Origin of the sequence: Vibrio hippocampi (assembly GCF_921292975.1) — a bacterium.
GTDB lineage: Bacteria > Pseudomonadota > Gammaproteobacteria > Enterobacterales > Vibrionaceae > Vibrio > Vibrio hippocampi.
In genome coordinates this window covers 1,730,146-1,787,816 of sequence record NZ_CAKLCM010000002.1, presented here as the reverse complement: position 1 = coordinate 1,787,816, position 57,671 = coordinate 1,730,146, and the positions used below count along the sequence as shown (strand labels likewise).

Genomic DNA, 57,671 nt, shown 5'->3' with positions numbered 1-57,671 from the left:
TGACCTCAGGCTCTATATTAGGTTGAGGTGTTGGTTTTTTCGGTTCATCGGTGACATCTTCAGATGGCAGGATGTCGACGTTTTCAACGTTTTCAACCGAAGAAATCAGCTGATATCCACGCTTGGGAACTGTTCGAACAAACTGTGGCGATTTAGTCGGATCTTGCAGCATTTTTCGTAACGTTGAGATCGCTTGAGTCAAGCTTGAATCATCAACTTCAAAGCCTTGGTCACGCCAGACATACTCATGCAATTCATTACGAGTGACGATTTGATTTGGTCGCTCAACGAGCAGCTTTAGAATACGACTTTCATTGCTACCAAGACGGACGGGATCTGAGGCTTGGGAGGTTTGGTCTGTGAGCAGATTGTTATCAGAATCAAATAGAAACTTCTGACCAAGGATAAATTGGTTGCGGATAGTGTTCATTAAACTCTTCTTTATTGGTGTTTATAGCCTAAGCTCGTGTCTCTACCACTCTTTAATTTCAGAATGCTGGAGCGAGAATATACACCCATATCGTCAAGCTAATGTTAGTTCCTGCACATTAATAGGTCTCATCCTGAGAGGACTTTAGATACAAGGGATTTTAGTTATTTTTTTTATTTTGGTCGCTAGGATAATCAAAATTAATAAAAAAAACAGTATTTTTATGTTTTTTGACCTTGAATTTACAATCGACAGCCTCATTTCTTAATTCGACATAATATCGCTTTGCCAAGCTCGGTGTTGCTGAGACTTGGCATGACTGGCAAACATGGAGTTCACATGAGCACTACTGAGACTAAAAACAAAGAAACTCGTGGCTTTCAATCTGAAGTGAAACAGCTACTTCATCTAATGATTCACTCTCTGTATTCAAACAAAGAAATTTTTCTACGAGAGTTGATTTCGAATGCGTCTGACGCCGCAGATAAACTGCGTTTCCAAGCACTATCTAACGCTGAACTTTACCAAGGTGATGCAGATCTTGGCGTCAAACTTTCGTTCGACGTAGAGAACAATACGCTGACCGTTTCGGATAACGGTGTCGGTATGACTCGCGATGATGTGATTGAGCATTTAGGCACCATTGCTAAGTCTGGTACCAAAGAATTTTTCTCAAAATTGACGGACGAACAGGGCAAAGATTCCCAGCTTATCGGTCAATTTGGTGTGGGTTTCTACTCTGCCTTTATTGTGGCTGATGCGGTAACAGTACGCACTCGCGCGGCAGGTCTGGCGTCAGATCAAGCGGTTCAATGGCACTCCGAAGGCGAAGGTGAGTACAGCATTGAAGACATCACCAAAGAGACGCGTGGTACGGATATCGTGCTGCATATGCGCGAAGAGGGTAAAGAGTTTCTATCTGAGTGGCGCTTAAAAGAAGTGATCAGTAAGTACTCTGACCATATCGGTATTCCAGTTTCTATCTGGACTAAAGAGCGTGATGAAGAGGGCAATGAAACCGAGACGGGCAAGTGGGAGCAGATCAATAAGGCGCAAGCGTTATGGACTCGTAATAAATCTGATATCTCAGAAGAAGAATATAATGAGTTCTATAAGCATGTTTCCCATGACTTTGCCGATCCTCTCACTTGGAGCCACAACCGAGTTGAAGGTAAAAACGATTACACTAGCCTGCTCTATATTCCAGCTAAAGCACCATGGGATATGATGAACCGCGACCATAAGAGTGGTTTGAAACTCTATGTTCAACGTGTGTTTATTATGGATGATGCCGAGCAATTTATGCCGTCTTATCTGCGTTTTGTTCGTGGCTTAATTGATTCGAATGATCTCCCACTCAACGTTTCTCGTGAAATCTTGCAAGATAATAAAGTGACTCAATCATTACGCAGTGCATGTACTAAGCGTGTACTGACAATGCTTGAGCGCATAGCGAAGAATGACGAAGAAAAATACCAGTCATTCTGGAAAGAGTTTGGTATGGTCCTCAAAGAGGGACCGGCAGAAGACATGAGCAATAAAGAGAAAGTCGCTGGTCTACTGCGCTTTGCTTCAACTCATGTGGATAGTGCCGATCAAACCATTTCTCTTGCTGCTTACGTTGAGCGTATGAAAGAAGAGCAAGATACGATTTATTACCTGACAGCAGACAGTTATGCGGCAGCGAAAAACAGCCCACACCTTGAGCAATTTAAAGCGAAAGGCATTGAAGTGGTGCTGATGTATGACCGTATCGACGAATGGTTAATGAACTACTTAACCGAGTTTGATGGTAAACAGTTCCAGTCGATCACCAAAGCGGGTCTTGATCTCAGCAAGTTCGAAGACGAAGCCGAGAAAGAGAAACAGAAAGAGACGGAAGAAGAGTTTAAATCTGTTGTCGAGCGTACCAAGAGCTATCTAGGTGAGCGCGTAAAAGAAGTTCGTACCACCTTTAAACTTGCCTCAACGCCAGCGGTGGTGGTGACCGATGACTTTGAGATGGGCACACAGATGGCTAAGTTGCTTGCTGCTGCTGGTCAAGAAGTACCTGAGGTGAAATATATTTTCGAAATTAACCCAGAGCATGCGTTAGTGAAGCGTATGGCAGATGAGCCAGATGAAGAACAATTTGGTCGTTGGGTTGAAGTGTTATTGGGTCAAGCCATGCTTGCAGAGCGCGGTTCAATGACCGATCCATCGCAATTTGTGGTGGCGATCAACCAACTTTTGTCTAAGGCTTAAACCGTTTTTTCTAAGGTTCCAACCGCTATAAAAACAATTAATGAGCCCCGTACTGCGGGGTTTATTAATTTTATGGATAAAAAGAAATTAAACTTAAGCAATATTGCTGCTTTATTAGTCATTCTTTGGTCTTATTATACGCCTTTTATGAATTTTCTGTGATAGAATTCCGGCACCAAATTTGACGCTCCCTAAAGCGGCTAAAACGTTTATACCGAAACTTATCGTTCATCATTTGTGGCGTAATTATGCTCGTCGTAAATTAGGCTCACAGTAAGCTTCGGTATGAAAACTTTCGATTTATAAGAGGATCAATCATGCGCATCATTCTGTTAGGTGCTCCAGGTGCAGGTAAAGGCACTCAAGCTCAATTCATCATGGAGAAATACGGCGTTCCACAAATCTCTACCGGTGATATGTTACGTGCCGCGATCAAAGCAGGTACTGAGCTTGGCAAAAAAGCGAAAGCGGTTATTGATGCAGGCCAATTGGTTTCAGATGACATCATTTTAGGTCTAATCAAAGAGCGTATTGCTCAGGATGATTGCGAAAAAGGCTTCCTACTTGATGGCTTCCCTCGTACTATTCCTCAAGCGGATGGTCTAAAAGAGATGGGTGTTGACGTTGATTATGTCATTGAATTTGATGTTGCGGATGACGTGATCGTTGAACGCATGGCTGGTCGTCGTGCTCACCTTGCATCAGGTCGTACTTACCACGTGGTTTACAACCCGCCAAAAGTGGAAGGTAAAGATGACGTGACAGGTGAAGATCTTGTTGTACGTGATGATGACAAAGAAGAAACCGTTCGCGCGCGTCTAGGTGTTTATCATGACCAAACGGCTCCGCTGATCTCTTACTATGGTAACGAAGCAGAAGCTGGCAACACTAAGTACCTAAAATTTGACGGTACTAAGCAAGTTGACGAAGTTAGCGCCGATATCGAGAAAGCACTGGCTTAACGGTTCGCTGCTACGCAATAAGTTCTTTGCGTAATAAGCTTAGTTATAACTGATAAGCTCTTTATCATATAAGCGCTTTACAAAATAAGCTTTTGCGAAAATCAATACTGAACCGCTCACCATTTGGTGGGCGGTTTTTTTATGTGTTAAATCCCTGTTGTCAGTGTAAAAATTTGATCTATTTAGATTAACTCTAGGTATAATTGAACCCTTAAGACTGCTTTACGAAAAAATAAGGACTTTATGAACGAGCCTGTCAAAAAAGGGGTGTTGCTGGTCAATCTTGGTACGCCCAGTGAACCTACAGCAAAGGGAATCAAACAGTTTTTGCAACAGTTTCTTCATGACCATCGTGTGGTCGATATGACTCGCTGGTTATGGTGCCCTATCTTACACGGTGTCATTCTACCGATACGTTCCCCTAAGGTTGCCAAGCTGTATCAATCGGTCTGGATGGAAGAGGGATCGCCTTTGATGGTCTACTCACAAAGACAGGTTACCAAGTTGAGGCAGCAACTCAATATGCCTGTAGAGATGGCGATGACCTATGGTGAACCTTCCCTTGCAACCGGCTTAAATCGCTTATTAGAACAAGGGGTCGAGCAAGTCGTCGTACTTCCTCTATATCCTCAATATTCAGCCACCACAACAGCGGCGGCGTTTGATGCGTTAGCTAAGGCATGCAAACCGTTAGCGACTCTTCCTCATTTGACCTTAATTCGTGATTATCACAACCATGCGATGTACATCAAAGCATTGGCTGATAAAGTGCGCCAACACTGGGCTGAACATGGTCAAGGTGACTATTTACTCTGTTCTTATCACGGCATACCGCAACGCTACGCGGATAATGGAGACATTTACCCTCAACATTGTCAGCAAACCACGAAACTGCTGGGTGAGGAGCTGGGTCTTGATGAATCGCAGTTTGGTATGAGCTATCAATCGATCTTTGGTCGAGAAGAGTGGTTAAAACCTTATACCGACAAAACCCTTGAGGCGCTGCCAGGAAAAGGGGTGAAAAAGCTTGATGTGATTACACCAGCATTCTCTGTCGATTGTTTAGAAACCCTTGAAGAGATCGCGGTGGAAGGCAAAGAGACCTTTTTGGAAGCGGGTGGGGAGTCGTTTCAATTTATTGCGTGTTTGAATGATAGTGATGCGCATATCAACATGATGGCGGAGTTGGTTCGAGGGGCTGAACTTAGACGTTAGGTTTTAGGTGCTAGGTTATAGGCACTAGGTTATAGGCGTTAGGGCTATTTGGGTAGAAACAGCAGCTTTTGGGCTGCTGTTTTGTTACTACTTAACGCTAGAAGATACAGTGTTTAGTAAAGTCTTTAGCTTCGTTGGCGGTCCAATCTCCCTTGGGTTTCTCTTTTAGGTCATTACACCACTCTTCACTTCCGACCTCGGTACAGGCAGCCAGTACCAAGCAGGCAAATAAGGCAGAGATCCATTTTTTCATACATAACTCCATCTGTTCAATTGTTTAACGATAAGTATATATCGAACTGACCCTAAGATGCAGAGTCAGAGGTGATTTGGCAATAACTCCTACAAAGAGTTAGCGAATTTGATGAGGGTAAATCGCTTTTGTTGGACATATTAAATGGGTTGGCTATTGGAGTTGGATGACAGTGAAATACAGGTATAAAAAAACCACCTTGTTCAAGGTGGTTTTTAACATATCAGCGGCGATTAAAAGCTGTACTTGATACCAACACGTGAACGTAGTTGGCGACCACCTTGATCGTCACCACATGAACTTGATGAACAACCGATGTTACCCAACTCCATGTATGGCGATAGGTTCCACTCTTTAAAGTTATAGCCTAGCTTAAAGTTGTAGTCCCAATCGTATTCACCGTTGGTACCCATTTTGTAATCGCTGTTGAAGAAGTCTTCAGCGTAGTTGGCTTCTACATCGTAGAAGAATGAGTTCCACTTACCAGAGATGTTAGCGGTCAGTTTACTTCTGTTCGCGTTATCTGCCTTAGTAGTTCCGTCACGGTAAGTAAAGCACTTTTCTTCTACAGACTCAGCACATACGCCAAACTCATGACGGTAGCGAAGTTTCGTTGTGATCAGGTTGTTGAACTTATATTGAACACGAACCTGTGGCTTATACGTTGTTTTCTTCTCGCCAAAAGTGATAGGCATAGAAGGTGTTACCGTGAATTTTTTGGTTACTTTGAATTTGTAACCGTATTCAAATTCGTTATCAGCCCACTCAATTTCACTAAATGGTTTACCAGTCTGCTTAATTTCGAGACCGAAGTAGTGGTTATCAACAGAGCCAGCCATTTTAAAACGACTGTTATATTGGTCTTGCTCGTTTCTGTACTCTTGGCGGAAATCGATTGATACGGCCGACGCGCTCGTCGCAGCAATCAGTGTTGCTGTTGCCACTGCAACTTTGGAAATTTTGTTCATTTTTAGTCTCTATTTCTTATTTAATGATCAGAGAGCGCTAAGCTCTTGAGTCTTTTGTGAATAGTAGTGATTTTCAAAAATTTCCGCTGCGATCATCATCACAGTAATATTCTAATTTGAAATAAAATAATACAATAAAACATGTTTGCTTATTGTTTGAGCTAATTTGTAATTTACTTGTTGGACAAAATGGAGGCTTTGATTACTTGCGATTGACGTGATTTTTCAGACTTATTGCTGTGAAGTGCTTGATATATGGTTGAATGATGGAGCGGAAGGGGCTGTTGTTTAGGAAATCGACGTTTTTATTGTGATTAAAATGGATTTGCGCAGGACATAAAGTGAGGGGAGTAAATGTTATATAGTCCTACAATTGCATAGGCTGTCTCAAGTCAAGTTCGATTTTTGACTTGAGACAGTGACTAATTTGAAGCAGTGATTAACGTGACGTTGAATTCATCTGAGGCAATAGGAGATTAAACGGTTTGTACTTGAGGCTGTTCGTCATCATGGGTTGCTAACTCGATTTTGCTTTCAGCGCCGTGCATCCAAGAAACCAATTTGTTAGAACATAATAGAAGAACAAGCGCACTCAAGGTCGCGGTAATGGCAATACCTCCAAAGATAGACATTGCGCCATATTCACCGACGTGTGAACCGATAAAACCTGCGACATAGTTGGCAATCGCATTAAAGCCAAACCAAGCGCCCATCATCAAAGAAGCAAGACGAAGTGGTGCCAGTTTGGTTACTAAGGATAGACCGATAGGCGACAAACATAATTCGCCTAATGTGTGGAAGAAGAAAGCACCCACTAGCCATAGCATCGAGGTTTTCACCGTCATGTCGCCACCTTGCTCTAACACCGCGCCCACCATACACAAGAAACCCAGAGCTAAGAATAAGAGAGCGAACGCAAACTTAATGGGCGAATTCGGCTCTTTGTTACCTAACTTGACCCAAAATGCCGCAAGAACAGGAGCAAGAGTGATAATGAAGAATGGGTTTAGCGATTGGAACCAAGCCGCTGGCACTTCGAAGTCGCCAATCATACGGTCAGTATATTGCTGGGTGTAGATATTCATCAAACCACCCGCTTGCTCGAAACCCGCCCAAAAAACGATCACAAACAAACCCATAATCAGAATCACTTTTAGGCGATCTTTTTCTTGAGTGGTAAGTGGTGTTTTCTCTTGATTAGGGTTGAGCTCTTTTGCCCTTGCTGCAGCAGGAACGGTGCCAATATCACCGAGCCATGAGCGCGCCAAAGTGATTTGCATGATAAGGCTGATCACCATACCAATCCCCGCAATCAAAAAACCAGCACGCCAGCCGAAAGAGTCTGTGACTGAACCCGCGATGATCCCAGCTAGCAAAGCACCAAGGTTAATCCCCATATAGAAGATAGTGAATGCGCCATCGCGTCTATGATCGCCTTCTTGATAAAGGTCACCGACCATCGTAGAAATGTTTGGCTTAAACATACCGTTACCAGCGATGAGTAGACCAAGTCCTAGGTAAAACATTTGCTCAACCGGTAGTCCCATGGAGGCTGCGGGTACGGCAAGGGTAAACTGACCGGCCGCCATCAAAGCACCACCAATAAGAATAGATTTACGTTGTCCGACGTAGTTGTCAGCTAACCAACCACCAATGAGCGGGGTAATGTAAACAAGACCGGTATAAATACCGTAGAGATCGAGTGCGTCTTTAGTTGTCCAACCCATACCACCGTTAATGGTGGCATCGGTAAGGAAAAGGACGAGGATAGCGCGCATAGCGTAGTAGGAAAATCGTTCCCACAACTCAGTGCTAAACAGAAGAAACAGACCGCGAGGGTGCCCAAATAGATTGTGTTGTGTGTTCATTATTGTGCTATATATTTTTATAAAGTTGGGCACAGGTATACGCCTGTGATAGTGCGAGTACAAGGATGCAGATATGTTTCAACTGTTGCTAATTTGTTTTATGTCCTTTTGAAACATAAAGTTACATTGGTGAAGTGCAGGAAAAACGTGCTGCAAACTTAGATTACAATTTTGAGTGGTTTGACACTGTCCATCGCTTCAAGTTCTCATACTGAGTGAGACAATGGAGTTTAGGTAAAAAGTGTTTGGTGGTAGTATCGGTGAGATTGCGTCAGTAGAACGAAGTTAATAAAAATGAAAAGTTGGTATCTTTTATATTGCAAACGAGGCGAGCAAGAGCGGGCTAAATCGCACTTAGCGAACCAAGGGTTGGAGTGCTATTATCCCGAGGTAATGGTAGAAAAGGTGAGGCGTGGCAAAATACAGAGTATAAAAGAGCCACTGTTTCCTAATTATGTATTTGTTAAGTTTGATTATCAAACCGGTCCTAGTTTTACCTCAGTTCGATCGACTCGTGGCGTTGTGGACTTTGTGCGCACGGGAGCGATGCCGACCGAAGTGAACCCAGATCTGGTCTACGATTTACAACAACTCGATAGCGAATTCGAGTTACAAAAACAGGTGGATCTTCCTGAAACTGGTGATGTGGTACGTATCAAGGCTGGGCAGTTTGCTGGGGTTGAAGCCATATTCCAGCAAGCGGATGGTGAGATGCGCTCCATTATGTTGGTACAGCTTATCAATCAATCGACACCCGTGAGCATCGACAATCGAGATCTCGAACTTTAGTTCTTTGCTAGATGCCTAGTCTTTCGCAAGATAAAAACAAAAACCGAGTGTTCAGTTGATACTCGGTTTTTGTTTTGAGCGAGGCTGGTATCGCTATGCGCCAATCACACCGCCATCTTTGCGTGTGATCATGATGACGGATGACCGCGGTATATGGTTTCCGCCATCAGGAAAGTGCGAGGGAGCAAGGTCTTCGCCAGGGTGCTGAACACCGACAAACATGGTTTTATAGTCGGGCGTAAAAGTCAGTCCAGTAATTTCACAGGCAATAGGTCCAGTAAGAAAACGGCGTATCTCACCAGTCTCTGGATCGGCGCATAACATTTGATTGTTGCCCATTCCGGAAAAATCCCCTTTATTTGAGTACTTACCGTCGGTTTGGATCCATAGTCGTCCGGCCAAGTCGAATCCAATACCATCTGGGCTATTAAACAAGTTGTCTTTATTAATGTTATCGGTACCGGCAAGTAATCCGTCTTTATGAACGTCAGGGTTACCTGCAAGAACGAAAATATCCCAATCAAAGCTATCAGCGGTATGGTCGCCTTGGTTTGGGTTCCAACGAATAATATGCCCGTATGGGTTTTTCTCTCGCGGGTTAACTTCATTAATGGGCTGAGATTCTCGCACCCCTCGATACTTGTTATTGGTTAAAGTACAGAAAACAGATTCGTTGTTTGGATGCACCGCAACCCACTCTGGTCTATCCATGGTAGTGGCACCAACTTGTGTCGCAGCAAGGCGAGCAAAAATCATCACGGATGCGGCATCCGGAAAACCATTTTCAGGCGTTAAGCCATTTTTACCCCAAGTGAGTTCGAGCCATTGCCCTTTGCCGTTCAATTCACCTTCCCTGCCTTCAAACTTAGCAACGTAAAGTGTGCCCTGTTCTAACAGATCACGATTTGAGTCAGCCCCAGCGGTATACTTGTGCTTCGATACAAACTTGTACAAATGCTCGCCTCGCTCATCATCGCCCAGATAGACCACAACATGCCCATCTTTATTGACCACAAGGGCGGCATTTTCATGTTTAAAGCGCCCCAGCGCACTGCGCTTTTTCGGCACAGAGTTTGGGTTCATTGGGTCGACTTCCACCACCCAACCGTGGCGATGGGGTTCGTTGGGTTCGTTCGACATATCAAAACGCGGGTCGAATTTGTACCAGTCGTAGCCCCAATCCTCCTTTTTTAGACCATAGCGGTCATAGGTATCGCCAAGTTTAGCGTCTGATGTGTTAGCAAAATAGCCGTTGAAGTTTTCTTCACAGGTGAGATAGGTGCCCCAAGGCGTTTGACCATTGGCGCAGTTGTTGAAAGTCCCCAAGATTTTACGACCGGATTTATCGGCATTGGTTTTCAATAGTGCATGACCTGCGGCAACGCCAGTCATCTCCATTTCAGTGAATGCGGTAATGCGACGGTTTAAACGGCTATCGAGGTTTACTTGCCAATGACCATTGCTTTTCTTCAATTCAATAATGGAAACACCGTGGGCAGCCTGCGCTTTTCGTACATCGTCTGCGGAGATGTTTTTACCTTGATGCTCATAGAGGTATTCGTTGTTGGTATACTCATTATTCACCGCTAAGACGGCGCGATCTTCTGAAATAGGGAACAGCGTCATACCGTCATTATTATCGCCAAATTGCATCGCTTGAGCGTTGGAGTCATTAGACTGACTAAAGTTTGGCGCATCTGAGTTAACGGCATCGCCCCAAGAGATAAGCAGGTTAGCTTGATAGCCTTCTGGTACTTCTATCGTGTCAGCGGTTGAAATGGGGATTGCATTGAAACCCATTAACGTTGATGTGCTCGGCATGGTATTAGCGATAGCTTGACTGACAGGATTCGCCGCAAAGAAACTGACGGTACTCGCTGCGCCAGTAGCTTTGAGAAAGTGGCGCCTTGACATAGCGGCGTCAATAAATTGGTTGAACTCGGGCTCTTGATCGAGTGGTCGTTGATCGTCGTTGTGGTTGAAAAGCTTCATACTGACTTCCTTTGTTTGCTATCGCTGCCTTGAGCATATGAGTGGTTGTTATTTGTCCAAAATACTACTTTCCAACTGTGACAGAGTGGTTGCATTGGGGTGTCTGGCTCCACTTACTTATATAGGTTGGGCAAATTATTCAATTGCTGCGTGGTTTACTGGATAGGTTGCGTGGGGCGTTACAGTGGCTTTGTTGGTTGTCAATAAATGAACCGATATCGAGATGAGAGGATAGGTAAAAATGCGGATAGCCGTTGATTCGACTGCGATAAAAATAAAGGCCCTGTTGCAAAACAACAGAGCCTTATAAAAAGCATTTGCCTATTTGAAGAGCAAATTACACCGTAATGGATACCATCAAAATCAACAATGCTTTGGTGAGTGAATACCGAGTTAGTTGTTGCTGTGCAACTCGCTATTTAGTTCAACCGCACTCTTGTTGGTTAGGCACTCGATTTGACCTGTCACTGAGTTACGACGGAAGAGTAAATCAGGCTTGCCTGCTAGATCACGCGCTTTAACGATTTCGACTTCCTGACCTTGTGCGTCCAGCATGCGTACTTTAGAACCGGCAGTCACATAAAGACCAGATTCAACCGTACAACGATCACCTAGTGGGAAGCCAAGACCTGCGTTTGCACCAAGTAGTGAGTTTTCACCGATAGAAACAACCACTGTGCCACCACCAGAAAGCGTCCCCATAATCGATGCGCCGCCACCAATATCTGAACCGTTGCCAACCATAACACCAGCAGAAATACGACCCTCAACCATGCTGACACCTGTTGTGCCCGCGTTGAAGTTGATGAAGCCTTCATGCATAACCGTTGTGCCTTCGCCCACATGTGCGCCAAGACGAACACGAGAAGTATCGGCAATACGAACACCTGCTGGAACCACGTAATCCACCATTTTAGGGAACTTATCAACGCAATCTACCGTTAGAGTTTCACCCGCTAGACGCGCTTCGATTTGACGCTCAGCCAGTTCAGGAAGATCGATAGCGCCCTGGTTAGTCCATGCGATGTTGTGCAGTAGACCGAAGATGCCGTCAAGCACTGTACCGTGAGGTTGAACTAGGCGGTTTGAGATAAGTTGTAGCTTCAAGAAGCCTTCTGCAACAGATTGAGGTTTTTCATCGCTAGCAAGAATAACCATTACCAGAGGCGTTGCGCTTTGCGCCGCTTTTTCTGCAAATTGAGCATTTTGTTCATCACCTTGACTAGCAAAGGCTGTGGCTAATTGTGGGCATTGCTCAGCCGTGATTTCGAACACTTGGTTGCCTTCGCTATAACCGATCACTTCTGCTACCGCAGCGACAAGTTCATCGCTTGGATTTAGGCGAGGAGTTGGGAAAAAAGCTTCAATGATTTTGCCGTCTCGGTTTTTAGTCGCCGTACCGAATGCGATAGAAAAAGTGGCCATAATGGTGTCTCTCCATAACTGTTAATCTGGTAAGTCCAATCAATTTCGATGATTGGTTATTGATAATTCATCTTAATAACTGCTTAACTCAGATGAAAGGGCAAAAGGGTCAAAAGTCCGTAGACGGATACCCATTGTCTTTTTAGCGATATTTTTTTCAATTAAGAAATTATCATCGTCGCTTGATAGTCGATAAAAAGCGTTAGAGCTGATAAAAAAGCCAGCACCCCTAAAGGAAGTACTGGCTAAAACTCAATAGCGCGTTGAATCGCCAAGTGGCGAGAAGGGTTTACTTCACGAACTTAAACTTGGCTTTTATTCAGCATTAAGCCGCATCAGGTTGTGCGTCTTCGCTCTCTGCAGTTTGGTCTTTTACAACTTTAGGCTTTTTCGGTGTTGGTTTGCGTTTGGCACCGAGTGCATAAAGGATCTCTTCTTTACGCTGAGCTAGGAACAGAGATAACTCTTCTTGCTTGCCATCATCCTCAATCAGCTGGCTCTCAGCAAGTAAGGTATAGAGTTCGTCTGCCATATCGAGCATTTTGTCATAAGCGTCAGCTTCTGCTTTAGAGGTAAAAGTCATCTTTTCTTCTCCGTTGCGTTCTACCACGTACTTGACGATTACAGCCATGGTTCATTCCTCAAAGTTGAAAATTAATAGTACTGGCTTTTTATACATAGGTTGACTGTAAATGTCCAGCTAGCCACGTCGGTAAGTCTAGCCATTACTCAGTTTGCGGTTTATTTCACCGCTCGCTTTACTGAGCTTGCCACTGCTGGCAAAAATCGAGAAAGCTCTTTAGCAGTGGACTGCGGTATTTATCTTTGTGTACTAGCAGCCAAAAGTGTCGCTCCGTTTCAAGATCAAGGGCAATAGATTTGATGCGCCCATCAGCAATGGCGGCATTGGCAGCATGTTGTGATAGGCAGGCAAATCCTAACCCCGCTGAAACACTGTTGACAATCGCTTCTGTGGTATTGAGTTCAAAGCTCAACTGCCAATCCTCGATATGGGGCGCGATATTGGAAAGGAAAAACTCTCGGCTGCCTGATCCTGTCTCTCGCAAAATCCAATCACTGTGTGTCAGTTGCTTAAGGTTTTCTTTCGCGCTGGTTGTGGTTGGGTAGTCCACTGCCGCCACGATACACATCTGGTCACTGCTAAATGGAAAGCTCTCCAGCTCTGGGTTGGTCGCTTTACCTTCAACGATGCCAATATCCAGTTCATAGTCGATAATCTTTTGGCAGATTAGCGCAGTATTAGAGATAAACAACTGCTGTGCTTTGTGCTGAAACTGCTGGCGAAAATCACTCAATAGATAGGGGGCAATATGGTTGCCGATGGTATCACTCGCCCCAATTCTGATCTGACCCCGATAGCTATGCTCATCATTGAACAGCGTTTCGATCGTTTTTGCTCTATTGAGCAACTCATCCGCGAGAGGCAGCAGTTTTTGTCCCTCTTGATTAAGTATCAATCGATTATTGACCCGATCAAACAGAGGATGACCAAGCTGCTTTTCTAATGAGCTCAACGATAAACTGACTGCCGCTTTTGAAGTGAATAAGGTTTCTGAGGCCGCTGTCAGTGTTTGATGCTGAGTGACAGCAACAAACACTCTTAATTGTTTGAGTGAGATATGTGGATTCATGTTTTGTTATATTAAACGTTAGGTAAAAAAATACGAATTTAACTAAACAATAGCAGAGAGTACACTAGCTCGCATCCATTTCAGTACAGGTAGAGCAAAATATGTGGGTTAGAAAGTTCGCTTTAATACATCACGGTTTCAGACAAGCGCCAACACCCATGGCGGGATTGGCACTGGCGATTGCCAGTCTGGGTTGGTGCTGGGACAGTGCATTTGATTTACACCACTTTGTAAAGTGGGGGACGGCGCTGACGGCTGCTGCTTTACTCGCGGTACTGGCGTATAAGTTTGTGTTTCATTACTCAGCATTGCGAGAAGAATTAGCGCACCCAGTTGTCGGTAGTGTGGTGCCCACTTTTGCTATGGCTTGCATGGTGGTATCGAATAGCGTGGTTGAGTTTTCTCAATTGGCGGGAGATGCCATCTGGTTGGCTGCCATTGCCTTACATATCAGCTTCTTATTAAGCTTTTGTTATCACAGAGCTAAACAGTTTGAGCTTGCCCATATGGTGCCGAGCTGGTTTGTGCCTCCGGTTGGCATTATCGTCGCTGACGTTGCCTTTACAGGTAACCCTGCGTTGCGTCCAATTGCGGATTTTACCCTTTACTTCGGTTTGCTCGCTTACGCGATCATGCTACCCATGATGGTTTATCGACTCATCTTTAGTCATGAGATCCCCGATGCGGCTAAACCAACGATTGCCATTTTAGCTGCGCCTGCCAGCCTTTCGTTAGCGGGTTATTTGAGTGTAAGTACGCAGCCTTCTTTGTTGTTGGTGGCACTGCTGTTTGGCATTGCGGTTTTGATGACTCTGGTGATTTATTTCGCTTTTATCACCTTGTTAAAACTGCCTTTTAGCCCAGCTTATGCGGCGTTTACCTTTCCTATGGTGATTGGTGCCACGGCACTGTTTAAGCTCTCATCTTTATTGGAGACACTCAATTTTTCTGGTAACGGCGCAGAGCAAGTCTGGTGGTTAGCGGCAATAGAATTGACAATCGCAACGCTGGTGGTCGGTTATGTTTCCGTGAGATACCTACAAGCTTATGTGTTCAAGGCAAGAGACAAATAATTAGTTTACAGTATGTCATTTGTTTTTAGGCGAACTCCCTAAGCAGCAACGATAAGAGTGTGGTAATCTTGAAGTAATTTCAATAGTTATAGGCACATTCCCAGTGTTTACCGTCTACCACTCTAATCAAATTGATTTGCTAAAAACGCTGCTTATTGAATTGGTCAAGCGTGACCCGCTGGATAATCCATTTTCAGCAGAAAATATCCTTGTTCAGAGCCCCGGCATGTCGCAATGGCTGAAAATGTCGTTGGCAGAAGAGTTAGGGATTGCCGCCAATATTGAATTCTCATTGCCTGCGAGCTTTATCTGGGATCAATTTGTTGAAGTGCTGGGAGATATCCCAAAGCAGAGTGCATTCAGCAAAGAGTCACTCACTTGGAAGATCATGCACTTATTGCCCTCGCACCTTAAAAATGAAGTGTTTGCGCCGCTGACTCAGTATCTTCAAGATGATGAAGACGGCGCGAAATGCTACCAGTTGGCTGAAAAAATCGCCGATATTTTCGATGGTTATCTGGTTTATCGACCTGAGTGGATCTTAGCTTGGGAGTCTGGTGAACAGGTCGCTGAGTTGGGTGATGAACAATTATGGCAATCGACGCTGTGGCAATCTATTTACGATCACACGCTGGCGTTAGGTCAGTCTCCTTATCATCGAGCCAATCTTTATCAAGACTTCATTGACACGCTTGAGCATTCTGCACTGCCAGAATCGGTGCAATTGCCCAAGCGTCTGTTTGTGTTTGGTATTTCTTCTCTACCGCCGCGTTACTTGGATGCTCTAAAAGCATTGGGTCAGCATATTGATGTGCATTTGATGTTTACCAACCCGTGTCAGTTCTATTGGGGTGAAGTGCGTGACCGAAAATATCTGGCTCATTTGGCACTGAAAAAACGCAAACAATTGACCGACTTGGCGCTACCGGAAGATGACAATCAGTTGCCTTTGGTTGAGCAACTGAAAGGCGATATTGAACAAAATATTGATGATGAACTGCATATCAGCCAAGTCGGTAACGGTTTGTTGGCGTCGATGGGGAAATTGGGACGAGATAATCTGTATCTGTTGTCGCAAATGGAAGCCAATGAAATCGTCGCTTTTGCCGAGGTGGAGCGCAATTCACTGCTGCGTCATATTCAGGCGGATGTACTCAATTTGGAAGAGCATCAAAATGACCATGTGCTGGACAACTCCAACCACAAATTAACCATAGAGCGCGATGACCGCTCGCTATCGGTTCATGTCTGCCATAGCCCAATGCGTGAGGTTGAGGTATTGCATGACCGATTGCTTGAAATGTTCGCCGCCGATCCAAATCTAAAACCGCGTGATGTCATCGTGATGGTGGCGGATATCAATACCTATAGCCCTGCTATCTCTGCGGTGTTTGGTAACGCCAGTGATGAACGCTATATCCCGTTTTCTATTTCTGACCGCACCGCTGACAAAGAGTCGCCTTTGCTCAATGCGTTTAATCAGCTGCTTATGCTGCCGGAGAGTCGCTGTTCCAACAGTGAACTCCTGTCTCTGCTTGAGGTGCCGGCGGTGCTCGCCAAGTTTGACCTGACCGAACACGAATTTTCGGTGATTAAAGAGTGGGTCGAGGAGGCGCATATTCGCTGGGGATTAAACGCCGACACCGCGACAGAGTTTGAGCTGCCCAGCCTTGAACAAAACTCTTGGGTATTTGGTTTATCCCGAATGCTGGCGGGTTATGCGATGACACAAGAGCTCGGTTTGTTGACCACTGAAGAGAGCGTGATCGCCCCGTACGAACAGACTCAAGGTATGCAAGCTGAGACCGTCGGTAAATTGGCTCAATATATTGATACCGTGATCCAATATCGTAGCAAGCTCAATCAGGTCGTCGATGTCGAGCAGTGGCAGCAGATCATCAATCAGTTGTTGGTGGATTTCTTTGCGGTTGAATTGGAGGGTGAGGTTGTCGTTAAATCGATACAAGATACGGTGGCTGGACTCAAGACTCAGTTGCAACAAGCGCAGTTCTCTCAACCGTTATCACCGACCATTATTCGCGACTACTTTGCCAATAAACTGTCTGGTGTGCGAGTTAGCCAACGATTCCTTGCCGGACAAGTGAACTTTTGTACCTTGATGCCAATGCGCTCGATTCCTTTTAAAACGGTGTGCTTACTGGGAATGAACGATGGGGTGTATCCAAGGAGTATTGCACCAGAGAGCTTTGATCTGATGACCGGTAGAAATCGCGCCGGGGATCGCTCGCGTCGTGATGACGATAGATATCTCTTCCTTGAAGCGATGCTGTCGGCACAAGAGAGCCTTTATATCAGTTATGTGGGGCGTTCAATCCAAGACAATAGCGAAAAAGTGCCTTCGGTTCTGGTGTCAGAGTTGATTGAATATTGTCAACAAAACTACTGTTTGAGCGCCGATAAACACCTTGATGTCGATGCCTCAGCCAGCAAACTGATACAGCATTTAGTCAGCGATTATCCCATGGTGCCGTTCAGTGCTAATAATTACCTTGTCGTCGATGAAGCACAACATGAGCCAAACTATTCTAGTTATGCGAGTGAGTGGTTAGCTACCGCCGAGCGTCAAGCGCAAAACACACCGCCAACTGCAGCCAATAATGTGATCTTTAAGCTGCCACCGATCGTTTATTCTCAGCACGAGGTGGAGTTAGAACTCACCGAGCTGCAACGCTTTTGGCGTTTGCCGGTGCAGTATTTATTTAATCGCCGCCTTCAAGTCAATTTTGATCAGCAGAGTTTTGCTATCGAAGAGGATGAGCCATTCGCGCTCAACAATCTAGAGAGCTTCAAACTAAGACAAGCGCTGTTGCAAGCGATAGTGAAATCGCCGGCAGAGGAGTTAACTCACCTGATTGCCGAGTTCACTCAGCAACAGAAAGCACAAGGACAGTTGCCGGTGGGCAGTTTTGGTGATCTGGAGTTAGCAGGCAATATTTCCCAGACCACAGAGCTAGCGGAAATGATTCGTCCTTTGACCGCTAATGAGCAGCCGGATATCGAGGTGATATTCAATACCAGTATCAATGGCATTGATGTCAAACTGCAAGGCTGGGTCAAGCAGGTGTATGGCTCTGGTTTAGTGCGTTACAGAAGTGGTCGCTTGAGAGGTCAAGACTATTTGAGTGCATGGATTGAGCATCTGCTGGTTGCCGTCAGTGGCAGCAGTCGAGCAACGCATCTACTGGCTTATGATAAAAAAGAGGGCGTGGTTCACCGTGTATTACCGAAAATTGATGCCGAAACGGCTAAGCAGCACCTGACTAAATTGCTGGAATACTATTTCTCAGGTTTAGATCAGCCTTTGGCCTACTTCCCAGAGACAGCAATGGACGGAGTTCAGGCTAATATGGTTAAGGGGCAATGGACACCGAATCAAGAGAAAATGCTTAGCAAGATGGCAACCCGTTTTAACGGTGGCTACAACATGACGGGTGAAGGTGCCAATCTCTATATTGCTCGCGTGTGGTCGCAATGGAATGATGAGTTAGCACAAGAGAGTATGCGAATGACGCAATGGGTACTGGAGCCAGCGGTCACTTACAGTGTGACCCGTGAAGATTATTATTCTGCGGGACAATCGTAACATGGGTGTTTTTTTGATTTCGTCGTTTTTCAGCTTTAACTGTAAGAGTGAATATCATGTCCGATAAGCCTTCACAGCAACCAACTCCTTTGCAAACCATGTCGTTTCCTCTGCATGGTGCGCGCTTAATTGAAGCCTCCGCGGGGACGGGAAAAACGTTCACCATAGCGGGTCTATATTTACGTCTGTTGCTGGGGCATGGTTGCGATAACAGTCGTCACCAACAGCCGTTAACCGTTGACCAAATTTTGGTGGTCACGTTCACTGAAGCGGCAACGGCTGAATTGCGCGACCGTATTCGTAAACGTATTCACGATGCCCGAATCGCCTTTGCCCGCGGCAGCAGTAATGACCCTATTATTGAACCTCTGTTACAGCAGGTCACCGATCATCGCTTTGCGATGCAAGCCCTGCTACAAGCAGAACGCCAAATGGACGAAGCCGCGGTTTATACTATCCACGGATTTTGCCAACGCATGCTGACACAAAATGCGTTTGAATCGGGTGCGCGTTTTAACAACGAATTTATTACCGATGAAAGCCGCTTGAAAGCCCAAGTCGTGGCGGATTTTTGGCGCAGCCATTTTTACCCATTGCCACCTGAACTCGCTCAACAAGTTCGTACCATCTGGTCGACCCCATCCGCTCTATTAAGTGATATTTCGAATTATTTAACCGGATCAGCGATTAACATCACCGGCGCCGTTGAGCCCGATGATCTGTATCAGTTGCATCAAGAGTATCTGGTTAAGATTGGCAAAATTAAATCGCTTTGGGTGGAGGCAGCCTCAGACGTTGAAGCGGTGATCAACGCCTCTGGAGTGAATAAAAAGAGCTACAGCAAGCGCTATTTACCTGCTTGGATTACGGCGGTAACCGCTTGGTCGAATACGGAAACCAAGGACTATTACCTCCCTGATCAGTTAGAGAAATTCTCGCAACAAGTGTTAGCGGATAAAACCAGCAAAGGCGAGGTTCCTGAGTTACCGGTATTCGCTGCCATTGATGAGCTGTTAGAGACGCCACCGGAGTTGAAAAACCCACTGATGATGTTGGCAATTCGCGAATGTCGCGAGCGTCTGCGTAAGGTGAAAAATGCCAAGCAGTGGCTCTCTTTTGATGATTTGCTCAGTCACTTATCCGCCGCATTCGACCAACCGAGTGGCGACTTGTTAGCGGACAAGATTCGCAGTCAATATCCGGTGGCGATGATCGATGAGTTTCAAGATACCGATCCACTGCAATACCATATTTTTAGTCGTATTTATCTCGACAATCCTGAGTGTGGTTGGTTTATGATCGGTGACCCTAAGCAGGCTATCTATGGCTTTCGTGGTGCGGATATTTTTACCTATATCCAAGCCCGAAATCAGGTCAGCGATCACTACACCTTGGGCACCAACTGGCGCTCTACTGACGGGATGGTGCAGGGGGTCAATACGCTGTTTAAGCAGTCTCAATCTCCATTCCTTTATGATGATGACATTCCTTTTTATCCGGTTAATTCTAGCCCCAAAGCTCATCTGAACCATTGGGAGAGAGCTGGTGAAAAACAGCCAGCGATTGAATTTTGGTTGCAGCAAAACGATAAACCCGTTGCAAAAGGGGAATATCAGCAAACCATGGCGGAGGCGACCGCAGAGCATATCGCGACGCTTTTAGCGCAAGGCGATAATCAGCAAGCACAGCTGGTGGAATCGAGTAAAGGTGAGCCGCGATACCAAGATATTCAAGCCAGTGATATCGCGATTTTGGTACGCACCGGTAATGAAGCCAAAATGGTCAAGCAAGCGCTTGCCTCTCGAAGGGTCGCGAGCGTCTATTTATCGAATCGCGATAGTGTTTTTGCCAGCGAGGTTGCGCGAGATATGCTGCGTTTGTTGATGTCCGTGTGGTATCAAGGGGACGAACGTCTGCTAAAAGCGGCGATAGCGACCGAGCTTTTTGACCTCTCTGCAGAGCAGCTTGACCAAATCAATAATGATGAAAATGTTTGGGAACAGTGGGTTGCCGAATTTAAACAGTATCGAGCGGAGTGGCAAGGTAAAGGCGTGCTACCGATGTTGCGTAAGGTGTTATTGCACCGAGCGCTAGCGATTCGCTTTCTGTCGCATACCATGGGTGAGCGCTGGCTAACGGATTATCTGCACCTCGCTGAACTGTTGCAGAGTCAGCGTCAAGAAGTCGAAAGCGATAGTGCGCTACTGCGTTGGTTTGGACAGAGGGTTGAAGATGCCCAGAGTGGGCAAAATGGTGATGACAGCTATATTCAGCGCCTAGAATCAGAGCGCAACCTAGTACAAATCGTCACCATCCATAAATCGAAAGGTTTGGAGTATAACCTGGTCTACCTGCCCTTTGTGGTCAGCTATCGCGAAGCTCAAGAGGCGAAGTTTTACGACGAGCAGCAAGGCTTAGCCACACTGGATTTAAAGAAATCGAAAGCGGCACTGGCGCAAGCTGACCATGAGCGCTTGGCTGAGGACTTGCGCTTGATTTATGTCGCCTTGACCCGCGCGGTGTTTGGCTGCTTTATCGGTGTGGCTCCGATTCGTAATGGACGCCAAGTCAAAGAGCCCACAGGCGTACATTGCAGTGCGATAGGGCACCTGATTCAAAATGGCGCAGAGCTTGGGGTTGATGGATTAGCGCAAGCGCTGGGCAAACTGGCTCAGCAGCATGATGGCATTAAAGTAACCGACGTGCCGCAAGTGAGCGACTTCCACTATCAAGCAAAACAGAGTCAGATACCGCAGTTAGAAGCCGCTAAGTTGACTCGCCATATTGACCGAGATTGGCGCTTTACCAGTTATTCCTCTTTGGTGAAGCAAGGTCATAAATCCAGTGACGAGCAAGTGTTTATTGAATCCGCAGGTATTGATATCGACTCGTCACAAGAGCAAGAGACGCTTGAGATTATCGAGCCAGAAAAGTCGATTTTTCACTTTCCAAAAGGAGCGCGACCGGGAACATTTTTACACACTATCTTCGAGGAAGTGGAGTTTACCGAACCAGCATCCAGTGAAGCCAATCAACAAATCATCACGGATTTATTGATCAAAGAACAGTACGAGTTGGAGTGGCTACCGATTGTCACCCAATTGGTCGACGATGTTATGAATACCTCGCTAGATGGGAAAGAGCTACGGTTAAAACATAAGGATAAAACCCAACGTTTGGTGGAGATGGAGTTCTTATTGCCCATCAGTTTGCTGCAAGCGCCGGTGCTGTCTCAAGTGATTAAAGCTCACGATCCCTTGTCGCAACAGACAGAGGACTTAGGCTTCTACCCAGTTAAGGGGATGCTGAAAGGCTTTATTGACTTAGTGTTTGAGCATCAAGGTAAATACTATGTTCTTGACTGGAAATCGAACTATTTAGGTGATGATGAGAGTTATTATTTAAACCATCAATTGCAGCATAGCATGGTCGATCACCGTTATGATTTGCAGTATCAAATCTATGCGCTGGCACTGCATCGTTTTCTACGAACCCGACTTGCTGATTACCGCTATGAACAACATTTTGGTGGGGTTTATTATCTGTTTTTACGAGGGATTAAACCGGGAGCTCAATCTGGTATTTTTTACACCAAACCGTCAGAGGCATTGGTCACTTCACTGGATAAATTAATCCAGGGCGAAGATGGCAACGCATTGCATCCCATGGATGAACCGACAGGAGTGAACGACTAATGTCCTTATCATTTCAATCACTGACTGAGTTAGTGCAGATCCTCTTTAACAAAAAAATCATTCGCCCGATCGATCTGCAATTCGCTAAGTTTGTGGCGTCTCTTGAACCCCAATATTCTGATGAAGTCACTTGGTTAGCGGCATTAACCAGCGCCCATTTTGGTCAGGGGCATATCTGTTTACAGCTTGAAAATCAGGGTGAGTTTGCATTACCCAGTGCCAAATTAATGGGGATTTATGGAGAAGCCGCGAAGGCGATCGATAACAAAATCGCCAGCATAGATTGGTTAGCGGTGATGGCATCTTCTCAAGTCATCAGTTGTCTTGAACCAACGCAGCATGTACAAGCTGACAAGCCATTGATGTGGCAAAATGGTCGCCTTTATTTACAGCGCTACTGTTTTTATGAGCAGAGCATCGCCAGCCAAATTCTTGCGATGGCACAGCCGATCGAGATGGACGCAGAGCAAGTCGCCACCATTGCAGAGCAGCTCAATCAACTATTTAAACGTCGTTATGATTTGCTGTATGCCGCAATCGTTGACAATATCGCCAGCGGTGGCAGCGCGGTGAGTCGTCAACAACTCGTCTGTGACCAGCTTGATGTCATTCAAGCCGACAGCATTCATTGGGGGGAGGTTGAGCATCTGATCGGCCAAGCCAATATTGAACAAGCCTTGCAACCGCTTGAGCAGTTGATTCCACAATCTGCCTGTTTTAATTGGCAGAAGGTAGCCGCGGCTGTGGCGTTAACTCGCCGTTTTGCGGTGATCTCCGGCGGCCCTGGTACTGGTAAAACCACAACGGTGGCCAAATTACTGTCTGCCTTGGTTTATCAGTCGAATCAGGTAGGTCGCCAGCCAGTGATTAATTTAGTGGCACCGACGGGTAAAGCCGCTGCACGCCTAACGGAATCTATTGGTCAGGCCGTCGGTGAGCTGCCAATTACTGATGATATACGCAAACAGATCCCGACCCAGTCCAGTACGATTCACCGTTTACTTGGCGCGATACCCGGACGAGTCGGTTTCCGCCACGATAAAGACAATCCGCTGCATTTGGATGTGTTGGTACTTGATGAAGCCTCTATGGTGGATTTGCCGATGATGTACCGCTTACTCGACGCTCTGCCTAGTCATGCGAGACTCATTCTGTTAGGAGATAAGGACCAGTTAGCCTCCGTCGAGGCAGGGGCGGTGTTATCAGATATCTGCCAGTTTGCCACCGAGGGTTACAGTAACGCGCAAAGTCGTATGATTGCCAACCTGACTGGACACGATTCAAATAAACTCACCGATTGGCAACCGACGCAACCACATTCAGCGATTGCCGATAGCCTCTGTGTGCTACAAAAAAGCTATCGTTTTGATGCAAGATCAGGGATTGGTCAGTTAGCGAAACAGGTCAATCGAGGCAACAGTACCCAAGCCATGAACGTCTGGGACAAGGGTTTTGCCGATATTGAGTGGCAAGCTTTGTCAGGAGATAGCTATACCACGCTGATTACGCGTCTGGCGGATGAATATCGCCACTATTTGACGTTGGCACGCCAGCCTCAACGCGATGTTATTGATCAATATCAGATGGATAAGCTAGCCCACGAAGCACTACAAAACTTTGCGCAAAGCCGTCTACTGTGCGCATTAAGAGAGGGGGATTTTGGTGTTGTTGGTCTTAATCAGCGTATCGAGCAAAGATTGCAACGTGTCGGTCAGATCTCTGTCGATAAAGACAAAGAGTGGTACATCGGTCGTCCCGTTATGGTGACGCGCAATGATGCTGCATTAGGCGTGTTTAACGGTGATATTGGTCTTTGTTTACAAGATCAAACAACCGCAGAGAGTAAGTTAAAAATCTACTTTGAGCTCCCCGACGGCAGTATCAAAGCGATTCTACCGAGCCGAATGCCGGAACATGAAACCGCCTATGCGATGACGATACATAAATCGCAGGGCAGTGAGTTTTCCCATACTTATCTGGTACTACCAACCGACATAAGCCCAATCGTAACCAAAGAGCTGATCTATACCGGGATTACTCGTGCCAAAAAACGCCTTACTTTGGTGGCGGAAACTGGGGTGTTTACCAAATCCATCAGACAGCAAACGATACGCCACAGCGGTTTGGGAATTCGTTTGCAGAGTTGATGGGGTAACTAAGCCTAGTTGAATATCAAGGCAGATCGCATAAGCCCCTCATTATGAGGGGCTTATCATTAATTCAGTACGTCAGAAAAAGAAATCTGGTTGATTCGATATTGTTGTTGATAAATTTCGATCAGACTTTTTAGATTGTCGCTTACAGGAAACACACAATGAACATTCAAACCTTCAAGCATTTGGTTTTCCGCCATATCCCAGAAGCTTTGAATCGAATTGCAAATAACAGTACGCATGTATAATTTTCTCAATTATTAAGTGATACATACGCCTCCTTGCCAAGATTTGCACCAAACTGTTTTCGTTACTAACAAATGTACCTAATAACAAATGTACCCAATAACAAAGCAATCTGCGTCACCCCAATGACTGAATCAGATTAATCAACTTGTATGGTCAGTTTTCGCGCAAACAATCGGTAAATTTCAATGCAACCAGACCAAAATCGTATCTGCGTCACAAAAATCCCTGAAATTTGCGTGAATATTAACCGCATAGTGTGAGGTTGTAAACATTATTAGTGTTTTATTTTTGAGATTTATACTACAAATTAAAATTGATTCGGTTGATATTTCAGGAATTTATATAACGCCCCTTTTTTCATAGAGGCGTTAGCTGTCATAGAGGCGTTAGCATGGGGTAAATGGCAGACAGAATATGAAATAGAATCAAATAGTTGCTTGTAGAATTTTTGAATTACGTTGAAAGTTGTATAAATCTTGCTTCGCAATAGGTAGCGACTCCAATCCGGTCTCCAAGAAACCTTGTTCTCTAAACCAGTGCAAACTGTGGGTGGTCAATACAAAGATCCTTTCAATACCCAAAGGCTTGGATTGTTGCTTCATATAGTTGAGTAGCAGTGCGCCTCTATTGCCGTCGCGGTAGTCAGGGTGAATGGCGACACACGCCATTTCCGCCATTTTCTCACTCAAGTAGGGATAGAGAGCCGCGCAACCTATGATTAAACCGTCTTTCTCAATAATAGTGAATTGACGGATTTCTTGTTCTAACTGCTCACGAGAGCGGCGTACTAATACGCCTTGTTCTTCTAGTGGGCGTATTAGATCAAAGATACCACCAATGTCGTCGATGTCGGCTTGGCGCACCTGTTCAGCACTAGCCATCACAATTTGCGTGCCGATACCATCGAGAGAAAAGAGTTCTTGAATCAGAGCACCATCAATTTTGTAACTAATAAGATGGCAACGAGGAACCCCAGCACGACACGCCGAGCGAGAGCCGCGCAGGAATCTCAGTGTGCCACTGGACTGATCTTCATCCTCTTTATGAGATAGTTGTTCGATCAGTTGACCTAATTCATTAGGAAACAACTCAGCAATCGCGTCACCATTTTGATCGAGAACCCCTTGCTCAGAGCAAAAGCCAATCAACTTGTCAGCATTTAGCTTAATCGCAACTTGCGTCGCGACTTCTTCGGACGTTAAGTTGAAAGTTTCGCCGGTAACGGAACCGGCAATAGGACCCAGCAAAACGATAGAACCTTGGTCGAGTACTCGGTTGATCCCGTTGACATCAATACGGCGGACTCGCCCGCTGTGACAGTAATCAATACCATCATCGACGCCGAGTGGCTGAGCAATAACAAAGTTACCACTCACGACATTGAGTTGATTGCCCGCCATTGGCGTATTGTTAAGGCTCATCGAGAGTCGCGCTGTTATATCGAGTTGCAATTTACCGGTTGCCTGCATCACAAGGTCGAGGCACGCTTCTGTCGTGACGCGCACGCCTTTGTGATAAGGGCAGTGACACTGGTGGAGATCCACGAGCTGATTGATCTGCGGTCTCGCACCATGTACTAGGATTAGCTTAACGCCCAGACTATGAAGTAGAGCGATGTCGCTGATGATGTTGGTGAAATTTTTATCATAGAAAGCCTCACCACCCAGCATAATGACCATGGTTTTGTTGCGGTGAGCATTGACATAAGGCGTAGATTGTCTAAATCCTTTTACTAGCGCTGTACTTCTGATTTTCACTTTACGACGTCCGGTGTTATTTATGTTGAAATAATGACTTTTTATTCAGAGTTGCGCAAGTGGAAATTCCATTTTAATTGCGCCTCCGGTTCAAGTCGTGGCAAACGGCAATAGTGATGAGGTTCGGGCTGTGTTAAATTAATGCGCGTATTGCTCAAATGTAAATATTGGTCAAATGTAAATTAAGCTAAGGTGAGAAATAAGAGTGAGTGACACGATGTCGTCAGTACCGAAAACAGCCTTGATTAAATGGGTTGAACGCGTGTTATTCATTCTGATATTGATTGGCACTGGCGTATTAATGTATCTATTTAGTGACCTCTATCAGCGCTACCAACTGCACCAAAACCCTGCTTCATCGGTCTATGGCACTTGGAAAGAAACCAACGTCGCCCCATTTGCTCAGGATTACTTTGTACTGAGTGAGGATGGTGTGATGATGGACAACCGCATTGTCACCACCAAATTTTCATTGGATAACGATATGATCAGCTTTGAGGTTGGAGGGTTACTGCATCAATATAAGGTGCTTAATCAATCCAAGAGCGAGATACGTCAACTCGCTCCTAAGCATTATCAACCTATCTATGAATTGGTCGGAAAACATAAACAAAATCTTCGTTAGCGACACAATAATTCGTTAGCGACACAGTAAATAGTGTCGGCTATTCTTGTCTTAGCGACTGATCTTTAAATCCACACTTTGCCTGATAAAGGCTACCCCGATCTTGATACAGGGAGAACAACAAACATGAAACCAATTTTGCCCATTGTGGCTGTGTTACTTATGGCGGGCTGTGCCCAAAATAGTGGTACTGAACACAGTGGTAATGAACGGGCTCAGCAGTATCTTGGGGAAGAATTTTCTCAGCCATTAAATAAAGCTGAGCAGATTGCATCGAATCAACCGAGAAACTTAAACGCGTTTGCTGGGCAGGCTCATGAGGTTTTGCAGCGTTCCCCATCAATGGCAAAAACCTATCAACCCCTTTATGAGCAGTTGCAAGCTTGGGTGGTCAATAGTGGCGATCCAAGCCAGCTGGCTAATTATGGTGTTCAAGCGGCTCAGTTAGGCGGTGGAGATAGCAAAGGCAATGTGCTGTTTACCGGTTACTTCTCGCCAGTGCTTGAGTTGCGCCATCAGCCTGACGGAGAATATCGTTATCCTGTCTATGGTCTTCCCCAGTGCACTAGTAACTGCCCGACACGAGCACAAATTTATGATGGAGCATTGGTTGGGCAAGGGTTAGAGTTAGGCTACGCTGCCAACCTTATCGATCCGTTTATTATGGAAGTGCAGGGCAGTGGCTTTGTTCATTTTGGTGATGATGACAGCTTAGAATATTTCGCCTATGCCGGAAAAAACAACAAGGCGTATGTCAGCATCGGCAAGGTGTTAATTGAGCGCGGTGAAGTACCTAAAGAAAAGATGTCGCTTAAGGCGATCAAGCAGTGGGTAATGCAACAAGATCCCATGACGGTACAAGCTCTGTTAGAGGAAAACCCATCGTTTGTGTTTTTCCAGCCTAAGCAAGCGGCACCGGTGACAGGATCGGCAGGTATTCCATTACTGCCAATGGCATCAGTGGCGGGAGATAGAAGTTTGTTCCCGATGGGGACACCTATTTTGGCGGAAGTACCGCTGCTAAATGCGGATGGATCTTGGAGCGGTACTCATGAATTACGTTTATTGATTGTGCTCGATACTGGTGGTGCAGTGAAAGGCAATCACTTCGATCTCTACCATGGCATGGGAGAGTTTGCGGGGACGCAAGCGGGTCACTACAAGCATTTTGGTCGAGTCTGGAAGCTAGGTTTAGAGAACTCGCCAACCCAAGACCCGTGGATTATGCCTTAGAGCCGGTAGAGGTGTTGATCTTTTTAAAAAGAGTGCGTATAAATCGCACTCTTTCTTTTTTAGCTAGGTACTCACATGAAACATCTTAACCAGCCTGCTTCCGAGAGCTATGACCAGCGATTTGGTGGGACGAGACGTTTATACGGAAGTAATGAAGTTGATATTTTGCGCGCGGCACATGTCTGCGTTGTGGGTATCGGCGGTGTGGGTTCTTGGGCTGTGGAAGCACTGGCACGTACAGGTATTGGAGAGTTGACCTTGATCGATATGGATGACGTTTGTGTCACCAATATCAATCGTCAAATCCATGCCATGTCTGGTACGGTTGGTCAGAGTAAAATTGAAGTCATGGCGGAGCGCGTCAAGCTGATTAACCCTGAGTGTCAGGTTAACTTAATTGATGACTTTATCACGCCAGACAATGTGTCCGACTATATCTCAAAAGAGTTTGATTATGTGTTGGACGCCATTGACAGCATAAAGCCCAAAGCGGCGTTGCTGGCTTACTGCCGTAGCAATAAGATCAAAGTGATCACCACAGGCGGTGCGGGCGGACAGACTGATCCAACCCAAATTAAGATTGCTGATCTCACTAAGACGATTCAAGACCCGTTAGCGAAAAAGCTCAAAGATACCCTGCGACGTCATCATAACTTTAGTAAAAACCCTGCGCGTAAGTTTGGTATTGACTGCGTATTCTCGACGGAGCAGTTGCAATACCCACAAGCGGATGGGTCAGTTTGCGGTGTTAAAGCCACGGCAGAGGGTCCAAAGCGTATGGATTGTGCCAGTGGTTTTGGTGCAGCAACGGTGGTGACCGCCAGCTTTGGCTTTGTAGCGGTTTCTCGTATTGTGGAAAAATTGATTCAAAAATACAGTCAGAAGTAGGTCGTTTATGCCAGACAAACAACATCCATTCGGTTATGAGATCACCGCAGAGACAGTTACTCAGACCATGGCGAGCTTCAAAGGGTGGGAAGACCGCTATCGTCAGGTGATTCAATGGGGTAAACAACTCCCTCAATTGGACGCGGAGTTTAAGCACAATGAATTTACGGTCTCGGGCTGCGAAAGCTCGGTTTGGTTGCTCACTGAGTTAGTCGATGGATGCTGGCATATTAAAGCCGATTCCGATGCGCGTATTGTGCGTGGTTTGATAGCGATTGTATTGGCCGCATATGAGGGTAAAACCTCGCAACAGATTTTGGAATTTGATATTGACGGCTATTTTGACACCTTACAATTAATCAACCACCTGTCGCCAACCCGCGGCAATGGTTTAAAAGCGATAGTGGAGACGGTCCAGTCTCAAGCGAAAAACGCAAAATAACCCATTCGTGGGTAAGACCATTTTTTTGTAAAACGGGTTCTTTATAAAAAAAGCCTTTGTAACCCCGTTCCTCCGTAGCCCTATTCCTCTGTAGAACCACTCCTTTGTAGATCATTGATACCTTGAACGCAGGTATCAATGTTCTGTTACAGCATATCGACTGCTTTTTTAACCGCTTCTATCAATTTGACCACATCGTCTTGGTTGTTATACACGGCAAATGAGGCTCTGACGGTGCCGGCGATACCTAATGCATCCATCAGTGGATGCGCGCAATGATTCCCTGAACGCAGTGCGACATTTTGCTGATCCAACAGTGTGGCGATGTCTTGGTGATGCACGCCATCCATCACAAAAGAGATCACGCTAGCTCCCTCCTGATAACCGATCACACGTATATCATCGATCTGTTGTAACGCCAGATAGGCTTGGTGTTGTAGACCAATAATATGCTGTTCTAACTGTTGACGATCAAACTGCTCAAGCCAGTCGATAGCGCAAGCAAGCGCCAATGCCCCTGCGACATTGGGAGTGCCGGCTTCAAACTTACCCGGTAGCTCAGAAAAGGTGGTGCCGCTAAAACTCACTTTTTCCACCATCTTGCCACCGCCATGCCAAGGGGGCATCGCCTGTAGTAAATCGAGTTTGCCATAGAGTACGCCGATCCCCACAGGCGCATACAATTTATGCCCAGAGAAGACATAAAAATCCGCATCAAGCGTCTGCACGTCCACCTTATGATGAACAATGCCCTGAGCGCCATCGACCACAACAACCGCATTGGTCTTGGCACGCACTAAGGGAATAATGATGTCTAGTGGGATCTCAGTGCCAGTGACATTGGTCACTTGCGCCAAGGCAACCAGCTTGGTGTTCGCCGATAACTTAGCTTCAAGCGCTGCTAAGTCTAAGGTGCAATCAGAGCGCATTGGCAGTTTGACGATGTGAGCGCCGGTCTGCTCTGCGACGATTTGCCAAGGGACAATATTGGCGTGATGCTCCATCTCTGATACCAAGATTTCATCACCCGCTTTAAGGTTGTTGCGGGCATAGGTTTGCGCAATCAGGTTAAGTGCTTCGGTTGCGCCACGAGTCCAGATGATTTCTTTGCTTGAGCCCGCATTAATAAACTGCGCCACGGTGTGGCGAGCCGCCTCAAAACGTTCGGTTGCCCCTGCCGTCAAAGAGTGACTGCCGCGGTGAACATTGGCGTTTTGTTTGCTGTAATAAGCCGATATTGTGTCTATCACCACTTGCGGTTTTTGCGTCGTCGCTGCGCTATCTAGATAGCAAATGTCGTCTTGAACCGCGGGAAACTGTGCTCGAATAGCGGCAAAATCAATCATGTTGTTTTCCCATTTTGTGATAGTGCAAGGTGGGCAAGGTCACCATAGGCTCTGCCACTTGCCACGCTTTTTCTTTTCCGCATAGAGCAATAATAATTTCAATGGCAAACTCAAGCGCACTGCCCGGACCTTGGCTAGTAATCAACTTGTGATTAATATCGATAGTCACGCGTTTGTCGCGCCAAAGATCGGCTGGAATATGGGATTTAAAGCTGGGGTGACCTGTCATGAGTGCCTGAGGATAGAGTTGGTGCGTTTGCAATACCAAAGCGGGCGCGGCACAAATGGCTGCTAACCATTTTGATTCATATTTGTGCTGGCGGATCATTTCAACCAATAGCGTACTGTCTCTGAATATTTCAGCACCGCCGACGCCACCCGGCAGAGCGATAACATCAAACTCTTCGTCAGCCACATCCACTAACTTGCAATCGGCAGTCAGGGTAACACCCCGTGATGCTTTCATCGTCAGTTCGCCATCGAAGTCGGCACTGGCGACGGTGACGTCAAACCCAGCGCGCACCATGACGTCAATAATGGTGATCGCTTCCATCTCTTCGGTACCGGGGGCGATAGGGACGAGAATCTTTTTAGTCATGATGTTATCCATCCTTGTTCAATCTGTTTGATTGCTTGATAAAGCTTACTGTTTTCTGGCGTGGCAAGGTGATGTTGCTTGGCGACCGAGATCAGATAGCCGTTGATAAAGTCTATCTCTGTTTTACGCTGGTGGTAAACATCTTGCCGCATGGAAGAAAAATTGGTCGCGGTGTGACTGATGACTTGATTCACCGTTGCCAGCAGCGTTTGAAAATCGGTCGCGATGCCTTCGGCTTGCATTACCTTAACGATTTCGAGAACGATCGGTTCGATAATCGCCTGAAATGGCGGTCGAGCCAATTCACCGTTTTGGCATTGTTCTATTGCTGTCAATGGATTGATGGCGCAGTTGACGGCGAGTTTGTTCCAAAGCACCGCTTGAATATTGTCGTTCCAACGGACTTCCGGTAAAGCATGATCGAGAACGGCTTGCAGAAAATGACACTGTTGTCCCGCTTTGTTCATCCCGCCCAGTTGAGTCATCCCCTGACCCGTATGTTGCACTTGGTACTTATTGGGTTTGAAAGCGCCATGGGTTGTAGTGGCGATCACAACGGGATTGCTGGCAAAGTGATCACATACCGGTTGTGCGGTTCCCATACCGTTGTGCATCAGAACAAGGATGGTATCTTGATTTATCTGAGATTTGAGCGACTCAAGGGCAGGCAGCACTTGCCAAGCTTTCAGTGTCACTAACAACAGGTCGCAGTCCACTAAGGAGTTAGGATCACGGTTTGCAAAGGTTTGCGGCGATGTATCATCGAGTTGTAAGCGGAGTGTTTCTGAAGAGTCCCGTCCCCAGAGAGAGACGTTATGACCCGCGTTGGCGAGTTTATGTGCCCAAAGTGAGCCAATGGCTCCGGGACCAAGAATAGTGATATTCACGCGCAATATCCGAGCAAGCAAAGTTGTCAGCAAGGATAACGATAGAGTAACGGAAAGCCAATAAAAATGGCGCTTATTAGCGCCATTTTTGAAAACTTTTTAGGTTCGATTAGAACTTGTAAGTTGCTGCGAAGTAGTGACCAGCACCAGAAGATTCAAATGCGTCGCTATCTTTGATGCCGTATACGTCAGAGTATAGTTTTAGACCGTAACCCAGCGCAAACTGGTCAGAGTGCCAGTAGATACCGTTGAACATTGCACCACCGTGGCTCGCTGAGCTGTACTCATCTTTCATACCGAATTGGTAATCAAGGTAGCCTTGGTAAGAAATGAAAGTACCGTTGTCTAGGAAGTAGAAAGGCTTGAACCAGTTAGTAGAGAACTGATAACCGTTCCAGTCTTTTTGCTTGATATCGTAGTTCGCGTATAGGTTGAACTGCATTTTACCAAACCATGGAACAAGAACGTCAGAACCTAGACCGATCATTGATTGATAACCAGGCTCTTTATCTAGTAAATATTCGCCAGCGTTTTCTGGGTCTTCAACTTGAATTTTAGCGCCACCGTCAATAACCGTGTAGTTAGCTACGTAAAGCTCTTGAACAGGACCGAATGAGAAATCCTTGCCTGTTAGTGCGTCAAGAGACATGCGTGGTGCGAACTTAACAAAAAGCTGGTCAGAACCAGATTTGTCGCTGCTGTCAGAGTTCGTTAAATCAAATACATCGATGTAGCCGTAAAGATCGAAAATTCCAGAACGACCACCAAATTCCATTTCTAGGTAGGTGTGATCAGCATTACCAGGCTTTTCATTGATGGTGTGCATGATGTTGAACTGAAGGAATTTACTATCGTTTTTATGGATGTCGCCGTCTGAGTAGTCAGCCGCGATAACTGGAGCAGAAGTAGCCGCTAGTAGGCTAAGAGCTAAAAGTGATTTACGCATGATGTATGAACTCTTTATATGCTTTGTTTCAATAAATGGATTGCTTTTTGAGCAGCTCCGTTCGTTGGATAGGCATAATAACGTTTTATGTCGCAATGTAAATGTCACATCCCGCAAACGTTTGCAATTCATAGTGATCTAGATCACATAAATGATTTTTCAATTGAACTTTATGATCTTTCTCTCAAATTACGCACGCTGGTTAATGGATGTTATTTTTGACGCGTTTTAGAAGGAGTATTTGACTGGTTGCATTGATCGACCTAGATGAAAAGTCGTAAACAATAATCAGTGAATGAACGGAATTAGGGGAATAGAATGTCGGAGTTAATGTTATTTCCGTTAAGTTCGGTAGTGTTGCCGGAGGGCAGAATGAGGCTCAGGATATTTGAGCCGAGATACAAACGAATGGTGACGGCTTGTTTGAAAAACAATACCGGCTTTGGCGTGTGTCTAATCAGCAACAACGGGCATGGAATACCGAAAAATGTGTCGTCGGTGGGAACGCTGGTCAGCATTATTGATTTTGAAACTCTGCCAGACGGAATGTTGGGTATTACCGTTACAGGGATGCAAAAATTCAACATCCGAGATGTGAAACTCGAACAAGACGGTTTGCGTATCGCAAATGTTGATTGGCTTGAAAACTGGGCACCCTCGCAGTTGCAACAGAACCATTTGGATCTACAGCACCGTTTGCAACAAGTGTTTGAAGAGTTTCCTGAGATGGGCGAGTTGTATAGCCACCGATTTTTTGATGATGCTGCATGGGTCAGCCAACGTTGGCTTGAGATGCTACCGATAGAGTGTGAACACTTTGAACTGTTGGTGAGTCAGCAAGATTGTCGAGCGGCGGTCGAATTCCTGAACTCTGCCTTTCATGCCAGTGACTCGATACCGAAAACCAAGCATTAATGAAAGTGATCCATCTAAACTTATACAACGTACTAAATTTAGTAATGAACAAACTTATATAACGAACACAAGGTTCAATTCTGGTCGCTACCAGACACCGTTTAATGAGCACATTGGCGTGACATATTCAGTCTTTGTGCAATAGGAGCATGCTATGGAAGTCAGCAGTTCACAGGCTCTGACCAAGCAAGAATGGGCAGAATGTATGGAAAGAATTAAGGCGCGTGATAAAGCGTCCTTTGCTCAAGTTTTCCGTTACTTTTCGCCACGTCTCAGACAGTTTACCTACAAGCATGTGGGTAATGAGCAGGTTGCTGTAGAGATGGTTCAGGAAACCATGACGACGGTGTGGCAAAAAGCGCATCTGTTTGATGGCAGCAAGAGTTCGCTGTCGACTTGGATATTTACTATCGCCCGGAATCTCTGTTTCGACATGCTTCGCAAGCAGCGGGGCAAAGAGCTGCACGTTCATGCCGATGATATCTGGCCCACGGATTACTGCCCGCCAGATTTTGTTGAGCATTATTCACCAGAAACAGACCGATTAAAGCAACAGATTATTGAATTTCTAGATTATCTACCCAAGGCTCAGAGAGACGTCGTCAAGGCGGTTTATCTCGAAGAATTGCCCCATCAACAGGTCGCTGAGATGTTTGATATTCCCCTCGGCACGGTGAAGTCGCGGTTAAGGCTAGCAGTAGAAAAGCTCAGACTCTCAATGGAGGCGAACTAATGGCAAGACATCCAGAAGATACACTGCTTGAGGCCTATGCTTCGGGTGAGATTGATAGCGCGTATGGTGTGGCAGTGGCGACCCATATTCAGCATTGCCGTCAATGTGCGGAAAAGGTGGCGTTACTCGAAGAGCAGTTAGCAAGCCAGCTGTCACAACCTCAGGTTGAATTGAGTTCCGAGCAAGACGCTGAGTTGGTGTTAGAGAACATGTTACAAGACATCATGTCTTTGGACGTTGATTATTCATCGCCAAGAAAGCGAATGCCCGTGAAGCTGTCAGTGAATGGCAAACAATTCGATGTTCCCTCTTCCCTTGCGCCACTCGTCGGCAGAATGGGCGAATGGAAAAGCTATGGCGGTAAGGTGTTTACCTCGGCGATAGATATTGATGAAACCCATCGAGTGAGTTTCCTATACATCACGCCCGGTGTAAAAGTACCGCAACACACGCACAAAGGTGACGAATCAACATTGGTGCTGCACGGCAGTTTTAGCGATGAAAGCGGTGAATATGGCGTCGGTGATTTTGTTCACGAGAACGGGGAAACTGAACACTCGCCCTGTACCAGCGAACAGCAAGACTGCTTGTGCTTGTCGATATTGACTCAGCCAATGGTGTTTACCCAAGGCGTGGCAAGAGTGTTCAATATGTTTGGCAAGGGGATGTATCCTTAGCTATTTGATGCGTACTCCTGAGTATCAACGCGCCATTCGATATATAAGCACGTCATCCCGGCGAAGGCAGGGACCTACTGGAAGCGTGTGCCTAACTTGAGTAGATTCCTGCCTCCGCAGGAAAGACGATTAAAGCGGAAGACGGTTAAACGGTTAGGAAAGACGGTCAAAGCGAATAACGGTTTAGAAATGGCATTTAAGCAAAGGAGTGCAACCAGTGACCCGAAAATCGGTTATACAAGGACGTTACTCCCTAGAAACAAAACAGCCATAACCTCAAGGTTATGGCTGTTTGTCTATCAATCCATCAACCAACCAATCTATTCATCATCCCGCTGTGACTTCGCTTTATCCAACAGGTCATTAAAATAGTGGCGTAGCGAGTAGAGCATAATCAAGCTTGGAATGACCATGATAGAAGTGATGATAAAGAACAAACTCCAATCATTGAGATAATCAACCAACTCACCACTGAATGAAGCCAGCGTCGTTCGACCAAGATTGCCTAATGACGCCAGCAAGGCGTATTGCGTCGCTGAGAAAGCTTGTCCGGTTAATAAGGTTAAGAAAGACACAAAGGCCACCGTCGAGAACGCGGTGGTAAAGTTATCGACGAGAATCGCTGCCAAAAAGAGCGATTCATTGGGTCCTGATTTCGCTATCCATGCAAACATAAGATTGCTGGCGCTCATCGCGATGCCGCCCATCATTAAGCCACGTACAATGCCGAAACGAACATTAAACATACTGCCGATCAGGGTAAAGGCCATCGTCGCACCCCAACCGATCAGTTTGGAGTAGTAACCGATCTGCTCGTTGCTAAAGCCAATCTCTTTATAGAATGGAATCGACATCCGACCCAAAAAGGCTTCGCCAATCTTGAATAGGAACACAAACAACAACAACGTGATGGCAACACGGGTTCCATTGCGTCGAAAGAAGTCGAGAAACGGTTCAACCACGGTTACGGAAAGCCAGTTAAGTGTGCCGCTACCAACCACCTTGGCATGTCTTTGCGCTGCTTGTTGTTGTAACTGTTCACGGTTATTTTTTGGTTCACCAACAAAAAGGGTAAACAGCATCAATAACACCACGATTGCCGCCATGCCGTAATAAACGCCATTCCAACCGATAGCGTCAGCATTAACAAAGGCCAGATAGCCGGGCAGTGAATAGCCGGTCCACCAACCAATCACCGCCATTGCAGACGCTTGAGGCAGCTTACTGGATTCAGATTTTGGAAAGGTATCGATCCTAAAAGCATCAATGGCAATATCTTGGGTCGAAGAGGCGATAGCAATGCCCAGAGCCAACAGGGAGGTAAGCAGTAAACTATTGGCAGGGTTGACGCCAGCAATCATGAGAGTGAGTACTAACATGATCGATTGACAGAGGAACACCCAACTGCGCCTTTGACCAAGGCGTTGATACAAGATTGGAAGCTTGAGTCGGTCTACTAAAGGTGCCCATAAAAAGTTGATCGCGTAGACAACAAAAACAGAGCCAAAGTAGCCAATGGCGGCTCTGGTCAATCCTGCATCTTTGAGCCAGCCGGACATATTTGAGCCAATGAGTACCCAAGGGAAACCGCTGGAACAGCCGAGCATAAATACCCAAAGTAGCCGTTTATCCCAATAGCTTTTGATGGTATCTAACCATGTGTGTTCTTGTTGCACGCAGAGTCCTTAGTGTAGCTAGCGATAGAGACTAAAAAGGGGAGTTGAACTCCCCTTTGGATGAGTTATTACTGTATTCGTTCCATCTTGGTGATAACGATAGGCGTGACAGGGACATCCTGCATTCGGTTTTTTCGGGCTGTTGGCTTCTCTGCCATCTGTTGAACCACATCAAAACCTTCCGTCACTTTACCAAACACCGCATATCCCGGATTTCTGACGCTGTAATTCAGGAAGCTGTTGTTCACTAAGTTAATAAAAAACTGACGAGATGCTGAATCTGGGTCATTGGTACGCGCCATCGCGATAGTAGCAGCGTCATTGACTAAGCCGTTATCGGCTTCGTTTTTGATTGAAGCATAGGTAGGCAGGCGATTCAGTTCTGCGTCAAAGCCGCCACCCTGCGCCATAAAGCCATCAATCACACGATGAAACTGTGAACCGACATAGCTGCCATCATCGACATAGCGTAGGAAGTTATCCACGGTAATAGGCGCTTGCTCTTGGTTAAGCTCGATAACAAATGAACCCAAGGTGGTTTCTACGCTGACTTTAGGACCGGCAAACACCACACTGGTGAAGAGAGCCAAGGTTGCGACGAGATGCTTAAGCATTAGAAACGCTCCTTCATGTACAGTTGCAGTTCCGTATCGTTAGCGATCTCTTCTAGCAGTTTGTTAACAGTATCGTTAAACACGAGTTCGATATCACTGTTGGAAGCACTCATCATGCCGCTACGTGATGCGGTTGCGGTGTACTTCTTAATCAGCTTGCCTTTTGCGTTCTCTGCGGTGAGTTCAACCACAACAGACGAATTCATGTCGTTGGCCATCACGGAATGTTTGACCGAGACAAGGGCTTCTTGAATCACTACTTTTAGGCTATTCGCGCTGTTAACGGTGACTTGATAACCTTGAGAGCTAAACTGGTTCACCAAGGCATTTTCGATCCCAATTCGCACGTTTTGGCGAGTGTGGACTGGCGTGATGGTATTGCGACCATTATCAAGTAGGGCAACATACTGCGCTGCTCGAACGTCTTGGCTTGATAGTGAGATAGATTTGCCTTCAACCATTTTTGCTGCACTAGTGGCGGCTGTTGGTATGAAGTTTATCTGTTCTTTCTGCGGGCTAGCACACGCTGCAAGTAATACAACGGAAGCGGCTAGAAATAGCTTTTTCATTGATCGTTCCTTTTTCATTCTCTACCCAGTTATCAAGCGACACAATTGATTGAGCTGGTCTTTAGATACTATAGATTTACTTTATTGCTTGTAAAATAACAAATTTGGCATTAGATGCGACTAGTTTTACACCAGAACGACCAAATAATCGTGATAATTTTTTATCGTAGCCGAGGTGGCGGTTGCCGATCACCAATAATTCGCCTTTTGAGCGTAGAACTTGCTTTGCATCACAGAACATTTGCCATGCGATATGGTCGGTAATGGCTTGCTGTTGGTGGAAAGGAGGATTACAGACAACGAGGTCTTGGCTGTCAGCCTCAAAATTATCCAAACAGTTGTTGGCAACGGCGTTGAGATGCGCAGGGTCAAGCTGGTTGAGCTCGACATTAGTTTGCACCGACTTCACCGCCATATAGCTCTCATCGACGCTGGTAACGTGTGCTTGTGGATTAAGCTGCATCAGTTTGAGAGACAGAACACCGTTACCGCAACCAAGATCGAGGATCTGTTGATACCTATCGTCACTCGGTAGGTGTTGCAACAACAGTCTAGCCCCCAGATCGAGACTTTCACCAGAGTAGACATTCGGTAGATTGGCTAGCGTTAAGCCGTGATCATCTACTGACCAACGGGTGTATGGATCTATCTTTGCCGCTTCTATTGCATCAGATTCTGTTGCATCAGATATCGCATCATCGCCCGCTTGTGAACAGTCTGCTTGCGAAAAGACCAAGCGATGTTTTTTCCATGCAAGTGAGGTGGTTGTCGTTCCGAGGTACTTTTCAAACAGTTTTAATGTCGAGGTATGGATCTCTTTGGCTTTGTTTACCGCGATGACAGGACAGCCTGAACCGTAAAGATGGCGAATGCTATCTAGTTGCCAGCTCAAGTAACGGTTGTTACGAGGTATCTGCATCAGGATTAAGTCAGGCTTCTCTGGCCAAGGGGCGGTTGACTTTAATAGTGTGACATCATGGCATTGATTGTGCGCTAAGTTTGCTTTGGCACCTTGCTGAGCAACAAAGGAGTCACTTAAAGCGGTGACGTGATGCTTGAGTGAAAACCAACAGCTCAAAGCCCCAAAGTGATCATTGAGAATAAGAATATTTTGGTTATCGGACAGTTGTTGATCTTCTATGTGGCGAATCAAGTACTCGTCCCCCGCATCCCAAGCTTGCAGTGTCTCATTGGGCAATTTTGGGAACCGATGTAGGGTTAACGTACGCTCAAAAACAGTTAAATCAGTGTTCATAATGAAGTTTTATGGTGGGTATCGGCTGTATTTTGGCAAAAAGTAACGGTTTTAGCCAACAACCGCGAAAAATAGTACGAGAAAAATGACTTAGTAAAGTATATACTTGCTTTATTAGAGCCGTATTAATAATGATAAAAACTCTCAACGCTACCGACGAGCAACGACTTTCTGTTCGTTGCAGGCAAAAGTAGCAAAGGAGTTAGCTGATATTTCAAAGGAAGCCCTATGATTCAAAATGTCATTGAAGAGAAACTTCATCTCGCTTTGAGTCCCACATTTCTAGATGTTCGCAACGAAAGCTATATGCACAATGTACCCGCAGGATCTGAAAGCCACTTTAAGGTTGTCGTCGTCAGTGAAAAATTCGAGAATACTCGGTTGATCGCTAGGCATCGACAGGTAAATAGTGCCTTGGCAGAAGAACTGGCGGGCGCGGTGCATGCGTTGGCGATCCATACCTATACTCCGCAAGAATGGACCGAGCAAAATCAATTAGCACCGAATAGCCCAAACTGTGCGGGTGGCGGCAAATAGTCCTATACTTTCGACGTTTGTTTGAATTTTGCTCAGCTAAGTATGTAAAAGCTAATGTACGTAAAAGCTAAGCATGTAAAAGCTAAGTGTGTAAAAGCGTAATAATAGGGGATTAACATAAACGCTAGTCTCCAGTTGTTCTACCACTAAAGGCTTAACAGCATTTCAACAAATTTTGTTATGTATTTGAAATAATAAAAGCTGTGTCATTTTGTTAATAGAAGCACAACCTAACTGAGAATCGAGAGAAGCAATCTGTGTGCGATAAGTCAAAATTATGAGGATTAACCGATAGTTTTTGACCAAAACCGCTGATTTTATTAGCTTGTAGCCATGATTCATCATGGCATCGTGTTTGCGATTAATGCTACACTACTGCACCAGTAAAATCTCGCAGTGATTCTATGACGAGGTTGTTATAGCAATGTTGCTGTTTTGGTTGGTTTCCAACTAGAACCCAGACACTAAAGCGGTGTCTATATGTTACGCAATAATGAGAATCTTTTTTCCCGATAAAAGTAGTGCAAGCGCGTATGATTACAATAAAGAAGGGTTTGGATTTACCTATCGCAGGAACTCCATCCCAGGTGATTAATGATGGTAAGTCCATCACTAAAGTCGCCTTGCTTGGCGAAGAGTACGTGGGTATGCGTCCAACGATGCATGTTCGCGTTGATGATGAAGTAAAGAAAGGTCAGATCCTTTTTGAAGACAAAAAGAATCCGGGTGTTGTCTTTACTTCTCCAGCAAGCGGTAAGGTTATCGAAGTTAACCGTGGTGCAAAGCGTGTACTTCAATCTGTAGTGGTTGAAGTTCAGGGCGATGACCAAGAGCAATTCGATAGCTACACAGCGGAACAACTAGTCAATCTAGATCGTCAAGTGATCGTTGACCAACTAGTGAAGTCCGGTATGTGGACAGCTCTGCGAACTCGACCGTTCAGCAAGGTTCCGGCAATTGATTCAACAACTCAAGCGATCTTCGTGACGGCGATGGATACTAATCCACTGGCAGCGGATGCTGAGTTAATCATCAACGAGCAAAAAGAAGCCTTTGTTTCTGGTATTGATCTTCTCTCGAAGCTTACTTCTGAGAAGGTTTTTGTTTGTAAGAAAGGTTCTAGTCTACCTTGCTCAACTCAGTCAAATGTTGAAGAACACGTATTCAATGGTCCACACCCAGCTGGTCTCGTGGGAACCCACATGCACCATCTGTATCCAGTTAGCATTGAGAACGTTGCTTGGAGCATCAATTATCAAGATGTGATAGCGATTGGTAAGCTGTTTACCACAGGTCAGCTATACACTGATCGTGTTGTTTCTCTCGCGGGTCCCGTTGTGAATAACCCTCGCCTGATCCGTACCCAACTTGGTGCGAGCTTGGAGCAACTGACGGATAGTGAGTTGATGCCGGGTGAAGTACGTATGATCTCTGGATCAGTGCTGTCAGGAATACAAGTTGCGGGCGCAAATGCTTATCTAGGTCGCTACCATAACCAAGTCTCGGTATTACGCGAAGGTCGTGATAAAGAGCTGTTTGGTTGGGCGATGCCAGGTAAAAACAAGTTCTCTGTTACCCGTACATTCCTTGGACACCTTTTCAAGAGCCAACTATTCAACATGACGACGACCACCAACGGCAGTGACCGTGCAATGGTGCCAATCGGTAATTACGAAAAAGTACTACCACTTGATATGGAACCAACATTACTGCTGCGTGATCTGTGTGCTGGTGATTTAGACAGCGCTCAGCGTCTTGGTGCGTTAGAGCTAGATGAAGAAGATTTGGCGTTATGTACCTTTGTTTGTCCAGGTAAATACGAATACGGTGAACTCCTACGTGAGTGCCTAGACAAGATAGAGAAGGAAGGGTAATTCCATGCTTAAGAAGTTTCTTGAAGATATCGAGCATCATTTCGAACCAGGTGGTAAACATGAAAGATGGTTCGCTCTGTATGAAGCAGCAGCCACTCTCTTCTATACACCAGGTCTAGTGACAAAACGTAGTGCCCACGTACGTGATAGTGTTGATTTGAAACGTATCATGATTATGGTTTGGTTTGCGGTATTCCCAGCCATGTTCTGGGGTATGTATAACGCAGGTAACCAAGCGATTATGGGTCTAAACCACCTGTATTCGGGCGCAGAACTCGCCACCATGATTGATGGCAACTGGCACTACTGGTTGACTCAAATGCTTGGCGGCAGCTTAGGTGCTGACGCAGGCTGGGGCAGTAAGATGCTCTTGGGCGCGACCTTCTTCCTACCGATCTACGCAACCGTGTTTATCGTCGGTGGCTTCTGGGAAGTGCTGTTCTGTATGGTACGCAAACACGAAGTGAACGAAGGTTTTTTTGTTACCTCTATCCTGTTTGCTTTGATTGTTCCACCAACCCTCCCTCTGTGGCAAGCGGCACTCGGTATTACCTTTGGTGTGGTCGTTGCTAAAGAAATTTTTGGTGGTACAGGTCGTAACTTCCTGAACCCTGCCTTAGCAGGTCGTGCGTTCCTATTCTTCGCTTACCCAGCGCAAATCTCGGGTGACGTAGTATGGGTTGCGGCTGACGGTTACTCAGGTGCGACGGCGCTGAGCCAATGGGCTCAAGGCGGCGAAGGCGCACTAATGAACAACATCACGGGTCAAACGATCACTTGGATGGATGCGTTCATTGGTAATATCCCAGGCTCTATCGGTGAAGTCTCGACACTGATGCTTATCATCGGTGCGGCGCTCATTGTTTATATGGGTATTGCATCTTGGCGTATTATCGCTGGTGTGATGATTGGTATGGTTTCGGTCGCGACACTGTTCAATGTGATTGGTTCAGACACTAACGCATTGTTTAGCATGCCTTGGCATTGGCACCTTGTTCTGGGTGGTTTTGCATTTGGTATGTTCTTTATGGCAACAGACCCAGTATCTGCCTCGTTCACAAATAACGGTAAATGGGCATACGGTATCTTAATCGGTGCTATGTGTGTGATGATTCGCGTCGTTAACCCAGCTTACCCAGAGGGCATGATGCTAGCGATTCTGTTTGCTAACTTATTCGCCCCTCTATTTGACCACTTTGTAGTTGAAAAGAACATCAAACGGAGACAAGCACGATATGGCAAGTAATAACGATAGCATTAAAAAGACGCTGTTTGTTGTTATCGCACTGAGCTTAGTATGTTCAGTTATCGTATCGCTAGCCGCGGTCGGTTTGCGTGACAAACAAGTGGCGAATGCCGTATTAGATAAGCAGTCGAAAATCGTCGACGTTGCCGGTATTAACGCTGAAGGTTCAGTCGCTGAGCTTTACCAGCAGTACATTGAACCTCGTCTTGTTGATTTTGACACTGGTGAGTTCGTTGACGGTGATGCAAACAGTTACGATCAACGTAAAGCTGCAAAAGATCCGGCAGAGTCGATACGCCTAAGCGCGGATCAAGACAAAGCAAAAATCATTCGCCGCGCTAACGTAGGTACGGTTTACCTAGTGAAGCAAGACGGCAAAGTGAGCAGCATTATTTTGCCCGTTCACGGTACGGGTCTTTGGTCTATGATGTATGCGTTTGTGGCGGTACAAACAGACGGTAATACCGTGAATGGTATTACCTACTACGAACAAGGTGAGACTCCAGGATTGGGTGGTGAAGTAGAAAACCCAGCTTGGCGTGCGCAGTTCGAAGGTAAAAAACTGTACGACGAAAACTTCAAACCAGCGATTAAAGTGGTTAAAGGTGGCGCTCCTGCTGGCTCTGAGCATGGCGTAGATGGTCTGTCAGGTGCAACCCTAACCGGTAATGGTGTACAAGGAACATTCGACTTCTGGTTGGGTGATATGGGCTTTGGTCCATTCCTAGCGAAAGTTCGTAATGGAGGTCTAAACTAATGTCTGCTCAAGATGTGAAAAAGAGCCTAGTTGCTCCAGTATTAGACAATAACCCAATCGCTTTGCAGGTTCTGGGTGTTTGTTCTGCACTGGCAGTGACCACTAAACTAGAGACAGCGTTCGTTATGACTCTGGCGGTTATTTTTGTAACCGCACTGTCTAACTTCTTTGTATCTCTCATTCGCAACCATATCCCAAACAGTGTGCGTATTATCGTTCAAATGGCGATCATCGCGTCATTGGTAATCGTGGTAGACCAAATATTGAAAGCGTATCTGTATGATATTTCAAAACAGCTTTCGGTATTCGTGGGTCTTATCATTACTAACTGTATCGTAATGGGTCGTGCGGAAGCTTTCGCAATGAAGTCTGAGCCTCTACCATCATTGATTGATGGTATTGGTAACGGTCTTGGTTATGGTTTTGTTCTGATTACTGTCGGTTTCTTCCGTGAGCTATTTGGCTCAGGCAAGCTATTTGGTATGGAAGTATTGCCGTTAGTCAGTAATGGCGGTTGGTATCAGCCAAACGGTATGATGCTACTTGCTCCGTCTGCGTTCTTCCTGATCGGCTTCCTGATCTGGGTTATTCGTATCTTTAAACCAGAACAAGTAGAAGCGAAGGAGTAAGGTAGTCATGGAACATTATATTAGTCTACTGGTTAAGTCGATTTTCATCGAAAACTTGGCGCTCTCTTTCTTCTTAGGTATGTGTACGTTTTTGGCGGTATCTAAGAAAGTGAAGACCTCATTTGGTCTTGGTGTTGCCGTTATCGTGGTGCTGACGGTTGCGGTACCTGTGAACAACCTGCTTTATAACCTAGTGTTGAAAGAAAACGCATTGGTTGCTGGTGTTGACTTAAGCTTTCTTAACTTTATCACCTTCATCGGTGTTATCGCTGCTTTGGTACAGATCCTAGAGATGGTGTTAGACCGTTTCTTCCCACCACTATACAACGCACTGGGTATCTTCCTGCCGCTAATCACGGTTAACTGTGCGATCTTCGGTGGCGTATCTTTCATGGTACAGCGTGATTATAACTTTGCTGAGTCTGTGGTTTATGGCTTTGGCTCTGGTGTGGGTTGGATGCTGGCTATCGTTGCGTTAGCGGGTATCCGTGAGAAGATGAAGTATTCAGATGTCCCTCCGGGTCTTCGTGGTCTTGGTATCACGTTTATCACGGTCGGTTTGATGGCGCTGGGCTTCATGTCTTTCTCTGGTGTTCAACTGTAAGGTATAAGGAATAGTCAATGGACATTATCCTAGGTGTAGTGATGTTTACACTGATTGTTCTAGCGTTAGTGCTGGTGATTTTATTCGCCAAGTCTAAGCTAGTACCAACAGGTGACATCACAATCTCAGTGAATGGCGATGCGGACAAAGCGATCGTCACTCAACCTGGCGGCAAGCTGCTAAGTGCCCTCGCTGGAGCGGGCGTATTCGTTTCTTCAGCTTGTGGTGGCGGTGGCTCATGTGGTCAGTGTCGTGTAAAAGTAAAATCAGGTGGCGGTGATATTTTGCCAACTGAGCTTGACCACATCTCAAAAGGTGAGGCAAGAGAAGGCGAGCGTTTGGCCTGTCAGGTGAATATGAAAACCGACATGGACATCGAGCTTCCTGAAGAGATCTTTGGCGTTAAGAAGTGGGAATGCAGCGTTATCTCTAATGATAACAAAGCGACCTTCATCAAAGAGCTTAAGCTGCAGATCCCTGATGGCGAATCGGTACCATTCCGTGCGGGTGGTTATATTCAAATTGAAGCGCCAGCTCACCATGTGAAGTACTCAGAATTCGATGTACCGGAAGAGTATCGTGAGGACTGGGACAAATTTAACCTGTTCCGTTACGAGTCGACGGTCAATGAAGAGACTATCCGTGCTTACTCAATGGCGAACTATCCAGAAGAGGAAGGGATTATTATGCTGAACGTGCGTATCGCTACGCCGCCGCCTAATAACCCAGATGTCCCACCAGGTATCATGTCTTCGTTTATCTGGTCGCTGAAAGAGGGTGATAAGTGTACGATTTCAGGTCCATTTGGTGAGTTCTTCGCTAAAGAAACCGATAATGAAATGGTCTTCATTGGCGGTGGTGCGGGTATGGCACCGATGCGCTCTCATATCTTCGACCAACTGAAGCGTTTGAAATCTACGCGTAAGATGTCTTTCTGGTATGGTGCTCGTTCGAAGCGTGAAATGTTTTATGTGGAAGACTTTGACGGTCTACAAGCAGAAAACGACAACTTCCAATGGCACGTTGCGCTATCCGATCCTTCACCAGAGGATAACTGGGATGGTTACACAGGTTTTATTCATAACGTTATTTATGAGAACTACCTGAAGGACCATGAAGCGCCAGAAGATTGTGAGTACTACATGTGTGGTCCACCTATGATGAACGCAGCGGTTATCGGCATGCTGAAAGATCTAGGTGTTGAGGATGAAAACATCCTACTTGATGACTTTGGTGGCTAAGCCAAGCTCATAAGTAAACAATGGCTGGCTCTGATGAGTCAGCCATTGTTATTTTTGCCTGGTAGAATAGTTATTTTTGACAGGTAGAATTATTTTGAACGAACAGCGGTCTGTTTTGTGTATTGAATTCTCGAACAATAACAGTATTCAAAACCAACCGTTAATCCTATCCATAGGTGAGTAAAGGTATGTTTCATCTAACCAACCGAGTGAAGCTGATTTTATTAGGTTTAGTGTCGGTATTTATGTTTACCGCTTGCAGTGATTCCCGTGAGCAGATTCATTTGAGCGGTCCGACCATGGGCACGCTGTATAATATCAAATATATCGAGACGGACCGTGCTCCGAAGCCCGAGCTGATTCAAGAACAAGTCAACAAATTACTTGAGCAAGTCAATGCTCAGATGTCGACCTACCGACAAGATTCTGAGTTAAGTCGCTTTAATCGCTACTACGGAACCGAGCCGTTCCCAGTCTCTAAGCAGACGGCGATTGTGGTGAAAGAAGCGATTCGCCTCAACCAAGTGACGAAAGGGGCGTTGGATGTCACCGTCGGTCCTTTGGTTAATTTGTGGGGATTTGGTCCAGAAGCAAGGCCTGATAAAATTCCGACACAGCAAGAGTTGGATAAGCGCCTCGCTCAAATTGGTATTGAACACCTTTCTGCCACAGAAGATACGCTTAGAAAAGATCTTCGCAGCTTGTATGTTGACCTTTCCACCATTGCCAAAGGCTGGGGTGTTGATGTGATCGCGGAGTATCTTAATGATGCCGGTATTGACGACTATATGGTAGAAGTGGGCGGCGAGATCCGTCTAAAGGGCTTAAATCGTGAAGGAGTAAAATGGCGCATTGCGATTGAAAAACCGGATGTGGATTCACGCCAAGTTCAAGAGATTATTGAACCGGGTGATATGGCGGTGGCAACATCAGGAGACTATCGAAACTATTTTGAAACCGATGGTGTGCGCTATTCTCACATTATTGACCCGTCAACGGGTAAGCCAATCTCAAACAAGGTGGTGTCAGTGACGGTTTTAGATCCTTCATCCATGACGGCAGACGGCTTAGCTACCGGTTTTATGGTCTTGGGGGAAGAAACGTCTATTGAGATTGCCAACAGCATGAACATCCCAATGTTGATGATTGTTAAAACAGAGCAAGGTTTTGTCGAATGGACATCCGAAGCCTTTAAGCCATACTTAAATAAATAGTGGGTGAGTTGAATTTATGAGTACCTTTTTAATTACCTTTGGCATTTTTCTCGCAGTCATTGCGGCGATGTCAGTCGGCTACATCTTTCAGAAGAAAGTGGTCAAAGGCAGTTGCGGCGGCTTGGGTGCGATGGGCATTGATAAAGTATGTAACTGTCCAGAACCTTGTGACGCCAGAAAAAAACGCGAAGCAAGAGAGCAAGCTAGAGCCGAAAAATTGGCGGCTTGGGACAAAGACCGGATTGCTTAAAGCCGTTTATGATCAAATGGATTCTGATAAAACCAGTGCTCTGAGCTAAGAGCGCTGGTTTTTTCTTTGTGGACGGAAAAAACTTCCGTATACTGACTGTATATAAAAACAGTGGTTCATGCTTATGTCTGAGACGTTGAGAAAATTTATCCATATTGATATGGACTGCTTCTACGCCGCTGTGGAAATGCGGGACAACCCAAGCTATCAAGGAAAGCCATTAGCGGTGGGCGGCAGTCAGCGCCAGCGGGGGGTGATTAGCACCTGTAATTATGAAGCAAGGAAATTCGGCATTCGCTCTGCTATGCCAACCAGTCAAGCACTCAAGTTGTGTCCTGATTTACTGTTAGTACCGGGTCGTATGTCGGTCTATAAGCAAGTATCAAAACAGATCCACGAAATATTTCGCCGCTATACCTCATTGATTGAGCCACTTTCTCTCGATGAAGCGTATCTGGACGTCACCGATTGTCCCCAACTGCAAAACTCTGCCACCTTAATTGCCGAAGCGATTCGACATGACATCTGGAACGAGTTACACCTGACCGCCTCTGCTGGCGTTGCGCCGCTCAAGTTCTTAGCCAAGATCGCCTCGGATATGAACAAGCCCAACGGTCAGTTCGTAGTGGCACCGAGCCAAGTTCAATCGGTCATTGATGAATTGGATTTGGGTAAGATCCCAGGGGTGGGAAAAGTCAGCTTAGAGAAGCTTCATAAGGCAAACCTGTATACCTGTTTAGATATCAGAAACAGTGATCACCGAACGCTGTTAATGAAGTTCGGGCGACTTGGCGCGTCACTGTGGAATAAAAGCCATGGCATTGATGCCCGCGAAGTTGTGGTCGAGCGAGAACGCAAATCTATTGGTGTAGAAAGGACGTTTACCCACAATATTAAGCAGTATCAAGAATGCTGGCAGGTGATTGAGGACAAGTTATACCCTGAACTTGAGCGGCGACTCAGTACGGCTAAGCCGAAGCGCAATGTGATAAAACAAGGTATAAAGGTTAAGTTTTCCGATTTTAAACAGACCACTATAGAACACGTCCATAACCGATTAGAGCTTGATTACTTTAAACAGCTGTTAGTGGAAGTATTAGAACGGCAACAAGGTCGTGAAATTCGGCTGTTGGGCTTGAATGTTATGTTAGAGCCGTTAGAGAATAGCCGCCAATTGAGTATGTTTGAGGAACAAGATGAACAAGCCTGAAATTATTGCTGCTGTGATCGCGCAATTGCAAGACAAGGTGACAACCCTTGAATCAGCGATGGCGCAAACGGTCGATGCGGCGACCAATGAGCAGACGGTGCCAGAGCATAAATATGACACTCTGGCGCTGGAAGCGTCATATCTTGCTCATGGTCAGGCGGTACGATTGCAGCAAATACATGCCGACATTAAAAGGCTCGAACAGTTAGTTGCTCATAGCGAAAAATCAATGGATAAGGTTGCGCTTGCGTGTATCGTTGAAGTCGAAGATGAGAATGACAAACGACAGCGGTTTATGATGTTGCCTTGTGCTGGCGGGATAAAACTGCCTCAATTTGCACTCACCACCGTAACGCCGGAATCACCACTGGGTAAAAAGCTGCATAATAAGCAACTTGACGATGAGGTAGAGGTTCAGGTTGGTGAGCGCAGTGTTTACTATGCTATAGTGGCGCTGCATTAACCCATTGGGTGATGAATGACGTCGTAAGAGGATAGGGTAATGAAATTTGTAAAAGCACTCTCCAGTAGCACTTTACTGCTAGGGCTAGCGCTAATGAGTTCAAAGGCTTCGGCGCTAGAAGCCTGTCGTGTTGATATAAAAAATGAAGTACACCTTGATGGTCAGCAAGTGGAAATTGTGGGTGAGTCCAACTCTAAGGTGTTAATTGATAAAGATAACAATCTGCATATCAATGGCAAAAAAATAGAGCTCGACCAACTTCAACAGGACGCGCTTGAAGCGTACCGCCAGAACATGAATAAACATCTTCCTCAAGCGAAGAAGTTGGCAGAGAACGGCTTAGCTCTTTCACATGACATTATTGATGATGTAGCGGCAAGCTTTGACAACTCAGAAGCATTCCAGAATGTGAAGCAGGTAATCACCGAGTTTTTCAATGATGTGTCGTCACGCTATCAACAAGGGGATGAGTTTGTCTTGAAATCAGAGGCATTCAGCTCGTTTATGGATAACTGGCAACAAGATTTCGCCAAAGCCAGAGAATCCTTTGATAAAGAGTTTTTTGCCAGTGCTTTTCAAGTGATGCAAGAAAAAATGCAGCAAGATGGCTCATTTAATCTTACCGAACTACAGAATCAGTGGAGTGAGTTGCAAGCACAACTCGCAGATACTTACCAACAGCAGTCCAAGCAATTACAGCAAGAAGCGAAAGACTACTGTGATTCACTGGATGATGTTGCGACCCAAGAGCAAGAGTTACAGCGTAAGATCCCGGAATTAAAAGATTATCAAGTGTTTACGATTTAACTAAATCGTTCGCCAGTTTTTTGCGAACAAATAGCTTTAGATAACAAGCCGCTTTAGTTAATAAACCGCTTTAGTTAACAAACAGGCCACCTTTTCGGTGGCCTGTTTCATTTGGCTGGATGACTCACGACTAAATTAGCGGAACTGTCCCGCCTCACTCAGAAAATCAAAACCCGCAGCCGCCAGTTTGTCGATCAGTGCCTGCTTGTCGATATCAAAGTAGCGAACCAATTGGTCGAGGTCACCGGAGAAATCGTCTCTCAATTTCATATTGATGATGCTCATCAACATCACTGGGTCCATGTTATTAAAATTTGCTAAATCCATGATACCGCCTTACTGATCGTCGAAGTCAGAAATCAGTAGGTTAGCAGCAGCAAATGCGGCGCTTTCACGCGTATCTTTTGGCAGAGACTCATCTGCAGCAATATCATTCAGGGTTTTTAAGGCACAGGTGATGGCTTGAGGAATATATCCTTGATCGCCGCTACCAATTTGAGCGTAGATTTCACGAACTAGAGGACAGCAGTCGTAAACTTGCATAATGGATTCTCTTTGAAGTTGATACTGGTTCTCAATATATACTTATCGCCCCATGACCTCAATTGTCGACGGGGTTTAGGTATAAAAAAAGCCGCTGCGTTTGTTTCGCAGTCGGCTTTAAAATAAGCGCTAGGTGCTAGGCTTTAGAGGGGATGGCTTCTAGGAGTGCGACCATTTGATTCCAATATAGCTCAACGGTGTCAATTTTCACTTTCTCGTCAGGAGAATGTGGGAACTTGATTGTTGGACCAAAGGAAACCATATCCATTTGCGGGTAAGGTTCTTTAAATAGACCACACTCAAGACCAGCGTGAATCACCATGATGTTTGGTTTGTTACCATAGATGCCTTCATACATGTCACGGAACACTGCCATGATCTCTGAATCTGGATCAGGTTTCCAACCAGGGTAAGCACCTGAACAAGTGATGGTTGCACCAGCAAGCTCAGCAACAGAAGCGAGCATGCTTTCCACCTGCTCACGTCCAGAATCAATCAGTGAGCGGATTAAACATAGCACCTGAACGTTATCTTGCTCAGTCGTAATCACACCAAGGTTAAGAGACGTTTCTACCACACCTTGAATATCGTCGCTCATGCGAATCACACCGTTAGGGCATGCGTTAAGCGCAGCGATAAAGCGGTTTTGAGTCTCTAATGCAAACACGTCTTGCAGTTCGGCTGTCTCATTAAATGAAACAATATCGGTTTCCACAGCACCAAGCTCACTAGAGAGTAGACGGGTGAAATGCTTATAGAGTTGATTCAATTTGGCAAGGTTGCTCTCTGGAATCGCAAGCGTGACAAAAGCTTCACGAGGAATTGCATTGCGCAGGCTACCACCACGGAATTCGATCAAACGCGCATCCAATTCTTGAGCGTGTCCAGCAAGGAAACGCGCTAACAGCTTGTTGGCATTGCCTCTGCCGGTATGAATATCACAACCCGAGTGACCACCTTTAAGACCTTTAAGGGTCAATTGTTGAGCCACATAGCCCGCAGGCGCTGATTCACGAGTAATATCAAAAGAGATTGCCGCGTCGATACCGCCAGCACAACCCATGTAAACTTCACCTTCTTGCTCTGAATCGGTGTTAAGCAGGATATCACCCTCTAACCAACCCGCTTCTAAGCCGAAAGCACCGGTCATACCCGCTTCTTCGTCAATGGTTAATAATACTTCTAGTGGACCGTGTTTTATCTCATTCGATGCCAGTACCGCTAGGCAACTAGCCATACCAATACCGTTGTCAGCCCCGAGCGTTGTCCCTTTCGCAGTGACCCATTCACCGTCGATATACGGTTGAATAGGATCTTTGGTGAAGTCATGATCGGTGTCTTCATTTTTCTGCGGCACCATATCAATATGCGCTTGCAGCACCACACCCTTCTTGTTTTCCATTCCAGCCGTCGCCGGCTTTTTGATGAAAACGTTGCCAGTTTTATCACGCTTAACGTCTAAGCCTTGCTCTTGTGCCCAGGTAACAATGTACTGAGCCAATGCTTCTTCGTGCTTAGATGGATGAGGAATCGAACAGATTTTGTCAAAGAACTGCCATAACGGAGCGGGTGACAGTTGACTAATTTCAGAGTGGAATTCAGACACAGAACTCTCCTTTTAAATGCGCTTTACTAGATAGTTGTTGTTACAAAAAGACCTTCAGTTAGCGAGTCTCTCTGTTTTTCTAGTGATTGTTAGACATAAAGAATACCACCAGTCGTGTATCGGGAGTAGTGTTGATTTTCGTTCGCATCAAGGATACTCCTAGGTAAAACCGACTACAGCGACCCTAAATCCTACAGTGATGGCAACTAGAGGGTACAACGCTGCCAATGGTGACCCACTGCCAACGGCAAATATTGACCGTGCATTTTGAATAATGTTTCTTATTGTTAACAATTGAGCAGCTATCTTTTTGTAAGTTTCCTACACATTAAGGATGAAAAAGCGACTATTTGCAGTTTTAGGTGATTTAGATCACTTTAATGGTTGTAATTAAACTTCATTGTGATAATATTGTTGCCAGTTGAGTGGTTCAACTACCTATTTCACAACTTGAGGTCGAAAGAGTTCGAGTTTTGACAAGGTGTTGTTAACGGAAGATGAGAGCTGTTTAGAACACCTTGTTGCTGCTAGCTGCAGAGAGTGAAAGTTTTATACCCCTATATTTTGAGAAATTGTTGTTGATTGCACCCCCAATTGCTAATCAAATTATTCTACCGCCACTCCTATGAGTGGCGTTTTTTTTGCCTATCGGCATTGTCTATACTTCCTGATCCCTAATACTTTCTTAAACCCCAAGCCTTTCGATGACTTTATTGATAAAAGTATAAAAATAGAGCAGCTAATTTGGGCAAGTATTTATAGTGTAAGTGACTGATATAACGGGAAAGGATTACGGTTCAAGTTTCATGCTTTTGTAACAAAAACAAACTTAGAGTTAAAATTCTAACTAGAAATTGCTTTTTGATAACCTTATAATCGCGCCAATCGTTTACGCAACCGTTTACTTTTTATTCATTTAGGGATATTGATATGCTCGAGAGGCTATTTAAGCTCAGTGAGAATGGCACCACCGTTCGTACTGAGGTCATCGCAGGTTTAACAACCTTCCTGACGATGGCTTATATTATTTTTGTTAACCCGGCAATTCTTTCGGACGCTGGCATGGATCGCGGCGCAGTATTTGTAGCAACCTGTTTGGCTGCTGCAATTGGCTGTTTTATCATGGGTTTTGTGGCTAACTACCCAATTGCTCAAGCACCAGGTATGGGTTTAAACGCCTTCTTTACCTACGCTGTCGTTTTAGGTATGGGTCACACTTGGCAAGTTGCACTTGCTGCGGTGTTCTGTTCAGGTATTCTGTTCATTCTATTGAGCGTGTTTAAGATTCGTGAGTGGATTATTAACTCCATTCCAATGTCTCTTAGAACGGGTATCTCTGCAGGTATCGGCTTATTTCTTGCCTTTATCGCGCTAAAAAATGCCGGTATCGTTGTTGATAATCCAGCGACTTTCGTTTCTTTGGGTCATATCACTTCATTACCTGCTGTGCTTGCTTCGCTTGGTTTCTTCCTAACTATTGCTTTGGTTCACCGTGGTCTTAAAGGCGCGGTTATGATTGCAATTCTTGCGGTCACTGCACTTGGCATTATCTTTGGTGACGTAAAGTGGGGCGGTCTGATGTCTGTGCCGCCAAGCATTGCACCTACTTTTATGCAGCTTGATTTCTCTTCAGTATTTGAACTCGGCATGATCTCGGTTGTTTTTGCTTTCCTATTTGTTGACCTGTTTGACACTGCGGGCACGTTGGTTGGTGTGGCTCAAAAAGCAGACCTGATCGACAAAGACGGCAAGATCCCTCGTTTAAACAAAGCACTGCTTGCTGACTCAACTGCAACATCGGTTGGTGCGTTGCTAGGTACATCAAATACGACCTCATTCGTTGAGAGTACAGCGGGTGTTGCTGTTGGCGGTCGTACAGGATTAACTGCAGTTGTTGTTGGCATTTTGTTCGTACTTGCATTATTCTTCTCGCCTTTAGCTGGTATGATCCCAGCTTACGCGACAGCGGGTGCGTTATTTTACGTTGCGATTTTGATGATGTCTGGTCTGGTTAGTATTGACTGGAGAGACATTACAGAAGCGGCACCAGTTGTTGTTACTTGTTTATTAATGCCGCTTACTTTCTCTATTGCGGAAGGTATTTCATTAGGTTTCATTGCTTATGCAGCGATTAAAGCGATGAGTGGTAAAGGTCGCGATGTTTCCATGAGCGTATGGGTAATGTCTGCTATCTTTATTGTCAAATACGTATTCGCTGGATAATCAGCTTATAGTCTTTTATTAGGTTTTTATTATGGCTAACAAATTCATCATCACATGGGACAATATGCACGCATATTGCCGTCAACTTGCTGAGCGTCAAATGCCAGCAGAACAGTGGAAAGGCATTATCGGCGTTAGCCGTGGCGGTCTAGTACCAGCAGCGATTCTTGCTCGTGAACTGGGTATTCGCTTTGTAGATACCGTTTGTATCTCTAGCTACGATCACGATCATCAACGTGATATGACAGTACTTAAAGCACCTGAGCACGATGGTGAAGGTTACCTAATCGTCGACGACCTAGTAGACAGCGGTGATACAGCACGCAAAATTCGTGAAATGTATCCAAAGGCTAAGCTAATCACAGTATGTGCTAAGCCAGCGGGTGTTGAGCTCGTTGATGAGTACATTGTTGATATCGCACAAGATTGCTGGATTGAGCAACCTTGGGATATGGCACTATCTTATGTTGAGCCAATCAACCGCAAGCAAAAATAAGATGCTTTCGCAATATTTGTAAAAATGACCCTGTATTGGGTCATTTTTTTTATTACTATAGAAGCTCCTGTCATTATTAGGTGCCGGTATGTCTCAAGAAACCAGTAAGAATATCTCTGAAACCTTGTTTGAAAAACACAAGCAGGCCAAGGAAACCTCCCACCTTATTCGCTATATGCCGAGTAGTGAAACTATCTTGCAGCAGCGACGAGCTGAAAATCCAACCTCTTGGTATCGAAATGTATTGCGTTTTCAGTGGGCGTGGCAGGGTATCGATCCCATAGAGCAAGAGGCTGTGCTGTCTCGTATTGCTGGCTCTAAACACTCTCGCACTGAAGATGCGTGGTTGGATACGGTAATGGGTTATCACAGTGGCAACTGGAATTATGAGTGGACACGTTTGGGCATGATGCATCAAAAGCGTGCCAACGATTTAACGGGTGAGCAGGCGGCAGAACAGCTGTTTACGGCTTCTTTGTGCTTTAGCATTGCTGGTTACCCGCATCTCAAGAAAGACAATTTAGCCATCCAATCCCAAGTTCTCGCCAATACAGCCTATAACGAAGCGGCCAAACGCACTGATTATGTGATCAAACAGATAGAAGTTCCGTATAAAGGCAAAAGAATCACCACTAACCTGCATCTGGTGAGCACTGAAAAGCCACAACCGGTTGTTATTGTCAGTGCGGGTTTGGATTCGCTGCAAACGGATATGTGGCGCTTGTTTAGAGACTTTCTTGCCCCAGCCGGTATCGCGATGTTGACGGTGGACATGCCTTCGATAGGGCACAGTTCCCATTGGCAATTGACCGAAGACTCTTCCTGCTTACATCAGGCTGTTTTAGATGAGTTACCCAAAATCCCGTGGGTAGACCAATTCAGAGTGGGGTTATTAGGTTTTCGTTTTGGTGGCAACGCCATGGTAAGACTGTCGTTTTTGGAGCAGCAGAAAGTCAAAGCTTGCGTAGCGATAGGTGCGCCTATTCATGATTTATTGACCAGCCCAAGCAAGATTCAACAGATGCCCAAAATGTATTTAGATATGCTGGGTTCGCGGTTAGGTAAAGATGTGGTCGATATTGGCAGCCTTTCCGGGCAGTTGATGGCTTGGTCACTAAAAATACAAGGCTTTCTCTCATCTCGTCGTACTCGGGTGCCTATCCTTGCTTTGAGTCTTGAGGGGGATTTGGTATCGCCAATGTCGGATAATCGTTTAGTGGCTATGTTCAGTGATTACGGTAAGGCAAAGAAAATTCCAGCAAAAGAACTGGCAAAGGGTTATGAAGAATCGTTGGATATGGCGATAAAGTGGTTGGAAGATGAGCTATTAAAGTGACCTGTGTTCCATATTAGTTAAATTTGAAATAACCATGTAATCAAATCTATGATAAAAAATAGAATAAAGATTAAAAATATAAATTATCACGGTTAACGCTTTTATTTAATTTAAATATGGAGTTTATCAATGTCAGAAGCAGCAAAAAAGTCAGAAGCGGCAAAGAAACCAACGCACTATCGGCTAGTATCGGCTCTCAAAGCCATTGGACCTTATCTTCGCGAGGCGCTCTGTAAAGAAGGAGCCTACCATTTCGACTGTTTATCTGTCTGCGTTGACGACAAAAAATCTCCAGAGGATAGAGAGTTTTGGGGATGGTGGCTCGACTTGTACCAAGATGGAGAACAGTTTGAAGCGGTTTATCAAATTGGTCTCTACGACCAGGCTGGCGTATGGAAAACAGAGGTTGCCCCAGCCGCGGCGGTTGATGAAATCACTCGTACTCAAGAAATATTCCATCAAAAATTGGTGGAAGTATTACAGTCCAAGTTTGATTTTCAGGTTGTAGTGGGCGAACAATCGGCAGAATTTGTTTAATTAAAGAGTCCCAGCGTCACACCTATCGTTTTTTCCTTTCCTATCACTTAAGATGACGCTATTGCAGCGTCTCTTGGGTGATTGTTGCTTTAGTTGATATTTTACTTGTGCTAAGCAAGTTAGATTGCTAAAACATTACCCCTTTATTTTTTTATTCACATCTAGCTGAAAGTTAACATGGCATCTGAAATACATGGTCAACAGACAACGAAACAAACGGTTGTCGTAAAATTAGGCACAAGCGTATTAACGGGCGGTTCACTGGCATTGAATAAAGCTCATATGGTAGAGCTTGTCAGGCAGTGCGCTGAATTAATTAAGCAAGGGCATGCGGTTGTATTGGTTTCCTCTGGCGCCATCGCCGC

The 57,671-nt window shown here is 45.5% G+C and carries 53 protein-coding genes (2 of these 53 only partly in view); 32 read left to right on the top strand and 21 right to left on the bottom strand.

The window, feature by feature from the left end; genetic code table 11:
- Positions 1–430, bottom strand: the 5' portion of a protein-coding gene (locus L9Q39_RS10425; RefSeq protein WP_237485004.1) for a winged helix-turn-helix domain-containing protein. Its footprint begins 422 nt before the window's first position; 430 of the gene's 852 nt are visible here — the first part of the coding sequence; it begins with the start codon at positions 428–430; its stop codon lies off the left edge, out of view.
- A gap of 339 nt (positions 431–769) precedes the next feature.
- On the opposite strand from L9Q39_RS10425, the gene htpG reads away from it, so the two are divergent.
- The 3 genes from htpG to hemH all read left to right on the top strand — a co-directional run bounded on the left by htpG (position 770) and on the right by hemH (position 4,851).
- Positions 770–2,674: a molecular chaperone HtpG gene (gene htpG / locus L9Q39_RS10420; protein WP_237485003.1), complete on the top strand. Its 1,905-nt coding sequence runs from the start codon at positions 770–772 to the stop codon at positions 2,672–2,674.
- Between the two features lie 317 nt (positions 2,675–2,991).
- Positions 2,992–3,636: an adenylate kinase gene (adk, locus tag L9Q39_RS10415; protein WP_237485002.1), complete on the top strand. Its 645-nt coding sequence runs from the start codon at positions 2,992–2,994 to the stop codon at positions 3,634–3,636.
- A gap of 243 nt (positions 3,637–3,879) precedes the next feature.
- Positions 3,880–4,851: a ferrochelatase gene (hemH, locus tag L9Q39_RS10410; protein ID WP_237485001.1), complete on the top strand. Its 972-nt coding sequence runs from the start codon at positions 3,880–3,882 to the stop codon at positions 4,849–4,851.
- A 97-nt stretch (positions 4,852–4,948) separates the two neighbouring features.
- On the opposite strand, the gene L9Q39_RS10405 is transcribed toward hemH, so the two are convergent.
- The 3 genes from L9Q39_RS10405 to L9Q39_RS10395 form a co-directional block, all read right to left on the bottom strand.
- Complete coding sequence (locus tag L9Q39_RS10405) at positions 4,949–5,104, bottom strand: DUF3012 domain-containing protein (RefSeq protein ID WP_237485000.1); 156 nt, start codon at positions 5,102–5,104, stop codon at positions 4,949–4,951.
- 233 nt (positions 5,105–5,337) lie between these two features.
- Entirely contained in the window at positions 5,338–6,072 is a 735-nt protein-coding gene (locus L9Q39_RS10400) for an oligogalacturonate-specific porin KdgM family protein (protein ID WP_237484999.1), read from the bottom strand.
- Positions 6,073–6,548: 476 nt separating this feature from the next.
- Positions 6,549–7,940: a peptide MFS transporter gene (locus L9Q39_RS10395; RefSeq protein ID WP_237484998.1), complete on the bottom strand. Its 1,392-nt coding sequence runs from the start codon at positions 7,938–7,940 to the stop codon at positions 6,549–6,551.
- 294 nt (positions 7,941–8,234) lie between these two features.
- On the opposite strand from L9Q39_RS10395, the gene rfaH reads away from it, so the two are divergent.
- The gene (gene rfaH / locus L9Q39_RS10390) at positions 8,235–8,729 is read left to right on the top strand and encodes a transcription/translation regulatory transformer protein RfaH (RefSeq protein ID WP_237484997.1); all 495 of its coding nucleotides are present in this window, start codon (positions 8,235–8,237) and stop codon (positions 8,727–8,729) included.
- A 93-nt stretch (positions 8,730–8,822) separates the two neighbouring features.
- On the opposite strand, the gene L9Q39_RS10385 is transcribed toward rfaH, so the two are convergent.
- The 4 genes from L9Q39_RS10385 to L9Q39_RS10370 all read right to left on the bottom strand — a co-directional run bounded on the left by L9Q39_RS10385 (position 8,823) and on the right by L9Q39_RS10370 (position 13,798).
- On the bottom strand, positions 8,823–10,721 hold the full coding sequence (locus L9Q39_RS10385) for a PhoX family protein (RefSeq protein ID WP_237484996.1): 1,899 nt from the start codon (positions 10,719–10,721) through the stop codon (positions 8,823–8,825).
- 393 nt (positions 10,722–11,114) lie between these two features.
- Positions 11,115–12,146 (bottom strand): 2,3,4,5-tetrahydropyridine-2,6-dicarboxylate N-succinyltransferase, encoded by a 1,032-nt coding sequence (gene dapD, locus L9Q39_RS10380; protein ID WP_237484995.1) that lies wholly within the window; start codon positions 12,144–12,146, stop codon positions 11,115–11,117.
- Between the two features lie 325 nt (positions 12,147–12,471).
- Positions 12,472–12,777, bottom strand: coding sequence for a YebG family protein (locus L9Q39_RS10375; protein ID WP_237484994.1), 306 nt, complete (start codon positions 12,775–12,777; stop codon positions 12,472–12,474).
- 127 nt (positions 12,778–12,904) lie between these two features.
- Complete coding sequence (locus tag L9Q39_RS10370) at positions 12,905–13,798, bottom strand: LysR substrate-binding domain-containing protein (RefSeq protein ID WP_237484993.1); 894 nt, start codon at positions 13,796–13,798, stop codon at positions 12,905–12,907.
- 101 nt (positions 13,799–13,899) lie between these two features.
- On the opposite strand from L9Q39_RS10370, the gene L9Q39_RS10365 reads away from it, so the two are divergent.
- The 4 genes from L9Q39_RS10365 (at position 13,900) to recD (ending at position 24,317) form a co-directional block, all read left to right on the top strand.
- Positions 13,900–14,871: a TDT family transporter gene (locus L9Q39_RS10365; RefSeq protein ID WP_237484992.1), complete on the top strand. Its 972-nt coding sequence runs from the start codon at positions 13,900–13,902 to the stop codon at positions 14,869–14,871.
- A gap of 103 nt (positions 14,872–14,974) precedes the next feature.
- Entirely contained in the window at positions 14,975–18,475 is a 3,501-nt protein-coding gene (recC, locus tag L9Q39_RS10360) for an exodeoxyribonuclease V subunit gamma (protein WP_237484991.1), read from the top strand.
- 56 nt (positions 18,476–18,531) lie between these two features.
- On the top strand, positions 18,532–22,170 hold the full coding sequence (recB, locus tag L9Q39_RS10355; RefSeq protein ID WP_237484990.1) for an exodeoxyribonuclease V subunit beta: 3,639 nt from the start codon (positions 18,532–18,534) through the stop codon (positions 22,168–22,170).
- Positions 22,170–24,317, top strand: coding sequence for an exodeoxyribonuclease V subunit alpha (recD, locus tag L9Q39_RS10350; protein WP_237484989.1), 2,148 nt, complete (start codon positions 22,170–22,172; stop codon positions 24,315–24,317). Before recB ends, recD begins: the two co-directional genes overlap by 1 nt.
- A gap of 68 nt (positions 24,318–24,385) precedes the next feature.
- On the opposite strand, the gene L9Q39_RS10345 is transcribed toward recD, so the two are convergent.
- Positions 24,386–24,565 carry a hypothetical protein gene (locus tag L9Q39_RS10345; RefSeq protein ID WP_237484988.1) on the bottom strand — a complete coding sequence of 60 codons (180 nt, stop codon included), beginning with the start codon at positions 24,563–24,565 and terminating at the stop codon, positions 24,386–24,388.
- Between the two features lie 432 nt (positions 24,566–24,997).
- On the bottom strand, positions 24,998–26,329 hold the full coding sequence (gene argA, locus L9Q39_RS10340) for an amino-acid N-acetyltransferase (protein ID WP_237484987.1): 1,332 nt from the start codon (positions 26,327–26,329) through the stop codon (positions 24,998–25,000).
- A gap of 205 nt (positions 26,330–26,534) precedes the next feature.
- Between argA and L9Q39_RS10335 the strand changes: the two genes are divergently transcribed.
- The 4 genes from L9Q39_RS10335 (at position 26,535) to csdE (ending at position 29,517) form a co-directional block, all read left to right on the top strand.
- Positions 26,535–26,954: a DUF2850 domain-containing protein gene (locus tag L9Q39_RS10335; RefSeq protein WP_237484986.1), complete on the top strand. Its 420-nt coding sequence runs from the start codon at positions 26,535–26,537 to the stop codon at positions 26,952–26,954.
- Positions 26,955–27,080: 126 nt separating this feature from the next.
- A complete protein-coding gene (mltA, locus tag L9Q39_RS10330) occupies positions 27,081–28,187 on the top strand; it encodes a murein transglycosylase A (RefSeq protein ID WP_237484985.1) in 1,107 nt (368 codons plus the stop codon).
- Between the two features lie 75 nt (positions 28,188–28,262).
- Positions 28,263–29,075: a tRNA cyclic N6-threonylcarbamoyladenosine(37) synthase TcdA gene (tcdA, locus tag L9Q39_RS10325; protein WP_237484984.1), complete on the top strand. Its 813-nt coding sequence runs from the start codon at positions 28,263–28,265 to the stop codon at positions 29,073–29,075.
- Between the two features lie 7 nt (positions 29,076–29,082).
- Entirely contained in the window at positions 29,083–29,517 is a 435-nt protein-coding gene (gene csdE / locus L9Q39_RS10320; protein WP_237484983.1) for a cysteine desulfurase sulfur acceptor subunit CsdE, read from the top strand.
- A 146-nt stretch (positions 29,518–29,663) separates the two neighbouring features.
- Here the strand turns inward: csdE and csdA are convergent, their stop codons facing one another.
- The 4 genes from csdA to L9Q39_RS10300 all read right to left on the bottom strand — a co-directional run bounded on the left by csdA (position 29,664) and on the right by L9Q39_RS10300 (position 33,294).
- Positions 29,664–30,863 carry a cysteine desulfurase CsdA gene (gene csdA, locus L9Q39_RS10315; protein WP_237484982.1) on the bottom strand — a complete coding sequence of 400 codons (1,200 nt, stop codon included), beginning with the start codon at positions 30,861–30,863 and terminating at the stop codon, positions 29,664–29,666.
- Entirely contained in the window at positions 30,856–31,461 is a 606-nt protein-coding gene (locus L9Q39_RS10310) for a DJ-1 family glyoxalase III (RefSeq protein WP_237484981.1), read from the bottom strand. The genes csdA and L9Q39_RS10310 overlap by 8 nt, the downstream gene beginning before the upstream one ends.
- Positions 31,458–32,348: a 2-dehydropantoate 2-reductase gene (gene panE / locus L9Q39_RS10305; RefSeq protein ID WP_237484980.1), complete on the bottom strand. Its 891-nt coding sequence runs from the start codon at positions 32,346–32,348 to the stop codon at positions 31,458–31,460. The genes L9Q39_RS10310 and panE overlap by 4 nt, the downstream gene beginning before the upstream one ends.
- A 109-nt stretch (positions 32,349–32,457) precedes the next feature.
- Complete coding sequence (locus L9Q39_RS10300; RefSeq protein ID WP_237484979.1) at positions 32,458–33,294, bottom strand: nucleoside-specific channel-forming Tsx family protein; 837 nt, start codon at positions 33,292–33,294, stop codon at positions 32,458–32,460.
- Positions 33,295–33,612: 318 nt separating this feature from the next.
- Here L9Q39_RS10300 and L9Q39_RS10295 point away from each other — a divergent pair, with 318 nt between their 5' ends.
- The 3 genes from L9Q39_RS10295 to L9Q39_RS10285 all read left to right on the top strand — a co-directional run bounded on the left by L9Q39_RS10295 (position 33,613) and on the right by L9Q39_RS10285 (position 35,619).
- On the top strand, positions 33,613–34,209 hold the full coding sequence (locus L9Q39_RS10295; protein ID WP_237484978.1) for an LON peptidase substrate-binding domain-containing protein: 597 nt from the start codon (positions 33,613–33,615) through the stop codon (positions 34,207–34,209).
- Positions 34,210–34,363: 154 nt separating this feature from the next.
- Positions 34,364–34,942: an RNA polymerase sigma factor gene (locus L9Q39_RS10290; RefSeq protein WP_237484977.1), complete on the top strand. Its 579-nt coding sequence runs from the start codon at positions 34,364–34,366 to the stop codon at positions 34,940–34,942.
- Positions 34,942–35,619 carry a ChrR family anti-sigma-E factor gene (locus L9Q39_RS10285; RefSeq protein ID WP_237484976.1) on the top strand — a complete coding sequence of 226 codons (678 nt, stop codon included), beginning with the start codon at positions 34,942–34,944 and terminating at the stop codon, positions 35,617–35,619. The genes L9Q39_RS10290 and L9Q39_RS10285 overlap by 1 nt, the downstream gene beginning before the upstream one ends.
- 320 nt (positions 35,620–35,939) lie before the next feature.
- Here L9Q39_RS10285 and L9Q39_RS10280 read toward each other — a convergent pair whose 3' ends face one another.
- The 4 genes from L9Q39_RS10280 to L9Q39_RS10265 all read right to left on the bottom strand — a co-directional run bounded on the left by L9Q39_RS10280 (position 35,940) and on the right by L9Q39_RS10265 (position 39,733).
- Positions 35,940–37,295 (bottom strand): AmpG family muropeptide MFS transporter, encoded by a 1,356-nt coding sequence (locus L9Q39_RS10280; protein WP_237484975.1) that lies wholly within the window; start codon positions 37,293–37,295, stop codon positions 35,940–35,942.
- 68 nt (positions 37,296–37,363) lie between these two features.
- Complete coding sequence (locus tag L9Q39_RS10275) at positions 37,364–37,909, bottom strand: peptidylprolyl isomerase (RefSeq protein WP_237484974.1); 546 nt, start codon at positions 37,907–37,909, stop codon at positions 37,364–37,366.
- Positions 37,909–38,478 (bottom strand): YajG family lipoprotein, encoded by a 570-nt coding sequence (locus L9Q39_RS10270; protein WP_237484973.1) that lies wholly within the window; start codon positions 38,476–38,478, stop codon positions 37,909–37,911. Before L9Q39_RS10270 ends, L9Q39_RS10275 begins: the two co-directional genes overlap by 1 nt.
- A gap of 76 nt (positions 38,479–38,554) precedes the next feature.
- Positions 38,555–39,733 (bottom strand): methyltransferase, encoded by a 1,179-nt coding sequence (locus L9Q39_RS10265; protein ID WP_237484972.1) that lies wholly within the window; start codon positions 39,731–39,733, stop codon positions 38,555–38,557.
- A gap of 228 nt (positions 39,734–39,961) precedes the next feature.
- Here L9Q39_RS10265 and bolA point away from each other — a divergent pair, with 228 nt between their 5' ends.
- The 12 genes from bolA to L9Q39_RS10205 all read left to right on the top strand — a co-directional run bounded on the left by bolA (position 39,962) and on the right by L9Q39_RS10205 (position 50,565).
- Complete coding sequence (bolA, locus tag L9Q39_RS10260) at positions 39,962–40,270, top strand: transcriptional regulator BolA (RefSeq protein ID WP_237484971.1); 309 nt, start codon at positions 39,962–39,964, stop codon at positions 40,268–40,270.
- Between the two features lie 533 nt (positions 40,271–40,803).
- Positions 40,804–42,144, top strand: coding sequence for a Na(+)-translocating NADH-quinone reductase subunit A (locus tag L9Q39_RS10255; protein ID WP_237484970.1), 1,341 nt, complete (start codon positions 40,804–40,806; stop codon positions 42,142–42,144).
- A gap of 4 nt (positions 42,145–42,148) precedes the next feature.
- Positions 42,149–43,390 (top strand): NADH:ubiquinone reductase (Na(+)-transporting) subunit B, encoded by a 1,242-nt coding sequence (locus L9Q39_RS10250; protein WP_237484969.1) that lies wholly within the window; start codon positions 42,149–42,151, stop codon positions 43,388–43,390.
- Positions 43,380–44,147, top strand: coding sequence for a Na(+)-translocating NADH-quinone reductase subunit C (locus tag L9Q39_RS10245; protein WP_237484968.1), 768 nt, complete (start codon positions 43,380–43,382; stop codon positions 44,145–44,147). Before L9Q39_RS10250 ends, L9Q39_RS10245 begins: the two co-directional genes overlap by 11 nt.
- A complete protein-coding gene (locus L9Q39_RS10240) occupies positions 44,147–44,776 on the top strand; it encodes an NADH:ubiquinone reductase (Na(+)-transporting) subunit D (protein ID WP_237484967.1) in 630 nt (209 codons plus the stop codon). The genes L9Q39_RS10245 and L9Q39_RS10240 overlap by 1 nt, the downstream gene beginning before the upstream one ends.
- 7 nt (positions 44,777–44,783) lie before the next feature.
- Positions 44,784–45,380, top strand: a complete 597-nt coding sequence (gene nqrE, locus L9Q39_RS10235; RefSeq protein WP_006075182.1) for an NADH:ubiquinone reductase (Na(+)-transporting) subunit E — start codon at positions 44,784–44,786, stop codon at positions 45,378–45,380.
- Between the two features lie 17 nt (positions 45,381–45,397).
- On the top strand, positions 45,398–46,621 hold the full coding sequence (gene nqrF / locus L9Q39_RS10230) for an NADH:ubiquinone reductase (Na(+)-transporting) subunit F (protein ID WP_237484966.1): 1,224 nt from the start codon (positions 45,398–45,400) through the stop codon (positions 46,619–46,621).
- Between the two features lie 245 nt (positions 46,622–46,866).
- Positions 46,867–47,835, top strand: coding sequence for an FAD:protein FMN transferase (locus L9Q39_RS10225; RefSeq protein ID WP_237485553.1), 969 nt, complete (start codon positions 46,867–46,869; stop codon positions 47,833–47,835).
- A gap of 16 nt (positions 47,836–47,851) precedes the next feature.
- Positions 47,852–48,085, top strand: a complete 234-nt coding sequence (gene nqrM / locus L9Q39_RS10220; protein WP_237484965.1) for a (Na+)-NQR maturation NqrM — start codon at positions 47,852–47,854, stop codon at positions 48,083–48,085.
- A gap of 124 nt (positions 48,086–48,209) precedes the next feature.
- Positions 48,210–49,295 (top strand): DNA polymerase IV, encoded by a 1,086-nt coding sequence (gene dinB / locus L9Q39_RS10215; RefSeq protein WP_237484964.1) that lies wholly within the window; start codon positions 48,210–48,212, stop codon positions 49,293–49,295.
- On the top strand, positions 49,282–49,758 hold the full coding sequence (locus L9Q39_RS10210) for a GreA/GreB family elongation factor (RefSeq protein WP_237484963.1): 477 nt from the start codon (positions 49,282–49,284) through the stop codon (positions 49,756–49,758). Before dinB ends, L9Q39_RS10210 begins: the two co-directional genes overlap by 14 nt.
- A 39-nt stretch (positions 49,759–49,797) precedes the next feature.
- Positions 49,798–50,565, top strand: a complete 768-nt coding sequence (locus L9Q39_RS10205) for a DUF2884 family protein (RefSeq protein WP_237484962.1) — start codon at positions 49,798–49,800, stop codon at positions 50,563–50,565.
- Positions 50,566–50,700: 135 nt separating this feature from the next.
- Here the strand turns inward: L9Q39_RS10205 and L9Q39_RS10200 are convergent, their stop codons facing one another.
- The 3 genes from L9Q39_RS10200 to L9Q39_RS10190 form a co-directional block, all read right to left on the bottom strand.
- Positions 50,701–50,892 carry a DUF4250 domain-containing protein gene (locus L9Q39_RS10200; protein ID WP_237484961.1) on the bottom strand — a complete coding sequence of 64 codons (192 nt, stop codon included), beginning with the start codon at positions 50,890–50,892 and terminating at the stop codon, positions 50,701–50,703.
- Positions 50,893–50,901: 9 nt separating this feature from the next.
- On the bottom strand, positions 50,902–51,108 hold the full coding sequence (locus tag L9Q39_RS10195) for a YaeP family protein (RefSeq protein WP_237484960.1): 207 nt from the start codon (positions 51,106–51,108) through the stop codon (positions 50,902–50,904).
- Positions 51,109–51,244: 136 nt separating this feature from the next.
- Positions 51,245–52,714, bottom strand: a complete 1,470-nt coding sequence (locus tag L9Q39_RS10190; RefSeq protein ID WP_237484959.1) for an aminoacyl-histidine dipeptidase — start codon at positions 52,712–52,714, stop codon at positions 51,245–51,247.
- A gap of 930 nt (positions 52,715–53,644) precedes the next feature.
- On the opposite strand from L9Q39_RS10190, the gene L9Q39_RS10185 reads away from it, so the two are divergent.
- The 5 genes from L9Q39_RS10185 to proB all read left to right on the top strand — a co-directional run.
- Positions 53,645–54,937: an NCS2 family permease gene (locus tag L9Q39_RS10185; RefSeq protein ID WP_237484958.1), complete on the top strand. Its 1,293-nt coding sequence runs from the start codon at positions 53,645–53,647 to the stop codon at positions 54,935–54,937.
- Positions 54,938–54,968: 31 nt separating this feature from the next.
- The gene (gene gpt / locus L9Q39_RS10180) at positions 54,969–55,433 is read left to right on the top strand and encodes a xanthine phosphoribosyltransferase (protein ID WP_237484957.1); all 465 of its coding nucleotides are present in this window, start codon (positions 54,969–54,971) and stop codon (positions 55,431–55,433) included.
- An 88-nt stretch (positions 55,434–55,521) separates the two neighbouring features.
- Entirely contained in the window at positions 55,522–56,769 is a 1,248-nt protein-coding gene (frsA, locus tag L9Q39_RS10175) for an esterase FrsA (protein WP_237484956.1), read from the top strand.
- Positions 56,770–56,898: 129 nt separating this feature from the next.
- Positions 56,899–57,306 carry a sigma factor-binding protein Crl gene (crl, locus tag L9Q39_RS10170; protein WP_237484955.1) on the top strand — a complete coding sequence of 136 codons (408 nt, stop codon included), beginning with the start codon at positions 56,899–56,901 and terminating at the stop codon, positions 57,304–57,306.
- A 177-nt stretch (positions 57,307–57,483) separates the two neighbouring features.
- Positions 57,484–57,671, top strand: the beginning of a protein-coding gene (proB, locus tag L9Q39_RS10165) for a glutamate 5-kinase (protein ID WP_237484954.1). The gene runs 949 nt beyond the window's last position; 188 of the gene's 1,137 nt are visible here — the first part of the coding sequence; it begins with the start codon at positions 57,484–57,486; the stop codon falls past the right edge of the window.

Coding starts and splice junctions, on each gene's coding strand:
- L9Q39_RS10275 (WP_237484974.1), bottom strand. CDS start 37,909: ATGCTTAAGCATCTCGTCGCAACCTTGGCTCTCTTCACCAGTGTGGTG.
- adk (WP_237485002.1), top strand. CDS start 2,992: ATGCGCATCATTCTGTTAGGTGCTCCAGGTGCAGGTAAAGGCACTCAA.
- nqrF (WP_237484966.1), top strand. CDS start 45,398: ATGGACATTATCCTAGGTGTAGTGATGTTTACACTGATTGTTCTAGCG.
- frsA (WP_237484956.1), top strand. CDS start 55,522: ATGTCTCAAGAAACCAGTAAGAATATCTCTGAAACCTTGTTTGAAAAA.
- bolA (WP_237484971.1), top strand. CDS start 39,962: ATGATTCAAAATGTCATTGAAGAGAAACTTCATCTCGCTTTGAGTCCC.
- L9Q39_RS10405 (WP_237485000.1), bottom strand. CDS start 5,104: ATGAAAAAATGGATCTCTGCCTTATTTGCCTGCTTGGTACTGGCTGCC.
- gpt (WP_237484957.1), top strand. CDS start 54,969: ATGGCTAACAAATTCATCATCACATGGGACAATATGCACGCATATTGC.
- L9Q39_RS10250 (WP_237484969.1), top strand. CDS start 42,149: ATGCTTAAGAAGTTTCTTGAAGATATCGAGCATCATTTCGAACCAGGT.
- L9Q39_RS10185 (WP_237484958.1), top strand. CDS start 53,645: ATGCTCGAGAGGCTATTTAAGCTCAGTGAGAATGGCACCACCGTTCGT.
- L9Q39_RS10270 (WP_237484973.1), bottom strand. CDS start 38,478: ATGAAAAAGCTATTTCTAGCCGCTTCCGTTGTATTACTTGCAGCGTGT.
- L9Q39_RS10210 (WP_237484963.1), top strand. CDS start 49,282: ATGAACAAGCCTGAAATTATTGCTGCTGTGATCGCGCAATTGCAAGAC.
- L9Q39_RS10195 (WP_237484960.1), bottom strand. CDS start 51,108: ATGCAAGTTTACGACTGCTGTCCTCTAGTTCGTGAAATCTACGCTCAA.
- dapD (WP_237484995.1), bottom strand. CDS start 12,146: ATGGCCACTTTTTCTATCGCATTCGGTACGGCGACTAAAAACCGAGAC.
- L9Q39_RS10255 (WP_237484970.1), top strand. CDS start 40,804: ATGATTACAATAAAGAAGGGTTTGGATTTACCTATCGCAGGAACTCCA.
- crl (WP_237484955.1), top strand. CDS start 56,899: ATGTCAGAAGCAGCAAAAAAGTCAGAAGCGGCAAAGAAACCAACGCAC.
- L9Q39_RS10365 (WP_237484992.1), top strand. CDS start 13,900: ATGTGGGTTAGAAAGTTCGCTTTAATACATCACGGTTTCAGACAAGCG.
- L9Q39_RS10400 (WP_237484999.1), bottom strand. CDS start 6,072: ATGAACAAAATTTCCAAAGTTGCAGTGGCAACAGCAACACTGATTGCT.
- nqrM (WP_237484965.1), top strand. CDS start 47,852: ATGAGTACCTTTTTAATTACCTTTGGCATTTTTCTCGCAGTCATTGCG.
- csdA (WP_237484982.1), bottom strand. CDS start 30,863: ATGATTGATTTTGCCGCTATTCGAGCACAGTTTCCCGCGGTTCAAGAC.
- L9Q39_RS10345 (WP_237484988.1), bottom strand. CDS start 24,565: ATGCGTACTGTTATTTGCAATTCGATTCAAAGCTTCTGGGATATGGCG.
- L9Q39_RS10200 (WP_237484961.1), bottom strand. CDS start 50,892: ATGGATTTAGCAAATTTTAATAACATGGACCCAGTGATGTTGATGAGC.
- L9Q39_RS10205 (WP_237484962.1), top strand. CDS start 49,798: ATGAAATTTGTAAAAGCACTCTCCAGTAGCACTTTACTGCTAGGGCTA.
- L9Q39_RS10375 (WP_237484994.1), bottom strand. CDS start 12,777: ATGGCTGTAATCGTCAAGTACGTGGTAGAACGCAACGGAGAAGAAAAG.
- L9Q39_RS10225 (WP_237485553.1), top strand. CDS start 46,867: ATGTTTACCGCTTGCAGTGATTCCCGTGAGCAGATTCATTTGAGCGGT.
- L9Q39_RS10240 (WP_237484967.1), top strand. CDS start 44,147: ATGTCTGCTCAAGATGTGAAAAAGAGCCTAGTTGCTCCAGTATTAGAC.
- rfaH (WP_237484997.1), top strand. CDS start 8,235: ATGAAAAGTTGGTATCTTTTATATTGCAAACGAGGCGAGCAAGAGCGG.
- recD (WP_237484989.1), top strand. CDS start 22,170: ATGTCCTTATCATTTCAATCACTGACTGAGTTAGTGCAGATCCTCTTT.
- L9Q39_RS10285 (WP_237484976.1), top strand. CDS start 34,942: ATGGCAAGACATCCAGAAGATACACTGCTTGAGGCCTATGCTTCGGGT.
- recB (WP_237484990.1), top strand. CDS start 18,532: ATGTCCGATAAGCCTTCACAGCAACCAACTCCTTTGCAAACCATGTCG.
- L9Q39_RS10265 (WP_237484972.1), bottom strand. CDS start 39,733: ATGAACACTGATTTAACTGTTTTTGAGCGTACGTTAACCCTACATCGG.
- nqrE (WP_006075182.1), top strand. CDS start 44,784: ATGGAACATTATATTAGTCTACTGGTTAAGTCGATTTTCATCGAAAAC.
- L9Q39_RS10310 (WP_237484981.1), bottom strand. CDS start 31,461: ATGACTAAAAAGATTCTCGTCCCTATCGCCCCCGGTACCGAAGAGATG.
- csdE (WP_237484983.1), top strand. CDS start 29,083: ATGCCAGACAAACAACATCCATTCGGTTATGAGATCACCGCAGAGACA.
- L9Q39_RS10370 (WP_237484993.1), bottom strand. CDS start 13,798: ATGAATCCACATATCTCACTCAAACAATTAAGAGTGTTTGTTGCTGTC.
- L9Q39_RS10300 (WP_237484979.1), bottom strand. CDS start 33,294: ATGCGTAAATCACTTTTAGCTCTTAGCCTACTAGCGGCTACTTCTGCT.
- L9Q39_RS10245 (WP_237484968.1), top strand. CDS start 43,380: ATGGCAAGTAATAACGATAGCATTAAAAAGACGCTGTTTGTTGTTATC.
- mltA (WP_237484985.1), top strand. CDS start 27,081: ATGAAACCAATTTTGCCCATTGTGGCTGTGTTACTTATGGCGGGCTGT.
- tcdA (WP_237484984.1), top strand. CDS start 28,263: ATGAAACATCTTAACCAGCCTGCTTCCGAGAGCTATGACCAGCGATTT.
- dinB (WP_237484964.1), top strand. CDS start 48,210: ATGTCTGAGACGTTGAGAAAATTTATCCATATTGATATGGACTGCTTC.
- htpG (WP_237485003.1), top strand. CDS start 770: ATGAGCACTACTGAGACTAAAAACAAAGAAACTCGTGGCTTTCAATCT.
- L9Q39_RS10295 (WP_237484978.1), top strand. CDS start 33,613: ATGTCGGAGTTAATGTTATTTCCGTTAAGTTCGGTAGTGTTGCCGGAG.
- L9Q39_RS10290 (WP_237484977.1), top strand. CDS start 34,364: ATGGAAGTCAGCAGTTCACAGGCTCTGACCAAGCAAGAATGGGCAGAA.
- L9Q39_RS10395 (WP_237484998.1), bottom strand. CDS start 7,940: ATGAACACACAACACAATCTATTTGGGCACCCTCGCGGTCTGTTTCTT.
- L9Q39_RS10385 (WP_237484996.1), bottom strand. CDS start 10,721: ATGAAGCTTTTCAACCACAACGACGATCAACGACCACTCGATCAAGAG.
- hemH (WP_237485001.1), top strand. CDS start 3,880: ATGAACGAGCCTGTCAAAAAAGGGGTGTTGCTGGTCAATCTTGGTACG.